We start from the raw sequence: 53,964 nt of genomic DNA on the forward strand, positions 1-53,964 counted from the left end.
ATTAGGCCCCCGCTGGAAAACACTGCAACGCTGTGTCTATGTCGCGGCTGTTTTGACCCTTGTCCACTGGGCTGCTCTGCACAATTGGGGAGGCATAGCCGCCGCACTTGTACACTTTGGTCCACTTGTCGCTTTGGAGATCTATCGCGTTTTTCAAAATATGCGGCGCAAGAGGTCGCGGTTGGGGCCTCTGCAAAGTTGACTGGGATGCCAACTCTTCGCAAGCCTTTCCAAAGGGATTTCCGCTACAAACCTTATCGTGAAATCAGCAAAGCCTCAGACTTGAATTAGTTTCCCGGAGAGTTTCCCGCCTGAAATCAGCGATTGGATTTCCATGACCAGAGTGTCATGAACAACCTTGGTTGCAGCCGACATTGGCCGACCCGGCATCCAGCACAGGGAATGCACCCGAGTGACGCTGGGGTCAACAACCAGCTGAGCGCCAATGCGGCCGGCGGCAATTCGGTCCAGCCAATAGGTCACAGGCACGATGCTGGCTGCCAGACCCTGTTCAACAATTGCGCCTAGAACATTGATGCTGCTGGTTTCATATTTGACATTCAGGGACACACCGATGCCGCGCGCGGCGTCCTCCAGACGACGGCGCAGATCATGATTGTGAAACGGCAAGACCAAAGGCTGGGCCGCGGCCTCTGCGAGCGGCAGGGGTTTGGTACGACCGTGCGGCGTTGTCCGGCTGACAAAAAAGAAGCTTTCCTCAAACAGAGGATGCGTCTGGGCCTGCGGCAAATCAGTTGCTGCATTGGAGGTGACGGCGAGCTCGGCCTCCTGGTTTAACAGGGCCTGCCCTGCCTGTTCTGAGGAATGGTCGGCAATATGCAGGGTAATTCCAGGGTAGTGCTGCTCCATGCGCGGATAGAGCTCGACAGCCAGAACAGGGGCAAGCGAGGCAATGACTGCAACATTGACGGTGCCTGTTATGTTGTCGTCCTGCCGCAGGATCGACGTTTTTATGGCCTCAATACGGCGGATTAACTCGGTGGCTTCCGACCTTAATCTCTCACCGGGTTTGGTCAGTGTGACCCCGCGAGAATGGCGTTCAAAAAGCTCGACCTGTAACTCATGCTCCAATTGAAGGATCTGTTTGCTGAGTGCAGGCTGTGCGATGCCCAGTTCATGGGCGGCAGCCGACATAGAGCCTTGCCGACAAATAGCCAGGAACTGATACAACTGCCTTGGGCGCATTTCAGGCTCTCCAATAACCATTAGGTTATAGCTAGCATATGCAAGTAATATTTCCGGGTCTATATTTCTTCTCGTAAGCTGAGGTCAGTTCAACCTTGTTGAGCGAAAGGGAGGAAACATGAAAACGCTTTTGAGCGCTGCTGCCGCAGCGATACTATCCGTGTCTGCAGCCTATGCGGACTGGGCCCCATCGGGCCCGATCAAGCTCCAGATTGGTTTTAAAGCTGGCGGTGGGGCTGACACCATGGCGCGGCTGATCGCTGAAGATATCCAGGCCGAATATGGCTGGACCCTGCTGCCCGAGAATGTCACCGGCGCTGGCGGAGGCGTGATGGCACGTTCGGTGAAAGACTCAGCCGCTGATGGGCTGACCATCGGCGTTGGGATCACCGACACTTTTGCCTATGGCGTCTTGGCCGCACGTGATCCTGGCTATGCAACCAGTGATTTTGAATACCTTAGCACCCTGGCTGGCACACAGATGGGCATCGTTGCCAAATCTGATCGTGGTTGGAAAAACATGTCCGACGTGATTGCAGCGGCCAAGGCCGGGGAGGAAATCTCCTTTGGGGCGATGACCCCCAGATTGGCCGATGGGTCCTACTATATCGGCAAGGTGAACGGTGTCGAATTCAACATCGTTTCCAGCTACAAAGGTGGCAAGGCGGTCCTGAATGCCGTCAATGCATCAGATGTGGATATTGGCTGGGTTGCTGGCCCGCAAAAATCAGGCGTTTCTGCCGGTGATCTGCTCAACCTGGCCAACGGTGAAGACAAGCCGCTGCGGGTATCTCCAGATGCGCAGACTCTGGCAGAGATCGGTGTTGACTTCTTCTTTGGTGCAACCTTCGTGGCCATTGCCCCTGCAGGTCTGCCGGATGACGCAAGACTGGCGCTGTCTGATGCCATCTCTACCGTGGTGCAGAAGGATGGCACCAAATCCAACGCCTTCATTTCCAAGGCTTTGACCATCAAGGTCATGACCGGGGATGAGGCACGCAGCTATGTCGAAGGCGAACTGGCGGATGCTGAAGCCTTGCTGAACGCAACTGTCGAATGATCACCTGAAAACACGGGGGGGGGAGCAATGGATCATCCAGGTAAATTACGTGAAACCGTGCTCGGCCTTGTTGCAATTTGCTCTGCTCTCGTGGCCCTTGTTGTTTGGATACCTGCAGACATCGACACAGGAATTGTTGATGTCTGGCGCCGGACCATCCGCATTGGGGATGCCATGTTGCCGAGTTTTGCCGCCGCAGGAATGCTGCTGGCTGGTTTGGTGATGCTGGTGCGGGCCATTGTCCTTGTCCCCAATGGCCTCCACCGCGTGATCTCCCCAGTTTTTTTGGTAACGAGTTGCCTTGTTATGGCACTGGGGCTGACCCTTATGCAGGCGAGCGGACCCTTCATCGTCTGGCTCTGGTTTTCCGGCGAGATCTCATATCGCCAACTGTTAGACACTGCGCCCTGGAAATACATTGGTTTTGTCATCGGAGGCAGCTTTATGATTTTCTGTTTTACTGCCCTGACAAGCCATAGATTCAGCTGGAGGTTTGTCTTTCTGGCTCTGGTCTCAACAGTGCTGATCGCGCTGATCTATGATCTGCCTTTTGACAACCTTCTTCTGCCCCCCAACGGTGACATCTGATGGGGGGGCTAGAATACATCCTGGCCGGCGTCATGGAGGCCCTCTTTGGCAATCCGGCCATCGTTCTAGGCCCGATTGTTCTGTCCTGGCCGATCCTGTTGGTGGCCCTGGGCTTCTTTATCGGGGTCTTGATTGGTGCCACACCGGGTTTGTCCGGCCCCTTTGCCATGGCACTGGCGCTGCCGATCCTGATTTCGATCTTTGGCTTCACACCAGATGCACTGCTGCCGGTGTTTGGTTTTCTGGTCGGGGTGATGAAGGGGGCAACGGTTGGCGGTGCCGTGCCTGCCATCCTGTTCAATACGCCGGGCACCCCGGATGCCTTTATGACCACGCTGGATGGTTATCCGATGGCCAAAAACGGTCAGGGCGGCAAGGCCCTGCGGGTTGCGCATTTTGCCTCCGTCAGTGGCGATACGTTTTCTGACATTGTGCTCTTTGTCTGCGCGCCGTTTCTGGCGATTTCGATCGAGGCCTTTCTGGGCCTGCCCGAGAAATCCGCACTGATGATCCTGTCGCTCTCCTTTGTCGCGGTGGTCGTCGGGAACGATACCTTCAAGGGCATTCTTGCCGCCTGCTTTGGCCTTCTGGTGGCTTCCATCGCCACGGGCACCGACTCCTATCCGCGTCTGTCGATGGGCAGCGATGTGCTTGCTTCCGGCCTGCCAACAATAGCGGTGGTGATCGGCGTTCTGGTGGTTGGCGAGATCTTTGTTAGCTTTGAAGACATGTGGCGCTCTGCCCGCGAAAAGCAGAAAGCCCCGCCCAAGATCGCACCGGGGGATACCTCGCTCAGCATGGGTGAGCGACGCAAACTGCTGCCCTTTATCGGTGTCTCCATGAGCATTGGCACGGTCATTGGCGCGCTGCCGGGGATCGGCACGACACTCGCCGCGGCTCTTGGCTATACGGCTGGGCGCAAGATGCACAAAGGCGAGGTCGATTTTGGAAAAGGTGCACCAGAAGGCATCGCTGCGACCGAAGCCGCGAACTCCGCGGTGTCAGGCGCCAATCTGATCCCAGCGCTGAGCCTCGGCATTCCCGGCAATGTGGCGGCCGTGTTCATCATCCTGGCGGCCGATACCATCGGTGGGTTCAATCCCGGCCCATCGGTGTTCCGCTTTTCCGCGGATGAGGTCAATCCCGAACTGGTGGTGGCCTTTGCGCTGTTCACTCTGATGGTTGCGGCCAATCTGTTGAACTGGACAACGGGGGCCTGGTTCATGCGTCTCTTGGGCGGGCTGATCCATGTGCCCAAACAGATCCTGTTGCCGATTGTTCTGCTGCTGACGCTGACCTCGGTCTATGTGCAGGGCAGCAATATGAGCGACGTCTATGTGCTGCTGTTCTTTGGTGCACTTGGGTACCTCATGCGGTCCACCGATATTCCGATCCTACCCTTTGTCATCGCCTATATCCTGGCAGGCCCGCTGGAAACCACCATCCGTAGCGCATTCGAGGCCACGGGCAGCGATCCCTGGTTCCTGTTCCGCAGCCCGATTTCCGTGATCTTCCTGATCCTGGCCACCGCCATCATCTGCGGCGCGGGCTGGCTGCGCGGCGGCCCCAGACTGAAATAACCGAACGGGGCAATTGCCCCTGTCAACGGAGATAAAAATGACCGATGCAACTTCCAAACCCAATATTCTGTTCATCACCTCGGACCAGCAGCGCGGCGATTGCTATGGGTTTCGTGGGCGCAATGTCTACACGCCGCACCTGGATATGCTGGCCAGCGAGGGCATCAGTCTGGAAACCGTGGTCACGCCCTGCGTGGTCTGCCAGCCCGCACGGGCCTCGATCCTGACAGGGCTGCTGCCGCGCACCCATGGGGTGCATGACAATGGCATCGATCTGGACCCCGAGATTGGCGAAAAGGGCTTTGCCGCATCCCTGTCGGCAGCAGGCTATCACACCGCCAAAATCGGCAAGGCGCATTTCTCTACCTACCATGTGTTTGAGGACCACGACACGGTGGAATCCATTCCCGGTTCAGCCAAGGTGCCCGAAGGTTGGCGCGGCCCCTACATGGGCTTTGACCATGCCGAGCTGGTCCATATCGGCCACAACTGGTGGCTGCCCGAAACGCCCCCGCATGGGCTGGCCTATGAGGAATGGTACTATGGCGATGGACGCGGAGAACAGAAAAACAAACTGCTGTGGGAAAGCCACAAAGACCACAACGGAGCGCCGCAGGTCTGGACTTCAAAGCTGCCGGTGGCCTGGCATAACTCGACCTGGATCGCTGACAGGGCGATTGATTTCCTGAAACAGGATCATGACAAGCCTTTCTGCATGTGGGTTTCCTTTCCTGATCCGCATCATCCTTTTGACTGCCCCGAACCCTGGGCTTCGCTTCACAAACCCGAAGACGTCGATCTGCCGGAGCATCGCACCCGTGACTTTGAGGGCCGCCCCTGGTGGCACCAGGCTGCGGTCGAAACCAAGATTGAGGGCAAGGGAGCGGAGATCCGGACCAGCTACTCGCGCTTCCCTGAGGTCTCGGATGCGCATCTGCGCGAGATCATTGCCAATACCTATGGGCAGCTCTCGCTGATTGACCATTCGGTTGGCCGTATCATCGCGGAGCTCGAAGCCCAGGGCCTCGCGGAGAATACCTATATCGTCTACACGGCCGACCATGGCGATTGGCTGGGGGATCACGGTCTGGTGCTAAAGGGACCGATGCCCTTTGAAGGCCTGCTGAATGTGCGTGCCATTGTCAAAGGTCCGGACGTTCCTGTGGGCAAGGTCAGCCATGAGCCGCTCTCGACGCTGGATCTGGGAGCCACATTTATGGATTGGGCCGATGCCAACAGCCTGATGGAGATCCACGGGCGCTCCATGCGCGACGTTATCAGCGGCGACGGCACCCGCGAGGGCGCGCTCAGCGAATGGGAGCTGCTGCCGGGCCGGGTAGGCGTGGGTCTGTCCCTGCGCACGGTCCGGAGCAAAACCGCCAAACTGACGGTGGACCTGAAATCCGGCGCCGGGGAGATGTATGATCTGGAAAAGGATCCGGATGAGCTGACCAATGTGTTTGATGATCCGGACTATGCCGCATTGAAATCTGATCTAACCCTGATCCTGATGACACGCCCAGATGATATGCGTCCCAACCAGACGCCTGTTGGCATGGCATAGGGAGAGCTCAGCAATGCCAGCCATCACCTGCGTTGAAGATTTCCGCCAGCTGTACAAACGCCGCGTTCCAAAGATGTTTTATGACTATGCGGAAAGCGGCTCTTACACCGAGACCACCTTTCGCCGGAACGAGGCCGATTTTCAGAACCTGAACATCCGCCAAAGGGTTGGCAGGGATATCACGGATATCGACACCTCGGCCCTATTGGCCGGGGAGGCCGCCAACCTGCCCGTGGCCTTTGCACCGGTTGGCATGCTGGGGATTCAGAATGCCGGGGGCGAGATCAAGGTAGCCAAAGCTGCACGTGATTTTGGCGTCCCCTTCATTCTGTCCACCATGTCGATCTGCTCTATTGAACAGGTGGCCGAGGCCACGGGGCAGCCCTTTTGGTTTCAACTCTATGTGGTCAAGGATCGGGATTTTGTCCGGGATCTGATCCATCGCGCCAAGGCTGCAGGGTGTTCCAAGCTGGTGGTCACCATGGATCTTTCCATTTTGGGGCAACGCCACAAGGATGTAAAAAACCAGCTGTCGATCCGGCCCAACCTGAAAAACATGCTCAATATCGCGACCAAACCCCGTTGGGCGATGGAAATGGCCGCTACGCCCTACAAGAGCTTTGGCAATGTCATCGGCCATGCCAAGGGCATTGATGACATCAGCAGCCTGCTGACCTGGGCGGTGGAGATGGTTGACCCCTCGTTGGACTGGGCAGATGTGGAATGGATCCGCAGGGAATGGGATGGCCCGATCATCCTGAAAGGCATCATGGACGCCGAAGACGCCAAGATTGCTGCGGGCATGGGGATTGAAACCATCGTTGTCTCCAATCATGGCGGTCGCCAATTGGACGGGGCGGGAAGCTCTATTTCCTGGCTGCCAAGGATCGCGGAGGCCGTGGGGGATGACATGGAATTGATGCTGGATTCCGGGGTGCGCACGGGAATGGACATTTTCCGGGCGCGCGCGCAGGGGGCCTCTGGCGTTCTGTTGGGCCGTGCAATGGTCTATGCACTGGGCGCTATGGGGCAGCCGGGAATTTCGCATCTGCTTGAAATTCTGCAAAAAGAGCTGCGTACCACCATGGGACTTGCGGGGAAAAACAACCTTGCTTCAATTGGCAGGAGTGATGTCTATTCTTCCAGGTCTGACGCTTGAACAAGAACCCGCCCAACCTGCTAGTCATCCTGTCTGACCAACTTCAGGCGCAGGCAATGCCCTGTGAAAACCATGCTGTTGTGCAGACACCCAATCTTGATGCATTTGCGGCGATTCGATTGGCAAGCAGCGTTATCGCCAGTCTCAGGACAGCAAAGCGATTAGCGCAAGGCAGTCACGTAGGCCAAACTACGCGAAACCCCTGATGTGTTGTCGCGCTATCCGGCGAGGTTCCGGACCGCGCGGCGATCCTGTAGCGGTAGCAATAGGATTTATGGCACAGGAAGGACCCGCCCTTGCTCAGCTTATAGCCCTTCATCCCGGCAAGACGCTGGCGCACATGTTTCTTGAGTGATTTGATCCGATAGGCTTCGGCCGTCCATTCCCAGACATTGCCCACCAGATTGTAAAGCCCATAACCATTGGGGTCATAGAACTGTGCCGGAGCCGTGGCTGCAAAGCCATCTTTGGCGGTGTTCACTTCTGGAAAGCGGCCCTGCCAGATATTGCAGGGCTGAAAATCCGTGTCATTGGGTTCTTGATCGCCCCAGGGAAACCGGACATCGCCCATGCCGCCGCGGGCCGCATGTTCCCATTCTGCTTCGGTGGGAAGGCGCCCGCCCACCCAGTCCGCATAGGCCCGCGCGTCATTCCAGGACACCTGGACCACCGGATGGTCTGGATGCCAGTGTTCAGCCATGGTGCCGGGCCCATTGATGTCGCGCCAGTTGGCCCCATCAACACGGCGCCACCATTCGATGTCAATCACGCCCTGCGTTGCTCCTAAGGACTCGGGCACCTGCGCCCAAAACACAAAGGACCAGCCAAACCTTTCGGCTTCGGTGACATAGCCTGTGGCCTCGACAAAGGCTTTGAACTGGGCATTGGTTACGCTGGTCGCCCCCATCCGAAAGGGTTTGATCCGTGTCTTGCGCATCGGATCTTCGCCATCATCTGGAATCTGGGGGTTCTGCGTTCCTAGCAGCGAAGCCCCCCCAGGAATAAGCACAGCATCGGGTGCCGGGCGCAGCATTGATTTTCCTGACAAAACGGGTGTTGGCAGGTTTATAGAAGTGCCGTCTCTTTGGGGAATGCAGCAGATCTTGGTATGGGGTGTTTTAGTCATGAGGCACCTTATGATCCAGGGGGAGGCTTGCCAATACGTTCATCACGCCCTGAAAAAGCCCGCCATTGCCGCGGTTAAGATAAGGTAGAACAGGTGATGTCTGCTAAGCAGAACCGGCCCCTCCTGTCTGAGCGCAACCAGACACATCTCGGCAATGCTTTCAGGGGCCTAGGTGGTTGATGCCAGGAGGGATTTTACGATGAGATGCACCAAATTCAGCAGGATAGTGGAGCCCTGGATATCAACAATCCTGAACGCCTGAAGGCGCGCTGCCAGCGGCAGAGGTCCGAACAAATTTCGCGCAGGCAGCTTTGGTCCTGACGCCTAAGCAAGCGAACCGAATGTGCAGTCCCCACTCTTCGTTCTGGCGACCTCGGGAGCTAAATCTCTATGGGCGAACAGTTTCCTATCTATCCTGCTGGATTCACGCAGTGAATCTTCCTCCTGATTGATAAAAAGGCAGGCTTGATCAAAACAGCGGCAGGGGGAAATGGTCACATCTCTGGGAACAGGGCTTTCCTCCGCTTTGAAACAGCGCCATTTTGGCGCAAACTGGCAGGCAATTTTGCGGTGCCGGCAGAGTTTCAGGAGAGAGAGATGGCAGTTTCTTTGCAAGAGATGATGGCAGAAGCCAATGCAGCCGTGGCGCGGATTTCGGTTGCCAAGGCACAGGACTTGGTTGCGCAGGGTGCTTTGTTGCTGGATGTCCGTGACGCGCCAGAGTTGGAGGCGCAAGGCCGTGCGACCGGATCACATCACATCTCGCGAGGTATGTTGGAGTTTCGCGCCGACCCCAACAGCCCGTTTCACGATCCTGCCCTGCGCCCGGACCGGACAGTGGTGTTGCATTGCGCCAGCGGTGGCCGTGCGGCTTTGGCGGGCAAGTTGCTCAAGGATATGGGATTTGGTGAAGTCTACAACCTTGGCGGCTTTGCCGAGTGGAAAGAGGCGGGTGCAGCGGTCGAGGAACCGGTCGATCGCGGCATGACACCCTGAGGCGAACTGATCCGGATCAAGGTGCAGCAGGTCGGTTTTCGTTAGCAAGTGATTCACATAGCTAACCAGATACCCGAGGAGGCCCGCATGTTGCGCCTTGCATCCATTCTTTATTCTCTCATTGGCAGCTCTCTGGCTGGGGTCGGCGTGATCGCCGTGCTGGTCGCGGGCTTTGTTTCCGTCAAAGCCATCCTGCTCGCGGCTGTCGCCGGGGCGGTCCTGGGGCTGCCGGTGGCTTGGTTTGTGGCGCGCCAGCTCTATCAGAACTCGGCGCATTAAGTCGGCAATTCCCCCCAAGCCCGGCGGTCCCTGATCTGCCGGGCTTTATCATAGGCCGCAGACTGTCAGGACCATTCCGGGGGCGAAGCCCCTAGGCGTTTAGGAAGGCCCGCGCATTGGCTTCGAATTCGCGCGGTTTTTCCGCATGCAGCCAATGGCCGGCGCCGGGGATCTTGGCAAAGCGGGAATTGGGGAAGCGTGGCAGAATGACCGTGCGGTGTTCGCGCAGCACGTAGTCCGAGTTGGCACCGGATAAAAAAAGCACAGCCCCTGGCCACTGGGCCGTGGTCTGGGGGAAGGACATGATGTCGGGCATATGCCGGGCCAATGTGTCCAGATTGAGCCGCCAGCCCCTATTTGGAATATCAAGCGACTGGGTGAAAAAGCTCTGCAGGGCGGGTTCGACACCCGCCTCGGCCAGCTGAACTTCAACATCCGGGCGGCGCTCCACCCGGTCGAAATCAACCGATTTCATGGCTTCGATGAATTGAATCTGGCTGTGTGTGTAGGTTACAGGGGCGATATCCGCGACGATCAGGCGATGCACCATTTCAGGATGGTTGAGCGCCAGCATCATGGCGGCTTTGCCGCCCATGGAATGGCCGATCACATCCATCTGACCGCCATGTTTTTCAATCACCTCGGCCAGATCCTCGGCCATTTCGGTGTAGCTGTGGCTGTCTGTCCAGGGGCTTTGCCCGTGGTTGCGCAGATCGACAGCCACCACTTGCCGCTCATCCGAGAGTCTTTTGCAGATCACGCCCCAGTTACGGGCCGAGCCATAGAGGCCATGCACAACCAGGAGCGCGGGTTTGTCGGTGGGGGAGCCATGTAGGATGTAGTTCAGCATGGCGCAGTGATAGCGCTCGGGGGCAGACTTTGCCAGAGCCATTGAGCCACCCCTTAGCGGCAGAGCCATTGAGGCGCGCCAAGGCTTGCGGTAATGACATCACAAAGGAAAGCGGGGCGTGGCTGGCACCCCCGATGAGCGCGGAGCAATAGTCATGGCCAGAGATATCTTTGACGAGATCGAAGAGCTGCAGGACTTGCTGAAATCCCGAGCCGAGGTTTCGGGAGATCTGGCAGCCGCTTTGGGCAAGGCGCGGCGCCAGTTGCCACGACGGATCTATAATCAGGGGATGCGCCTGGCGGCTGCTCTTCCGTTGTTGGAACACCCCAAACTGCGTCTGACCCAGGATGAAAAATCCCTGCACAAGGCCGCTTTGGAAGTCAAAAATCACCTGAAAGCCATTGATGTCGCAGATCGGAGAAAGGGCCGCATCCTCGAGATCCTGGGCAGCATTGCCTTTGCAATCTTGGTGGTTTTTGTGTTGCTGGTGACTGTTCTGCGCTGGCGCGGTTTTATCTGATCTGCCCACAGCTTATCCGTTGTGTCTACCGCCCGGCGCGCGCATAGGCGCGGGGTTACTCCAAAAACTCGGGCGCCACGTGATCACATAGCCAAACACCGTTCTTGGACAGGAAAAACAGGTGCCCCGCGGCATGCATTTGACCGCTTTTGACGCGCAGCACCACAGGACGCCCATGGCGTTGTCCCACCTTGTGCGCGGTCTCCGAGTCTGGTGACAGATGCACATGCTGTCTTGTCCCCTTGATCAGGCCAAGCGCCCGGATCTGTTCGACGCTCTCTTCTGCTGTGCCATGAAACAGGGTGGCGGGAGGTGCTTGCGGCTCCAGCTCCAGATCCACCAGGATCGAATGACCCTGGTTGGCGCGGATCTTGCTGCCGTCAGCCGAGAGTTCAAAACGCTGTTTGGCATTTGAACGCACAATCTCGGTGATTTGTGCCTTTGAGATGCGCTGATCCGAATTCTTAATAATCTGAGAGACCGGGACCCAGCCCTGGGCATCCATGGTCAGGTTCAGCGCTCCGGGCCTGTGCCGCAGCAAATAGCTGAGAAATTTGCTGCGTGCCTTTAGTTCGTGTTTGTCCATTCCCAAAGTAAAACACCCTGCCGCGGGTAAATCCAGCGGCAGGGTGCAATTTTGTCATTCCATCAGAACCTTAGAGGTTTGGATAGAGCGGGAATTGGGCGCACAGGGCCGAGACCTTGGCGCGGACAGCAGCTTCGACGTCACCGTTGCCATCTTCGCCATTGGCAGCCAGGCCATCGACAACTTCGACGATGAGGTCTGCGATCTGACGGAATTCTGCTTCCCCAAAGCCACGGGTGGTGCCCGCTGGGGTGCCCAGGCGGATGCCCGAGGTCACGGTGGGCTTTTCTGGGTCAAACGGAATGCCGTTTTTATTGGTGGTGATATGGGCACGGCCCAGAGCCTTGTCGACGATGTTGCCGGTCACGCCTTTGGGACGCAGGTCAACCAGCATCACGTGGGTGTCGGTGCCACCGGTGACAATGTCCAACCCGCCTTTGATCAGCTGATCTGCCAGTGCAACGGCATTTGCGCGGACCTGTTTTTGGTACTCTTTGAACTCGGGACGCAGGGCTTCACCAAAGGCGACAGCCTTGCCTGCGATCACATGCATCAGGGGACCACCTTGAATGCCTGGGAAGATGGCCGAGTTGACCTTCTTGGCGATGGCCTCGTCATTGGTGACGATCATGCCGCCACGCGGACCGCGCAGGGTTTTGTGGGTGGTGGTGGTGGCCACATGGGCATGCGGGAAGGGCGAGGGGTGCTCACCCGCGGCGATCAGACCAGCGATATGGGCCATGTCGACCATGAAATAGGCGCCAACGGAATCGGCGATTTCACGGAACTTGGCGAAATCGATCTGGCGCGGGATGGCGGACCCACCGGCGATGATCAGCTGTGGTTTGTGCTCATTGGCCAGGGCCTGGATCTGGTCATAGTCGATCAGGTTGTCGTCTTCACGCACACCGTAGTGCACGGCGTTGAACCATTTGCCCGACTGGTTGGGGCGGGCGCCATGGGTCAGGTGGCCACCGGCAGAGAGATCCATGCCCAGGATGGTATCACCGGGTTTGATCAGCGCCTGAAACACGCCCTGGTTGGCCTGGGAGCCGGAGTTTGGCTGCACATTGGCGAAGTCACAGCCAAACAGCTGTTTGGCGCGATCAATGGCGAGGTTTTCGGCAACATCGACATGCTGGCAACCGCCATAGTAACGGCGGCCTGGGTAGCCTTCTGCATATTTGTTTGTCAGAACCGAACCCTGCGCTTCCATCACGGCGGCAGAGACGATATTCTCAGAGGCAATCAGCTCGATCTCGTCGCGCTGGCGCTGCAGCTCGTCGGTCATTGCGCCAAAAAGTTCGGGGTCACGTTCGGCCAGGGCTTCAGTGAAAAATCCGGGGTCACGGGTGGTCGCGGTCATGGTGGCTCCGTTTGATAGGAAGTGGCAGGATTGGGTCATCTGGGGAATTTCCTATCGGAAACTTCATGGTTCTTAAAGGCTGTAAAGCGGCAATCACTCGCGATAGAGCGGCAACTCTGGTCTTTGTGGTTCAGCTGTGCTTGTTTCGGAACAAAATGGCTCAGACCGGAAACAGAGTTTAGTGACTATGAGAATCGCCTTTTTGGCCAGCGAGGCCCCCGTGGCCCAAACAGCCCGTGCCGCCCTGGTGACACTGCATGGCAATACAGAGCCGGAAGAGGCCGAGGTGATTGTGGCCTTGGGCGGCGATGGGTTCATGCTGAAAACCCTGCATGAGGCGGTGGATCTGGGATTGCCTGTCTATGGCATGAACCGGGGCACGGTTGGCTTCTTGATGAATGAATATCATGAGACGGGCCTGCTGGACCGGCTGCGGGCCGCCGAGGAGGAGATCATCTATCCACTGTCGATGACGGCGATGGACCGGCAGGGCATCTGTCATAAGGCTCTGGCGATCAACGAGGTGTCGCTGTTGCGGGCTGGCCCGCAGGCCGCGCGATTGAAGATCTCGGTGGATGGGCGGCAGCGATTGGCGGAGCTGGTCTGCGATGGGGCGCTGGTCTCTACCCCAGCGGGATCTACCGCCTACAACTATTCGGCCCATGGGCCGATCCTGCCCATTGGGTCGGATGTGCTGGCGCTCACGGCCATCGCCGCTTTTCGACCGCGCCGCTGGCAGGGCGCCCTGTTGCCGAGCAATGCCAAGGTGCGTTTTGATGTGCTGGAGGCAGACAAACGCCCGGTGATGGCGGATGCGGATTCTATCTCCTGTCCGGACATCCAATGGGTGGAGATTCAGACAGAGCCCAGCATTCGCCACAGGATCCTGTTTGACCCCGGCCATGGGCTGGAAGAGCGTCTGATCTCCGAACAATTCACCTGAAGGCTCTTATTGAGACTCTCAAAATATTAAAAAAATCAGCTATGTAAGCTGATTTTTTTACGTTTTTGTCAAAAATATTTCGTGCGAAATGCGATCACATTCCCGTGAGGAGGGCTGGTCTAACCCTCTTGGGTTGAGGCAGTCTGTGAGTATGGTTGCTCAAGTTCGGTGCATGTGTCTGCCGGAGCTGCCATTGTTTTGGACGATGACTTTGGCTCGTTGGCGGAAGGCAGTCGTGCGTGAAAGAGTTTTCATGGTATGAAAGGTACCGGGAGTGGGTTTCCCACCTCCCGGTGTCCTTTCTGCCAGCTCTTTGCGAAGTCAGGCCTGCCCTCAAAGCGGATGCTTGCTATCCCACCTGATCCATCAGATCCCAAAGATGCGGGCTAAACCGACCCACCCTCTGCTCAATCGCGATACAGGCATCCACTGCCATGTCTTCGCGCCAACGCCGAGAGACGATCTGCACGTTGATCGGCTGTGGGCCACTGGGAAGCGGGGCCAAGCGGGCAGGGACGCAGCCCGCAGGCAGCCCCAGGTAGTTCATTGCATAGGAATAGACCGCGCAGCCCAGCACCTCGTGAACGCCCTCGGCGCCTTCGGTGTCGCGGTCGGGTTTGAAAAAGGGTTGCGGCAGGAACGGGGTCAGCACCAGCGGGTAGTCCTGCAGGAACAGGGACCATTGCCGCGCATAGTGGCTGCGCTTCGCCATCATCTCCAACAGCTCAACCCCGGCAAAGGGCGGAAATTCCTGAAAATAGACCTCAAAGATCTGACGCACGGTCTCCGAGCCGGCGGCGTCCACATCCTGTTTCATCATCGCGTAGACTTCACCCATTAGCGCCCGGTAACCGGTGCGCCCGGCCTCAAAGACATTGGGGGGCTCGACCTCTTCGACGACATATCCGGCCTCGACCAGCGCATCGCGGGCGGTCTCCAGCGCCAGATTGACTTCGGGGTGCAGATCATAGCCAAAGGTGTTGCGGGTAAAGGCAACCTTGATCGGCCCGTCCATGGACTCGCCACGCCAGGGCAGGGGGACGTGAAAGGGGTCGCGGGCATCTGGTGCAATCAGCGACGGCATCGCCAGATGTAGATCCGCTGCCGAGCGAGTGATCAGCCCCTGTACTGACATGGACTGCGCCAACAGCCCGCGTTCCGCCTTTTGGCTTGGGTTCCAGGCAGCGACCCGTCCCAGTCCCGGCTTAACCGTCACCGCCCCATTGGCGGCTGCCGGAAACCGCAGGGAGCCGCCAATATCATTGCCATGCGCCAATGCGCCAATCCCGGCCATCACCGCAGCGCCGGCGCCGCCAGAGGAACCTCCGGGAGAAATATGGCGGCCCCAGGGGTTATGGGTGCGGCCATGCAGGGGGTTGTCGGTGTCGGCGCGAAAGGAGAATTCCGGCGTATTGGTCCGGCCAATCACCACCGCGCCAGCGCGTTCCAGATTGGCCACCACCGGAGCATCCTCTGGGGCGATCAGGTCTTTCAGCGCTGTCACCCCGTTGGAGGTGGCATGGCCTTTTTGATCAACATTGATCTTGATGGTCACCGGCAGCCCTTGAAGCGGTCCCGGCGCCGCCCCGGCGCTGCGTGCCCTGTCGAGATCCTGCGCCCGGCTCAGGGCCTGGGCGCTTAGGTCTTCGACCACCGCGTTGAGACCTGGATTCACCGCAGTCATTCGGTCAATCGAGGCCTGCACGGCCGCCTCGGCGGAAAGATCTCCGGCGCGGGTCAAGGTGGATAGTTCAGTGGCGCTCAAGCGCCAGATGTCGTCTGTGGTCATGATGTTCATCTCCTGCCCGGCAGGGTAGAGCGACAATCCAATGGTGCAAGGAAAACCGGACGTGACATCGGGTCTGCCCTCGAGATTTATCCCGTGCGGCAGGCTTTTGTGCGCAATGGGGCCAAAAGGCAGATTCTGCCCTCCCGCCCCATTGCTGGGATCTTAGCCCTTGGCGTAGCCGAGGCTTTGCAGGGCGGTGGTGATTTCATCCAGGATCGTGGGATCATCAATGGTCGCAGGCATTTTCCACGGCGTGCCATCGGCAATATTGACCATGGTACCGCGCAGGATCTTGCCTGAGCGCGTCTTGGGCAGGCGATCGACAACCACGGCCAGCTTAAAGGCGGCCACCGGGCCGATCTTTTCGCGCACCAGCTTGACCACTTCCTTGACGATCGCATCGGGATCGCGATCAACACCAGCATTGAGGCAGAGGAAGCCCAGGGGCATCTGGCCCTTCAGCTGATCCGCCACGCCGATTACAGCGCATTCCGCCACATCCGGATGGCCCGCCAGCACCTCTTCCATGCCGCCGGTGGACAGGCGGTGGCCGGCCACGTTGATCACGTCATCGGTGCGCGCCATGATATAGAGGTAGCCGTCTTCGTCCTTCATGCCTGCATCACCGGTTTCATAGTAGCCTGGGAAGGTGGTAAGATAGCTCTTCTTGAACCGATCTTCGGCATTCCACAGAGTTGGCAGCGTGCCAGGGGGCAGCGGCAGCTTCACGGCAATGGCGCCCAACTCGCCCGCAGCAACGGGATGGCCGCCCTCGTCCAGGATGTCGACCTCATAGCCCGGCATTGGCACAGCAGGCGAGCCCAGCTTGGTTGGCAGCTCTTCGATGCCCAGAGGGTTGGCGGCAATCGACCAGCCGGTTTCTGTCTGCCACCAGTGGTCCACAACCGGAACTTTTAGCTGTTCCTGTGCCCAGGTAATTGTGTCTGGATCGGCGCGCTCGCCAGCCAGATAGACCTGGCCCAGGCAGCTGAGGTCATATTTGCCTACAAACGCCCCCTTAGGGTCTTCGCGTTTGACCGCCCGAAAGGCAGTAGGCGCGGTAAAGAAGCTTTTGACCTTATGCTCCGAGATTACCCGCCAGAAGGTGCCCGCATCCGGGGTGCCGATGGGTTTGCCTTCGAACACAATGGTGGTGTTGCCGTGGATCAGCGGCGCATAGCAGATATAGCTATGGCCCACGACCCAGCCCACATCGGATGCGGCCCAGAACACATCGCCGGGATCGACGTTATAGATGTTCTTCATCGACCAGTTCAGCGCCACCAGTTGACCGGCGGTGTGACGGATCACACCTTTGGGCTGGCCAGTGGTGCCCGAGGTATAGAGAATATAGGAGGGGTGGTTGCCTTCGACCGGCACACATTCGGCGGGTTCCACACCATATTGAAAGCCGTGCCAATTGACGTCGCGGCCCTCTATCAGCTGGGCCACTTCCTGTTCGCGCTGTAGGATGACGCAGAACTCGGGCTTGTGCTCGGCCAGATCAATGGCGCCATCCAGCAGAGGTTTGTAATGCACCACCCGGCCGGGTTCGAGGCCGCAGGAGGCGGCAATGATGGCCTTGGGGGTGGCGTCATCAATCCGCACAGCCAGCTCGTTGGCGGCAAAGCCGCCAAAGACCACAGAATGCACCGCGCCAATGCGGGCACAGGCCAGCATAGCTTCCAGCGCTTCTGGGATCATCGGCATATAGATAATGACGCGATCGCCCTTCTCGATGCCCTTGGCCCGCAGCGCCCCGGCCAGATTGGCCACCCGGTTGCGCAGCTCCACATAAGAAATCTCGCGTTTTGTATGGGTAATCGGGCTGTCATAGATGATCGCGGTCTGCTCGCCCCGACCGGCTTCGACATGACGGTCCACAGCGTTGTAGCAGGTATTCACCTTGGCATCGGCAAACCATTCATACAGGCCTTCGCCTTTGTCAGTCAGCGCTTTGGTCGGAGCTTCCACCCAATCGATCGCTTCGGCGGCCTGCATCCAAAAGGCCTCAGGATCGGCTTTCCAGCTGGCATATATCTCTTTGTAAGACATTGGCGTCCTCCCACGCGTTAGATCTGTGACGAGTTATGCGCAAGCCTGTGCTTGGAGCAAGCAATCTTGGTAACCCCGCGTCACAGGGACGCAAGAAATTTGCACTTTGTATGATCGGAAGTCTGCAAATTTTTGCAAAGCTTCACGAATTATAAGGATTGGGGTTGGGTTAAAATCTTTTTGCAAAGTTGCAAATATTGAGGCTGTAATGGAGTAGCCCGCTATTGCGGGACGATCAGGTTCGGCCGCCACTGTAGCTGTAGCGGGACACTTCGCGTTGCAGTAAGGGACACTTCCCGTTGCAGCAAATTGTTTTGCCCATTGGACGCGACCATTGGGCGCTCGGACGCCTTTTGGAATTTGGCCGCAGGAAGAAGCCAACATCAACGGTCAGCAAAAATTCCGAACGATACCCCGCTTTCGAACTACACGAACCACTAAAAGTGGCCGTGTTCTATAATTGCCCCTGCTATTCTAGGATCTTGAATCAGTAAGTGTTTGATATTTTCTGCCAGTTGGCCAGCTTTACCAGGATCAATGACGAGCATACGGAATTCTTCTTCGTGTTCGTATGCTGTCGACTTAACAAAAGAAGTGCCGAGCCAGATTTCTAAGTGATCACGGTCCTCGGTTATTGCAATTTCACCTTCGACTGACCAGTGACGATCTTTTTCTCCGTATATCACTTCGCGAGACAAGATTTCGAAGTGTTGCCACATCGAATTTTCCGCAAAAATCTCTCTTAAGGCTTTCGTCAGCTTCTCAAGATCGTAAACGACAAAGGTGTCTATGTCTGGATTCCCTCTTGCACGAAGAGTGTTTGCGCGGTCCTGTCTGAAACCGTTGATTGATGAGCAGGAGCAGTAGTCGTTCACCGAATATTCGATGACTATAGGGTTTTCAAAACCGTCGATGCTGACGTCCCGAATATTTGTCCCGATAAAGTTCCCATTGTACACCCCTGTTCGACTAGAAAATACTTGCCTCTGTGACCCTTCTTGCAAATCGCCCAAGCGCCCACCTTGTGCGGTATCTGCAGGCTTGTAGCCAGCAATCGTACCAAATCGAAAGCCCCCTTTGATAGTATCTTGTAGATATTTGCGATTGATATGCCGTGTAATTGTTTGAGGGCTTTGGCCTGCGATAGACGTGAGCGACGCGGTCGTTAGGGAAGGGACCGCGATCGTTCTCGTCATCATTATCGCAACTGAACCGGACCGGTTGGAGCTCTTCTTTGTTTCCGAAACCCGGCCCCGGCCGTTTCTTGGGCCGGAGATATGGTTTCGTGATATGGGGGTGGGGCAAAGGGCCGTTGTGGAATAAAGCCCTGCTAATAGCTTACTCATAGCTCTCTCCGAAATGGCGGCGGTCGAAAACAAGTTTCATGCGAATCTCCGGGAAATAAAAAAAGGCCAATGCCTGCCAGCATCGGCCTTTTGAAGGAGATTTAAAGGGGGTTTAACGGCGGTTTATGTAGGCCGTGGCGTCGGTCAGCAAATTTGCCCCCAGTGGGGCAAGCACCCGCTTCCAAAGCTGCAAGGCTGTCTCTCCAGGTAAGATTTGGACACGCTCCTGGAGCCGTTGCCCGTTGGCCACGACAACCGGCCCGCCATCGATCTGCGGTGTGAGCCAATAGACGCTGCCCCCGGTGAAGCGCTGCTCGTCCTCCAGACAGTCCCGGATCGCATGACGGCCCTTGTAGGCGGGCAGGAGGGAGGGGTGGTAGCCAATGGCCCCCAAGCGGGACCATTCAATGAACCAATCCGGGACAATGCGGAACGAGTGCGCAGAGACGACCAGGTCTGGCCGCCAGGGCAGATCTGCGGAGCGCAGAGGCAACCAGTGCGGCTTGATCTCATAGGGCAGGCCCAGTGCCTGTGCGGCTTCCAGAGGTTGGCTGTCATCGGGTTCTCCGATCAATGCGGTGTCAAAGCCTTCGGCGGTCAGGCGGCGCAGCACCTCTGCGGCAAGCCAAGAACGGCCAATAACGGCGATGCGGGGGGCGGGTTTACTCGACATAGCGAAATCCTTGAACAGCTCTGAAATGGCCCCCTAAGCGGCCCTTGATAGATTTTCTTTTTACGGACGAGGATTGCCCGAGGTTCGCAGAGACCTGCGCCCAAAGAGGCTGGCCACGCAGTGCTGTGGCCAGGCCGGGGTGGGAGGTGTGAAACAACGTGGGCATGGGGCGCTCGTAGCGGTTCACACCGCGCCGCCAGAGGGCACAGACCTCATTAAGGAAGCGCAGGCCCAGCCCTGCACCTTGCCATTCAGGCATAATCACCAGGCGGCAAGCACGGGCCTCGACCAATCCCGGCCGAGGCGAAAAGCAAACATGCGCCACGGGTTCGCCGTCCACAAAGCCGACGTAGTAGTCAGCCGCCACCATCCGGGGCAGCTTCAGGTAGTGATGCGGCTCAAACAGGGGCCAGTAGGAACCGTCGGTCTTGTGAATTTCCATGCTGATCCGGGGCGCGCGTCGAAGACGCCTCCATTTGAACTCGGCCGAGCGGGTGTCGATTACCCAGTCGGGATTGAGCCATTGCACCACGTCGTCGTGGCATGTGACGCCGACGAACTGGCCGGGACCACGCCGCCAGGCTTTGGCGAAGGCGGCCGCGCCGATCCGGGCAACGTGGCGGTCGATGGTAGAGGTGAACTCATCCACCACGGCCAGCGCTGGGCGCTCACAAAGGAGGCGGGCCAGATTGGCGCGGAACTGTTCGCCGTTTGACAGGTGCCCCCAGGGGCGCAGCCAGCTCGGCACTGAACCTAATCCAACAGCGGCAAGAGCGGCGGTGACCTGGTCCATTTCAGAGTCGGGGGAAATGGCATCAATAATGACATCCTGGCGGGGCCATTGCGGCTCGGCGTCCAGCTCCCGGCCAAACAAGGCCCGGCCGAGAGAGGTCTTGCCGGAACCTGAAGGCCCGACGATCAAGCCAACCTGCCAGGGGCGGGCGCTTAGGTCTGCCTCGACGGTCAGGCGAAAATCGGCGTCGCCCTCAACATTGAACATGCTGGAGACGCGCGCTGCGCGGTAGGTTTCGGGGATGGGCGAGGCGTGATGAATATCAATTTTCATGTATTCACCACCCGGCATTTGCGACCCTGCGCTTTCAGCTCTTCAAAGAGGGCCTTCTGCGCGGGTTCGTCCTGGACCAGGACAATGACGCCAAACTGCTGCTTATAGCGTGTCCCTTTGGGAATACCGTGGCAGCCTGGGGGTAGCGGCGGGAGATTGATCTCGGATGACTTGGGCATTTTGGCCCTCCGTTCCATCGCGCTCTTGGCGCTCAGGTGAAGGGCTCGGTGGCCTCAAGGTGGTGTGTGCCTTGCATCTAGGGCACTTGATAGAGAGCGTGCCGCTCAATGCGCCAGGCTCGATCTTAAATAGCAATCTACGACATTCGCCGCAACGCTGGTCTTGCAACGTCAAGTGGAATCACCTCATGAAGGCCGGGTCCTCGAGGACAGGGAGCGGCCATGAAGTAGTCGTTGGTCGATGGGGTTTGATGTGAGAATTTGGCCCCATGTTGAAGGGTGTTTTAAGCGCCCTTTAACCTCCCGTTACCGTGAGGCGTCTTCTGATTTCAAGCTGCGGTTTGAAGGGCGTTTAAGGCCACTTTAAAGGCCGACTCCGTGTTGAAACTTGCCGGGTCTTCAGAGGCTTCAATTTGGGCCTGGACGGTGCGTTCTGCGGCAAAGCAGACTTGGACGTGACCGGCGACCGCACTGGTTATGGCCTCCAGTTCTGTTTGAGACAGGTCCGCCCAGCCGTCTGCCATTTTCCAGGGCACAGGCCCCTGCATAAGACCAGCCTGCAGAGCGTTTACGGCTTCTGTGAGGGAGGCGCGGGTTTCGCGGTCGGTGCGAACAAGAGTACCGTCTGGCGTCAACAGCCCCCCGGTTTCGGCCTGCCAGCGCAAATGGGCCAACTCGTCATTGAGGCGGGCTTTCTGCGTTTCATGAATATCATTGGCGGTGATCGTCTGCGTGAAGTCGATGTTGCTGCTCATGGCTGATCTTCCGTCTGCTGAACTGTGGGGCTGTGAGCGGGCAATTTGACCGGCCCGTCCCCGGTGACGAGCAACGGAACCGGGAAAAGGGTTTCGCGTGGGGCTTGGGCACCGTGGGGGAGGATCAAGGTCATTTGAACCACGCCGCTGACGCGGGTCACATCGGAAACCAGCCAGTCGCTGACAACGGCCGCGCGGGGCAGGATGTGCCCCTCGGGCAGGGGGGTGAAATCAAAGGCCTCGCCGTTGATTATCAGGACGTCGCCTTGCTTTTCCAGAGTCAGCTCCTCATCGAGGCGCATTGGCGTGAAAGTAATATGCATTGCTGTGTCTCCTTAGAACCAGCGGCCAACAGCCAAGAGGTTGCAGGTCACTGCGACCTTTGAACCGGCTGTATTCCAGGCATTGAAGCCGATGATTGAACTGCTCACCCCGTGCACGGTTCCCATGCGCGCCCCGTTATACTCGGGCGCTGCCGTTACTGCTGGTGGGGCAGAAAACTGGCTCGGGAACACCCAAGGCGCAGAGGTTCCGGCGCTGGAAAGCGTTTTGTGGGTGCAGATCTGAGTACCGTCGGCCAATCGCACATAGTGACCATTGGCGTTGTTCCCTTGCTCGATCAGCGCACCAGTAGGCTGGCCGCCACTTTGTGAAACGCTGCCGAGAATACTGGCTTGAGTGAAAATCTCGACCCAATCCGCCCAGGTCGTTTCGCTGAGTTTTGATCTGACAGCTGCCCGAGACCGTTGGCCGACGCTGGTGTTCAAAGAGAAGGCGAGCTGCGCGGCCAGGCTCTCATGGCGCGGAAGGGACAGGATCGAGAAATTGGCTGCGAAATCGGGTTTGTTCGCGCCGACGGAATCAACGTGAAAGATCCCGCCAAAAGCCCCTAGATTGTCTAGATCAGCTTTCGGGGCCGGGGCGGTGTAGCCGCCCAGGCCAAAGCCGCCTACTTTCATTAGCTTGTCCGGGGAGGCGTCGACCACCGAGCTTTGAACGGCGGCTCCGCTAGCCCGGCCCCCGGTTAAGCGGAGCTGTTCGACCGCACCAGCGATCAGGGATAGGGTGTTTGAGCTTAGGCGAGACAGGCCCGTGTCACGGTCTGCGTCAAACCCAATACCAGCAGCGGCCACGGTTCCGTTGTTAAACCGCCCTTGGCCTGCCTTGTCATAGATGGACTGGTAGTTGCCAATGAGAGTTTGCAGGGCGGTGGTCAACTCATGGGCCAAAGATTGGGTCGGAAAGGCAGAGTAGCTCTGCCCCGCTGCCGTTGGGCCGCCATAGTCCGTCGCCAAAGTGAGTGCGGTGTTGCTGCTCACGGCCGAGATTTCATAGGTCTTGCCGTCGGGGCCGACAAAGCCCCATCCGGCCTGTAGGGAGGCCACCCAATTGGTGCCTGATCCGGTGACGACTGGGGAACCGCTTGTGACTGAAACTGTGCCTGTCTTTTGCCAAGCCATTGGAGGCCTCCTTCAGGTTACCTGGAACACGGTCCATTCGATTGTGGGGTTGTTGAAATAGAGCCCGCCTGTGGTCTCCATTTCTATTTTGAGAAATACCCTTTGATCGCTGGCGCTAGCCCAGCGGGGTGTGATCAGAGTTGAGGGATCTTTCTGCCAGACCGGGCCGGGCTGAGGGTTGCCGTTGAAACCATTCCAGCGGCCACCTGGTTGCACGGAAGCGTTCAAGGTCCAGAAGGAATTGTTTGGGTCGATACCGCCCGGAGCGGTGGCGGCGCTGGACACAGATGCGACCGCGACCAAGGCTACAGAACTGGCTTGCCAAACATCTGCTTTTCCGACCCGAATGCCGGTGTTTACAAAGCTCCATGCGTCCCCGTCGTCGAAGGTGCCAGACAGGCTGAAAGAGCCCCGTGCCAGAACCATTGGGCGAGAAAACAAAACGCCCGCGGCCTTGATCTGCCCCGTCTCAAAATCCAGTTTCAGACCGGCTGTGGGGGTGCCGTTGGCGTCTTCTGCATAGTCATCGCTCTGGATGCTGTCTTCAATCTGGGCGCGTCCAATGGCGGCGCGACCCAAAAATACATTCTCCATATAGACCCCGGCCGGGTAGAGCTTTCCGGCAATGGTGCGGGGGCTGGCATAGACAACAAAGGGGACCTCGCGGGTGCTGCCGTCGGGGCTGACAACGGCGAACTTATCTGTCTGAAACGCGACCTGGCTGGTGGGCTGGCCCGCGTCGTCGAGATCCGACCGCAGCACCATGCCCGACACCACGCCGTTGGCCTCAATACGCAGGGTGTATTCGGCGCTAATCCCGTCGACCGTCTCTAGGGTTTGGGCAATTGACGCGGTGTTCTGCCCGACCGTTGTTTGCAGGCCAAGGAAAGCACTGGCCTGGGCTGAGACACGTCCGTCAACTTCCTGCACCGCCGTGTCCAGGGTCTCAAGTGCGGCGGCATGGCCAATAAGCCCTTTGCCTGTATCAGCGAGTTGGCTGTCCAGGCGGGTGAGTTTTTGTGCAGTTACCAGGCCTTCTTCAGTCACACGGGCGTGGAGATCCTCGGAGGCAAGCGATTGCGCCTGGCGTTGCTCTTCCCGGTCCCCGTGGCCTTTGACGGTCAAAGCCAGGGTGGCCAGTTCTGCGTCGCCTTGGGCCGCTGCCTGGGCCGCTTGCTCGGCGTCAATTGGATCAAGGCGGCCTTCGATCAGGTCGTCATTCAAGGCGCTAGCGATGTCGTAGGCATCGTCTGCCAGGGCGTCAAAGGTCTCATCTGACAGATCCGCAGGGGACAGACCAATGTCGAGCGTGGTGACTGGCAGCCAGAGGCTCCAATCGGTTACGCGGCTGGCGGCGATGGGCTTGGCGCGCACCAGGTAGTCGGTCGCGCGCAGCACCGGCTCCAGGACGAATTCGCCGGATGCAACGTCCGAGGTGCTGGCCGTGATCTTTTCTTCATTGCCTGTAACCTTGGCCTGGAAGGCAAGCGCGCTGGTGGTGTCGGCAAGTGATCCGATCCAGTTGATGCGGATGACTGGCGCACGGTAGTTTGATGCGCCGTCTTTCCGGGCTGCAGCGGTGACGGCCAGACCGGGAACGCCCGCATCAACTGGGGTGATAAGCCCGGTCGGGCGCGGTGCTTCGGGCAATTCCAGGTCAAGATCCGGGTCATAATCCGCCGGGTCGGCCTCCCGCACACTGACAACGGAGGTCAACGTCTGAAGGTTGTAGGCCATTTCCGTGATGCGAAAGGCTTTAGCCTCGTATCCGTATCCAGAGCTGTTCGCCTTGATCGTCTTGAGCGGGCGAAGGTGGAAATGCTCTGGCAGCATCGGCCACTTATGGGTGCGAAACTGGCGGTTTTCCTTTAGCAGCGCATTGGCAATCTGCCGGGCCTGGGAGGTATCCCAAACCATGGGCAGGCTCAGATCAAAGAGCTTGGTGCCGCCGTCCTCGGTGACCCACTCGTCCCTTGTGATCGTCTCCAGCGTTGTGGCGTTCCACAGCGCTTCGGGCGAGGGAAGGGACGTTGAAATGGCGTTAAAGGTGCTTTCAACACCGGGAAAAGGGGAGTGCTGCCAGGCCTCGGAGACAAGCAAATCGTCTTCCAGCGAGATTTCGACAACCGCCGGGCCGCTGTCTCCGACCAGAGGATACCAATACCCGCCGACCTCGACGACCTGGGCGTTGCAGGCGGAAAAGATTTCTTTGAGGATATCGGCGGGGATCTCTTCAAACTTGATTTCATAGCCGCCCCGGAACTGCGGGCGATTGTCATCCCCGACGAGTAAATCACAGGCGTTGAGCGCGGCGAACCAGTCGGGCAGAGGCAGGTCTTCGGCTTCAAAACCGCCACCATAGACACGGCCACAGGGGAGGCGGACGCCACGCAGGATGTTGTAGGCGATCACCAGAAGATTGGAGGTCTGTGTCCATGTGGCCGGGGTGTCAAAGCGCTGCGGGCCGCTGCCGCCGACTGTGCTGTCCTGGCGCGGATCGTAAAAGCCTGGTCCGTCCAGCTCGAGCTGGTAGTCCGGGCGGCCGTTTGGGAACATGCTGTCACTGCGGTAGAAGGTGAACACCGCATAGCAGACACCGGTCAGAATGTGGCTATCGGTCCAGGGGCGTTCCCCGTCGCCGCTATAGAGATCCACGAGGTCGGGGTCGGCGGCGGTTTGGGTGCCGTCATGGAAGCGGACCCAGGCATAAGCGTTTGCTCCATTGACCTTTGACAGGATCTTGTAGCCAAGCCCCGGCACCCATTCAGTGCCAAGATCAGAGAACTCGCCGTCGATGATGACGCGGCGCAGACTTGCGCCGGGCAGGTCTCCGAACTCGACCACATGGGTGTTGTAGATATTGTTGCCGCCGTGGGCGTTCTGATAGACCACATGGCCGCCAGAGGCATATCTCCCAACTATTGTGGCCTGCGGATCAGTGCCGCCGCTGGTCGTGTGGGTGGTGACCAGGCCGGGGTCCCGTTGCGAACCCTTGTTGAGTTTCTGCAGAAGGACCGAAACCCCGGTGGTGATCAGGGTTTTGAGGGCGGCGACTGCAATCGCCTTTATCGTGATCGCAGCCTTGAATGCCGTTCCGAGAGCGGCAAAAACGGCGGCGACGGGGGCGGCTTCGGCGGGCTGGCTCAACAGCAGCAGGAAGAAAGCGGCGAGGGGAAGCAGGCGGATCATGGGCGAAACACTCTCTCTGCGCGGTCAAGTCGGGTGACGTCGAGGCCTATTGCAGACAGAACATGGATCTGCTTGCCGCCAATGATGCCAAAGGCGGTTTCGCCGTCCTCCTCGATGGCGGCAATGTCGCCCGGCCGGGCGTTTTGCCAGCCGTCGATTTCGACCAGGTACTTGGCCGCCAGATCGGCGGGACCGGCGAAACCGGCCGCGCGTAGCTTGGCCCTGCCGTCTTGCAGGCGGCGGTAGGTGCCGCGCCACTCAGAAGCCAGATCCCGGCCGGAACAACGCTTGACCCATTCCGCCGCGTAGAGGGCGCAGTCAAACCGTCCGGGGCGCATTTTGGCTCCCTGGGCGCGGGTCTCGCGGAGGTACAAAAGCAATAGGGGGGCGCGGTCACTCATGCTCGCCCCCATGGAATGGTCCATTCGCCTGCCACGTCGCAATATTCACGGCCCTTGTCAGCGCCATTGCGGCGCTGCAGCTCTGCGCTGGAGCGCTTCAGGGGCAGCCCATAGGTGAGGTGACGCGCAGCGGTGACCAGGACCAATTCGGTGTAGCTGCTCCCGTTCTTTGGGCCGAGTTCCTGGGGAGCCTGGTTCAGAAAACCTTTGAAGGCCCGAACCGGTGTGCCCATCTGCCCGCCGGTGTCGATATTGAGCGCGACCGAGTAGATCAGTACCTTGGCGAGGCGGGGCTTGTAGGCCTCCAGAAGGGTTTTCACCTCATCCGTAAAGGGTGGCATCTTGATCCGCAGGTTGCGCACTGTGAAGCCGGGTTTGACCACGATGGGCGGCACGTCGATCACATTGCCTGCGCCGTAGAAGGTGCGGATCTCGCCGTCGATCAAAAATTCCTCGTGGTCGTCACCGTTCCAGAACCCCAGGGTTTCAGGCGCGCCGGTCTCGCGGTTCTCTGCCTCAAACCACAGCAAGGTTTTGGCGTTGGTGCCCCGCCGCTCTTCCAATTGTGCCTGTGCTTCTGCGCTGAAAATCTGCATGGCTACCTCAGAGTTTGAACCCACTCAAAAGATCCACCTTCGCTGACTGTTGCGCGGCTGGACCCGTAGTCGGATTGTTTCAGGGTGGCTTTGAGAACCGGGTCGCCCAGGGTGACCGGCGCGCCGATCTGGGCACCTTTGCGGATCTTGGGAACCACAGCGAGGTCCGCGAGTTCACCGGCCAGATTAGCAACTCCGCCAGCGAACACCCGATGATAGGCATGGCGGGTTGGGTCGGCCCCATAGGTGAAGCCCAGGAGGTCGCCACGTTGCAGGATATAACCAGCGGGCAAGCCTGATAGGCTCAGCTCATGGGCGTTGTTTGAGAGGGCAGCAATGACCGCGACCGCGCTCCCCAGAATGGTCTTTTGAGGATCTGCAATAGGTCCGGTCATGCGCGGGTCTTTGAACAGAAAGGACGCGCCGGGTTCTTCCAGGAGGGACAGGGTCGCATCTACTGAGGCCCAGACGTCGTGAAAGTCCAGATCCAGCGTGATTTGTCCCTGCCAGAGGCGGGCTCCGCGCTGATGATACAGCACCGATCCGTCGCCCGCTTCCGAGCTGGACGCCGCGCGGCCGGGGCGGGAGGTGAGGCTCTTGATCGGCAAGACGTCGATAAACTCAGAGGTGGGGAGGGGCCATGAAATGGGCATTAGCCAACTCCTAGCGGGTCATGGATGATGCGGTGCACGGTGTCCGGGGCGACCTCCCGGTCGTAGTGTTCCAGCCCCTGGGCCACGGCATCGCCTGAGACCTCTCGAACTTTGACGTCGAACAATGGGCTGGGCAGAACTTCCACCTGGGTGCGATTGGAGCCGCCGCCCTGGTTGTTGCCATATGCGGGGGCGCTGCCGGAGAGGCCGCCGATTTCGCCACCGTTCGCTAGGCCGGGGATCTCGACGCCGTCATTCATCGCCTGCAGGACAGGGCGATAGCGGCGGGTCGCTTTTGCATGAACCACGGTTTCGCCAGGGGAGAGCCAGGCCGGAACCATGTCGTCGCGGTTGCCGCCGTCGCCGTGGACTGTCCCGATTCCGACGTGACCTTCAGCCAGGCCCAAGCCGTCGAGCAGGATGCCGACAAGGCCGCCGACCGCCCCGTCTTTGCCGCCAAGGCCGAAGAGGTTTCCAAGCGGCCCGTCGCCAAGCAGGAGCGCCTCAAGAGCCGCTGCTGCAATGGCCTCCTTGACGCGGTCCCAGGCTTCGGCGGCTTCATCGCCACCCCGAACAAGCCCCTGGATCAGATCCGTGGAATTGTCGCGGAGAAAATCGGTCGCAGCTTCGGTTCTCGCAATGGCTTGCTCTTCTTCCACGCGCTCGCGGATCAGGGCCTCTACCGCTTCGCGTTCTGCATCTGTCGCGCCCTTCAGCCGGTCACGAATGCGGATCATCTCTTTCAGAACCGGATCTGTTTCTTGAAGCACCTCTAAGCGCTGCCGTTCACGCTCCATCAAGCGCTCAATGGCCTCGCGCTCTTTGTTGTAGCTGGCCGCACCGCCGCCCTTGCGGGACCGTCGCGATTTTGGGTTCGACGGCATATCGACGTCGGGCAGCCCGTGATCCTGGTAGACATAGTCGGAGTTGCCCGCTCCCTGGCTTTCGCCGCGCGGGTCAGCAAAATCGGGGTTCTCCCGGATGCGGCCCATGATCTCCTGGCCGTTGGCCTTCATCATATTGACCATGAGGCGATGGGCCTCGTCTGCGGCCAACCCGATATTGCCTGCCATGTCCACGGTGGCGACACCATTGGCCGCGTCCCAGGCGGCCATCATTTCAGCCTTCAGCAGCTCGGAGACGTCTTTGCTGTCGAGTTGCTGCTCATAGGCCAGCCGTTCGGCCTGCAGGCGCAGCTCTGCGACCTCAACGCTGCCTTCACCAAAGGCGGTGATCGCCTGCTGGGTTTCGGCCTCGAGGCGGAGCAGCTCAATCTGGTTGCGGGCTTGGGTTTCGACCTGCAGGCGCTTGCTCAGGTAGGTTTCCACATTGGCGGAGAGGCTGGACCAAAGATCGGCGCCGGTCGCCTTTAGCTCATTCCAGGGGGCCTGCAGGGCACCGGCAAACAGCTCCAGATCCCGGATGATTGCGCTTAGACCTTCATAGAATTCACGCTGGGTTCCGTTTAGGCTCTCCAGCCCCCCAGCCGCATCCAGGAGCTGGCCGCGCACGTCGAGGGCGGCTTTGAGACGGGTCGCCGCGTCTTCGTTGCTGTTTAGGAGTTCGAGGTTCTGTGCAAAGGCATAGCCGGCTTCTCGCGCGGCGCTGCCAATGGAGCCCAACCCGAGGAAGTCCTGAGAGGCGGATGTGCTGGACCGGTCATCCCAATAACTTAAATCAAGCACCAGGTTGCGAACGCTCTTGGCGGTTGCGTCGATCTCGTGCTGGACGTCCATCTTTGCCAGGGCCGCCATGTCTGCCAAGACCATGCGCAATTCCGGGGAGGCGCTACCAAATTCTTCGATCATCTCGGCAGTGCTGAGGCGCGTTTTCCCGGCCTTGGCGGCAAAGGTTTCAATCGCTTCGCCCATTGCCGTGAGCTGGTCTTCAAAACTGGCAATTTCGTCATCCGCTCCGGTAAGCCAGTTCACCATGGCGGCACCGGCGGCGATGGAGCCAATGGTGATCAAGGTCAGAGGGCTGACCATGGAAACCAAGGCGGCCTTGAGTGCTTTTGCTGCCCCGGCCGCGCCCAGATGGCCGATGACCTGGGTGATCTGGGTGCCCTGCTGGATGGCGAGCTGAAAGGGGTTCTGGCCCGCTGCCATCATCACGCCGATATCGTTGAACTGGGCTGTGAGGTTGCCGACCTGACCGGCAGCCAGTTGGTGCGACCGGCCCAGTGTTACGGCTTGGGTCGCGACGGCGGCCTCTTCAATCTGCAAGGCTTTGGCTTGCCTGGCCGCGTCTCCTGCAGCCTGTCCAATTCTGCGAATTTCAGCCTGGGCGGTCTTCTCAACCTTGTTGAGATCCATGGTTGCAAAATAGAGGCTGCGCTTGACCTTCTGCAGATTGGTCAGCTCGGACTTGCCCTGGGAGGCATCAATCGTCAGCTTTCCAGAGACAACAAAGGTCATGTCAGTTTCCGTTCCATTCTGCCACGGCGGCGTATTCAATGATCTGGACCTGGCCAAACAGCTCGGGGGTCATCTCCACTCCGGCCAGATCCCAGGCGGCGCGGGAGCTGCCGTAATCCAGTCCAAGGGTTCTGACGCGCCCGTCTGCCAGGCCGATACGGCTGAACTGTGTGGCCGCATCAAGGAAGGCCTCAAGGGCCGGGAGGTTGCATTCCCAAACGCCTTCTTCGTCCTGTTCCTGGGCAAGGGTCTCGATGGGGATGCCCAGGACGTTGCAATCCTGCAGGGCCTCGGCCTGGCGGGCCTTCTGGGTGCCTGTGAACAGGGTTCCATTGGCAAAGGACCGCCCGGCCCAGGTTAGTTTCCCGTGACGGCCTTGATCTGCGCCTTGGTGTAGGTGGAGAGCAGCGCGATCCGCACGTAGCCAAAGCCCAGAACCTGCTCCAGGATCTCGGGGCTGTAGGGAACGGGCTTTCCTTCGTCATCTGCCAGGTCGTCCAGATGCAGGATGATTTCGCGCAGAAAATCTTTGACGTTTTCAGTGACAGACAGATCGCGGGCGTCGCGATCCTGGTCGGACAGAACCTTAAAAGTCGCCTTTAAGGACTGGTCCACATACCCGTCGCCAGAGGGAACAGAGATGGGAACTTTGCGGGTGAAGGTCGGGGCGTTGACAACATTGAACAAGGGGGAGGCTCCAGTCCTGGGCGCTTAGGTGAGGGTCAAGGACCACTGATCGTTGACAGCGGCGGCGCGGGGCACCAGGCGCAAAGGCCATTCCTTGATGTTCTGGCTCTGGCTGAGAGAGGGCCGCTGCATCTGGGCAGTCGGCAGGCTCAAAGTGACGATCTTTCCGGCCGCTGTCCCATGCACCAATTCCACTGGCACCTTTGCCATGGCCAAGGCTTTGGCGAAGGGGTTGTACTCCGCCAGGGTCTTGGCCTCGACGGTGGTCTCAAACAGCTCGGATTTGTCGGTGATCAGCACCCGCTCGGCCCCAACCAGGAACCGGTTTTCCACCTTGTTGCCGAGGTTGAGCTTGGCGGTTTTCATCACGAAATCCACACCGTCGATAGAGAACGTCGGTGTGTTCTGATGCGACACGACCAGCGGCTCCACCCAGCTCATCAGATCGACCGTGGGCGGTGCCACATCGCTTGGTAGCGTAAACAGGCCGGTGAAATCGAACTTGATCTTGGGGGTGGCCTGGGCATCCAGCATCAGCTCGGCCTTGCCACGCGAGCCGCGCATGACATAGCGGGTGCCGTCGATATTCAGATGGAACGTCCCGGCCTCATGCCCCTTGGCGACCGGCGTGTAGATGACAGAGGTCCCGGCGTTGATTGTTTCGGCAACGGCGCAGGCGCGCAGCAGCGGCCCCCAAGCAGGCGCGGTTCCGGCGACACCTGGGGCGCTCAGATCCACGGTGAAGGACAGGGTGGAATGCAGTTCAGTCGGGATGGTGCCATTGGCGCTCATGCCGGGCTGTTCTAGGTCACGTTCCTGATCCTGGCCTTCCATGGGCTTGTAGGTGACGTCCTGCGCCAGGATCGCATTGGCGGCACCGGTTGGGCCTGCGTCGACGCCATAGGTGCCTTCCAGGGCAAACAGCAGGTACTTGTCTTTCCAGTATCGGGGAGCGGACATTTAGGCCTCCTGTTCCTTAGTGGGATTTTCCGGGGGCGAAGGTTCCGGCCGGGTGGCCTCCTTCGTGGGGTGTTCGACCTGTTTCAGCTTGCCGCCCCTTTGAAGTTCAAAGCGGCCACCGCTGGTGGGAGGGGTGAATTTGGTCATGCCGGGGTCCTCAATTGTGCGTCGATGGTGAAGGTCAGCTCGTAAAAGGCGCGGCCTTGGTGCATGGAGAGCAACCTGCGCCGTTCAAACACCAGAACGCCTGGGCCGGGCTCCGGGGACCAGCCGACCAGGGCAAGGGTGACTTCGGTAAGCATAGGGTGCAGACGGTTAAGGGCTTTGCGGCCGGTCGCGTCGTTCACATCGAGCGAGAGATAGACACCAAAGCGCTCATTGATTGCCTGGCGAAAGATACCGGTGCCTGCCTCCGCCTTGCCCCCCTTTGCGTCCAGCGGAACAACCAGGGCAGTGGCATTCTGGGGCAACCGGCCGTCGCGCAGCAGCTTTGCCATCTCAACGACCGGCTCGACCCGGTTCTTCAGATCCGGCACCTCGGCCTTAAGCTTTTGAATGATTGCGCCCAGCATCAGATGTAGCTCTTCATACTGTCGGCAGACATTGGGCGCTCGCGCTTGGTAAAGCGCACGTCATTTTCGGGTTTCTCGGCGGGTTCCACGCCAGCAATGGGCAAGCGGATCTTGCCTTCTCCAATCCCTTTGAGGGTTTCGCGGGCCTTCTTTTCTTCGGCGGCGATCTTTTCCGGGGCGTCGTAGATATGCAGCTCGTAGATCACCAAGGCTCTGGTGACCTTGGCAACCAGGTCAGGCACCTCGGCAAGTGGCAGCGCATAGTGATTAGCCAGGAAACCGTCGACCAAAGCCTGCGCCGATGTGATCGCTGCTGAGACAATCGCGGCGTCGATCACGCCGGTGGGCTCGTCGCTCCGGTCGGTCAGATCGACCAGCAGGCGGCGACCATAGCGCGTCTCAAGCTCTTGTTGGCTGGTGTAGTCCATGACGATTTCCGGTGAGGGTTGGGGAAGGCGGCGCAAAACCTGCGCCGCCTTTCAAAGGACAGTCTTAGGTGAGCCGCTGAACAACGCCGCAGGCCTCGAGCGGCGCCAGTTCTTCTGGCGTTAGCTCGACGGTTTCGCGGCTTGTGCCGGGGCCGTAGTCGGTGCCGTTGTGCTTGAGCGCGTCGAGAACAAGAGCTGGGACCAGGCTGCTAGAGGCCTTTGCCTTGGCTTTCGCATCGGCTTTCGCATCGGCTTCCGCTTCAGCCTTGGCTTCTGCGTCGGCCTTTGCCTTGGCCGCTGCTTCGGCTTCCGCAATTTTGCCTTTCAGCTTCTCCTCACCGATATTGGCAGGGTGGGAGATTTCCAGCTCCTTTGCACGGGCCAGCAGGGCTTCACGTTCGCTCATAACAGCCCCCTTACCCTGCGACTGCGTTCTGGATGAAATAGCCGACGTCCTTGGCGACGATCAGCTCTTTCACCCGCTCACCCCGGCGGATGCGATAGCCGCCTTCGAGGCCGATATCGGGGTCCTCGATGCGCCCGGCCACCTTGCCACCGAACTCCGCTGTTAGGCCCCAGGTGACGCCGCCGCCCTCGGTGTTAACCTGCTTGTTGATGTGCAGGAGCGAAATGTGGTTGCCCCAGGCGCGCTGCAGGTTTGCCGCCTGGCCCGGCTTGGCCGCGTTGAAAAAGGCGTCGCCGATCAACAGCCGCTTGATGCCTTCACCGGCAAAGAGTTCCAGGAACTGCTGGCGGGTCACGATGCCTTCGCTGGTCAGGTTGCCCTTGACCGCGTTGACGATCTTGGGGTGCGAGGAAATTTTGCCCCAGACCTTGCGCCCCATCACCATGGTATTGGCGGGCATGATGAAGACGTTTTCCAACCCGGTTTTGATTACGCCAATAGGATCAGAGTCGGCGTAGTTGGAAAACTGATCAGACCCAGACAGAGTGGTCTTGCGGCCGGTCGCATAGTTTGCGGCATTGTGAACCGTGCGGGCCACACGGACTTCGCGAATGTTCTCGACTGTTTCCGAGATCATCTCAACGGCATGGCCTTCGGGGTCGTGTTTTGACAGTCCGGCTTTTCGGGCTGCGGCTGCGGACCTGATGTCGGAGAATGGGACGGGTGCATCCAGGCCGAAATCTTCGACTTCGGCGGTTCGCGTTTTTCCGCCGAATTCCAGCTGATTGACACGGCCTTTGCGGCCAACACGCGCGTCAGGCACGTTAAACGCCTCTTCAACCGGGTATTCAGTCCAGCCGAACTTTTCAGTGGGCACGGTTTGGCGCGGCATGACCTCATCGGCAATGCGGGAGGCCTCGGGGTTCTTGTAGCCAATCGCAATCGCGGTCAGCGCCGCGTCGGATTGAAAGGGACGTTTAGGGGCCATCAGGCTTTCCTTTCAGGGATCAGGCTTCGTGAAGAAGGCCGGGCGACAGGAAGGTCGGGCAAAGGTCATCGGCAACGCCGGGCTCCTCTGCAAAACCAATGATGCGGATGGTTGTTCCGGCTGCGGCGACCGCCTTGATGGCAGCGCCATTGGCATCGGATGTCAGCGGGTCGCCCGCTGCCACAGGGCCGCCCAGGCGAACCGGATAGAGGCCGTCGCGGTGGACGTCACACATTCCGCCAAGCTCCGCGCCCATGCTGTCGGCAATGCCCAGAGATGCGGAGGTGTTGTCGCTGGCTGTGGTGATCGTGGAGCCGTTGGCGGGATCTGCGAAAACCACGATGCGGTAGCCTTCGATGGCGGCGGCGGCCTCATAGGCGCGGGTAAAGGACGGGATCATGCCTGTTCCTCCTGTACGGCCTGCACCGCTTCGGTGATGGTCATATCAATGCCCGCTTCGGCTTTCTTGGCGACCAGGGCTTGGGCCTTTTCAGCCAGTTCCTGAGCGTTGATGGCATCGGAGGTGACGTCGCTGCCGGGCGGGATGTCAGCGAGCAGCTCGCCTTTGAGCTTGGGTAGATCATTGATCAGCTCTTCTGTCCCTTCAGGGTCCTGCTGGTGCAGCGCGATAAAGCGGTCACGGGCGGGCTTGACGCCGATGTGGCCAAGCGAGATCGCGTTGTCGACAAAGGTTTCAGCAGCGGTCTTCGTCGTGCTGGCTTGCAGGCTTTTGACCGTGCCAGACAGGTCTTTGACCGAAGCCTGCAGGGCTTCGATGGTTTCGTCCTTGTCTGTGCCCTGGCTTTGGGCAGCGGTTAGGATGTCCCCGGCGCTGGCGTCTTTTTCGCAACCCAGGGCCTCGCCGATCTCGCCGAGCTGAGAATGAAGCGCCGTGGTGCCTTTGCCCTCGTCCGTGGCTTCCGCAAGGCGAGAATTCAGCGCTGTGGTGATATCGTCCTCGCTGGCATCGGGCTTTAGGCCCAGCAGCTTGGCGATGCTTTCCTGAAACATGGTGTCGTTCTCCTGGTTGAGGGAATGGAGCCCACGCAGGTTTGGCCGGTTGACCAGGCTGGCGCGGCGAATGGCGACAATTTGCTGTGTGGGCTTGGCAAGGTGGGCAATGACCGGGGAAATTCCGCTGTAAGCGCGGTCTTTCAATAGAGCCGACCCGGAAGGGGTCCAGTCGACCCGGCCCCAGATCCCGTCCTCGCGAGCCTGCATTTCTACGATCCAGCCCCGCGCAGGAGCCGGACGACCTTCCTTGGCCGCCAGGTCCATGGCGTGATCTTGATCTATGGGAAGCTTGTCGGCCTCCGCAAAGCTGTTTTGGATGATCTGCTCTGGTGCTGCTACATGGTAGGGGCCTCGCTTGTCATGGGTCTGCACAGCACCCGCAGAAGTCGGCAAGAGATGCACCCATGTCGGAACGGCATCCTCGCCAGTAGGCGAGGGGAGTTCCGCATGGATCGCGTTGAAGACGGTTTGAAGGCGCTTTGACATGACCGCAAATGTGACAGTCGGCTGCAAACCGAGACACCCGCACCAGGGTGCGGGTTATGCGAGGCTCATAGGTTTGAGGGAGATGGCGGCAGGTTGCCGAGGTCCGGCTTGCGGGTCAACCCCGACTATCTGCCGCGTGTTCCAGCCACTCTTCCAGCTCGAGGGCCAGATTGGTTTCGTCGTCTTCTGAGATCCCGATGAATGGGCGGGCCGGGATGTTTCCCCAGGGAATAGACGAGCCATTGGCGGCGGTGCCGAATGCGCCTTTTTCAGCGCCGAACTGCATGACGGCCGATTGAATGGCGTTGGAACCAAACTCCATGCTGTCCTTGTCGGCCGCGTAGTGAAGGTGGTTTCTCATGTCGCCCGAGACATTCAAGGGGGCACCAAAACTCAAACCCAATTTGGTGTAGCGTTTCAGAGTGGCGGCTGACCTAGGCGCAAAAGGCGCGCCGTCGGGCTGAAGGCCCTGCAGAACGCGGTCCTGCGTTGCCGAGACGAGCAACTCGCCTGCATCCTGCATAAACTCGGTCAGGTCTCCGGTCGCTTCCAAGAGAGCGATCAGGAGTGGATCCAGGGTGTCCGTGTTGTATTCAAGGCCAGTCATGTTGCCCTCCTTGTTCGCCAGAGCTTACATTCTTGCTGAGTCGACGCAAAGGCTTCTCCCAGCCCAAAGCGGACCGGTGCGAAGGGAGGCTGCTTCTCATTGCCGCACATGCAAAAATGCGCCTCGACTTCCCGGAAGCGGACATTCAAGTATTTCAAATGCGGCTTTTTGCCCTCGATGTCGGCTTCGAGCCCTGACCTTCACTGCGGCGCCGTGGCTGAAGAAAAACCCACTATACTCAGGCAGGGGGCTGCAAAAATGCCTCTTTCGTTTGTGCTAGATGATTCGCAGTTAGGAATCAGTTCCTTCAAGAACCACTTCTACTCAAAGTTGCCGAATGGTTTCAAAATGACACTTAAATCCAGAAGTCAGGCTGAAGAATCAACCACTAGGTGAATTTTTTGAAGTTTTCGTTTTATCAACCCCAATTCGCCAAAATCACTCATCTATAACGAATTCAACCAACTAGGTGAGAGAACATGTTATTTACATCTGGACGTCGCGCTCAAGCGGTAGAACTGGCTGAAAAGCAGGCATTCATGGATGTCATTGATCGAACACAAGCCGTTATTGAGTTTGAGCCTGATGGAACAATCATAAAAGCCAACGAAAACTTTCTTTCGGCGCTAGGGTATGATCTCAATGAGATTGTCGGACAACATCATTCTATGTTTGTCGACAAGGATTACGGAAAAACAGCAGCCTATAGAGCATTCTGGGAGGACCTGGGCTCCGGCAAGTTCTTCACCGATCAGTTTCCGAGGCTAACAAAGAGTGGTTCTGAAATCTGGATCCAGGCAACATACGCGCCGGTGTTCGATTCTGAAAATAAGGTCAAGAAAGTCATCAAACTCGCAACCGACGTCACTCAACGCCGGAAGGACACAGATGATATCGCGAGCAGTTTGACAGAGATGGCTAATGGAAACCTCGCGCAACGAGTTCAAGTCTCCAGTATCGAAGACTTAAGTGTACTAGGCCAATCTCTAAACCAAGCTATGGAAAAACTCTCAATGGCCATAGAAGCTGTAAAGACAGTGTCAGGTACGGTCTCATCAACAGCACAAGAGATCAACGGTTCGACGTCTGAATTGTCCAACCGTACAGAAACTCAAGCTGCAACACTGGAACAAACTGCCGCTGCGATTGAAGAACTTACAGCAACAGTGCGTTCTGCTGCAGAAGGGGCGAAACAAGTAGAAGAAATTGTTGCGAGCGCCAGAGCTGCGGCTCAAGGAAGCAATCAAGTTGTGCAAGACGCGATCTTGGCCATGGATCACATTCAAGAGTCTTCGGACAAAATTTCCCACATTATTTCTGTCATTGATGACATCTCGTTTCAGACTAATCTACTTGCACTAAACGCTGGGGTCGAAGCTGCTAGGGCAGGTGAAGCCGGACGTGGGTTTGCGGTCGTGGCCTCGGAGGTTCGAGCCCTTGCCCAGCGTTCAACGGAGGCTGCCGGAGAAATCAAGGGGCTGATTTCGGAGAGCTCAAATCATGTATCCAAGGGTGTAGAGCTGGTAGGGCAAGCTGGAGTAGAACTCAGTTCAATTATCGAGAATGTTGGAAATATTTCCGGGCACGTCACTGAAATTGCCCGGGGGGCGCATGAGCAATCGATAACGTTGGAAGAAATCAATACTGGTGTGAGCCAACTGGATGCGGTGACACAACAAAATGCCGCAATGGTGGAAGAAACTACCGCCGCGAGCCAAATTCTGGCCAATGATGCGACAGACTTGGCTCAACAAGTTGATAAGTTCACTACCCAGCCACACAATATCGTTTCGTTGCCGTCTATTGAGTTTGAAAACAACCATGACCAAGATGAAGCTTCGATGTTTGGGACTTGATGCCCTCTGCCTCTAGTTTTTGATAGGCCAGCAGTTGCACACCTTCTAGCCGAGGTTTCACTGCACTGACTGCTTGCAACCGCTTCCGACGTGACAGTGGGCTGGGTGCTGAGATAACCCTTAGCAGACATCTCAGGCGGCACGTGCGGCGAAGGGCCGCTCCGTCCCGCACTGCTGCACTCCAACCCTCAAATTTCGCTGCAACTCTCATCAATGACCGCTTTCCACGCGGCATCGCAGCGGTCGTTGGCAGTATTCCAAGGCCGAAAGGCGGACTTTGCAAAGGTCGCTCTCTGCGCTTAGCTGCTCTTCGTTTCTAGCTCACAAAATTGGATCTGCTGCGGTGGCCTTGGCAGCAGCCTCCCTTCGAAACTCGGTAACCAACAAACCTTTTTCAGTCTGAGTCACTTTGAGGGTGAGCAAGTTTTTCCCGTCCTTAGTCACCTGTCGGAAAATCAGGCTGTGAGATCCATGTTGGATCCTATGTGCTGCATAGTTGATCGCCTCCTGAGCCACAGCAAAGTCGGTCGCGGTCAGCCCCGGCTGCTCACGTAAAAGCTTGGCGATGGTTTCAGAAGAAATATCAGCCACTAGGCGTTTCGATCCAATAGCCTGGGCATCTTCCGGACGCAGCCGAACCAGAGGAAAACTGCCTTTGGGATCCTTCAGCCAGGTTTCAAAGGGCCCTCCCGTGATCCAGCTTTGGATCAAGTCAGAGGACGGGCGTGCGTTTAGAGTTTCCAGCTTGTCGCGGAGCTGTAGGACCGTTTCGCTGACTGTATCGCCAGGGGCATAGGCCCAGCCGCGCCCGACGCCTGGTGGATTACCGGTCTTGGGGTCAGGCTTGTCCCAGTTGGGGGCAAGTTTCACATCTGCCTTGCCGCCACGGCGGAGCGCGGCATTTAGCGATCGCGCACCAAAGACCCTGCAGGAACAGCCCCACTCATTCGGGGGGTAGTGTGTTTCCCAGAAAGGGTGGTCGGCCTCAAGAATGAGGCCATCCCAAGCAAGATGCTGGGGGCGGGGATCTGCTGATCCGCCGTGACGGTAGACCCACAGAGGGAAGCCCCCATCGCGGAGCTGGGCGAGACGTCCGGCCATGTAACTGGTGCGCATGTTGGTGCGGTAGATCGTCCGCATTCGCCAGGCTTCGCCCTTTGGGGTGCCTTCGCCTGTCCAGCCATGCCAGCCGTGTTTTTCCACGATGGCACGAAAATCGCGTTTGAAGGCCTCAAGGCCAGTGCCCTCGGAGATCGCCTTGTCCACGGCGCTTGCCAGGTCCTGCAGGAGATCAGCCTTTGTGGCACCAGCGACCATGAATGCTCGATCATGGGCGCTGTGAAGCAAATCGTCCCAAGCGCTGGTCGGGACCAGGTCACCGAGGCGCAGGCGAAAGGCCGCAAGCTGTTCAGCAAAGGGCTTGCGAAAGATCGCGCCAAAGGCATCAGCCATCGGCTTCTTCCTCAACCATTGCCCGGCCGCCGGCGGATGCGGCCAGTATCGCCGCCGCCATTACACCGGGTAATTCTGCACCCGGCAAAGCCGGGAAGGCGGACAACAGGTTTTCCCGCAGCTCTTCCAGCGAACCGGAGCCCTCCACGATGGCTTCGACACCGGACAGGATCTTGTGCATTTCCGGCAAGGCCTCGGCCTCGAGCCGTTCGGTCAGGCTGCCAATTGGCGAGATCGCCACAGAGCCGCCCTGAGGGGCCTCAACAGCCTGCGCCGCGTCAACTCCCCCGGAATTCCCTTTGAGCCCCTTAAACCCCCCTTTAAATTCAGTCTCAGAGGGTTTCTTGTCCGACTTGTCGTCGACCTCCGCCAGTTTTTCGACCTGATCACCGGATTTCCGCAAGATTGCATCCCCTTTCTGTGGAGTGGAGAGGCTCAGCTTGTCCCGGATGTCTTTCTCGACAAATTCCAGACCGGCAGCGAACCAGGGCGACGTGGCCTGCGTCCAGGCCGCGAGGTCTTCGGGCTCGGGGCGGGTGATTTTGAGTTTGGGATAGAGCTTTTGCGGCCCGTAGTTCAGATCGATGTAGGGACGCACCAGAGTTCTGTTGAGAATTGCCGCAAGCATTTTGCCGTCAGCCCGTTCGATGTCTTCGCGCACATCGCCGTGTTCCTTTCCGGATCCCAAGCCGCCAGTTTCGGCATCTGTGGTGGCCGTCTGGCCAAGCACGATTTTAGAGATCTGCTTGTCGTACCAGTCGGCGCGCTTTTCATAGAGGTCAATGGATCCGCTGATGTTGTCGCTGGAGACAAATTCCATAGACATGCTTTGAGGAATGATCGCGGCGCAATCCCCGGCAATCCCTGCTACCGCACGAAACAGCTTGTTCTTCTCCTCGTCTGAAGCGCCGGGACCGTATTTGCCCAGGCGAATAGGCTGGCCATAAGTCTGGGTGAAAATTGCCCAGTCCCGTTGAGTGAAGGCGCTGAACATCCAGCACCAGGAGGCGACCCGCGCCAGGCCAGAACGGATCTCCAGACCGGATTTGGAAGGGAAGGGCGCATAGATGAACTTGTAGGGCGGCAATGGAACCTCTGCGCCGCTGTCTTCCAGCAAGAGCGGGGTCCGCAAATCTCTGCGGTCAAACCGGAACCAGCGCTGGTCCCGCCATTCCAGGCGGTTCGGCTCATACTGCCCTTCGGAAAAGTCCCAGATGATTTCGGTGAAACTGTATCCCTTGCTGATGGCGTCCAGGATATTGATGATCTCAAACGTCAGCTCGTCGCGCTGCAGCCAGTTCTCCAGCGCCGTAGATTGCAAGAGCGCCGCCTTGTCTTCTCCTGCTGGCTCCACAGTGATTTCAAGCTGGCTCACAGCACGTTTCCGGTTGCCCAGGACCGCCATGTATTGCGGGCTGCGCTCTTCCAGGGTTTCTGCCAGGCCCATATATCGGATTGGGTCTCCGTGATCGGCAGACCGCAAGATCGACCCAAGTAGAAGCGGGTCCAGACCATCTGCCGGATAGCCGAAGATGGGCGAACGAACAGTGCCAATAGAGGCTTCTGCAACCTCACGGGTCAGGGCAGAATGTTCCACGGGGCGGCCGCTGGGGTCCAGAACACGGGATTTTGCCATTAGAGGATCCCTCCTTTCAAATCTGCCCCAAGAGGCGTGTCCCACCAGTTGCGGCCGCTGCCTTCGGGCTGCCCAAGAGCGTGGTCTTCGGGGTTGTCGTATTCCTGCCCCCTGGGCAGACCGCGATAGTCGGTTTCAAAGTAATCCTGGCGGCTGGCAAAGAAGGCGAGGGCGCTGGCAACAGCGCTGTCGCCGTGACGGTCCAAGCCGTCGCTGCCCTTCATGCGGAAACCGTCAGGCACTTTGATGATGCCGTCGACGAACTGCAGGGACTGGTGATCCTGGACCACGTCGGCATGGGCGCACAGGACAATGGTCTTGTCACCGAATGCTTCGATGTAGGGGGGCATTTCGCGGGAGTACCATTCCCGGCTGAAGGCAACCTCCACAATCCGCTCGCCATAGCGTTGGGTGGCTTTCTCAGCGAGGTAGGCGCCGTTACCGGTTTTGTCCAAAGCACCTTTGATGAAATTGGGCACCCGGTCGCAGATGTAGAACAGGATATCGCGCTGCTGATCGAAAGGGATGTTGCGCAGTTCGACCAGGAGCTTGGTTTCCCGCACCAGGGTTTCTGTGACTTCCTGGATCACGATATCGGTGGCATCACCGGAGCGGGCAAAGTCTTCGCCCATGACGTGCTTGCCGTTCTGGTTCAGTTTCTCAAGCGCCGGCTTTAGATGTTTCTCGCACCAGGCCAGGGCTTCTGCCTTGCGGATCTCGTCGCTGGCGTTCTTGAACTCGTCCGGTTGGATCCAGCGGTGAAACGGGATCCCTTGCTTTGTACAGGCCTCAATCTGAACGCGGGTGAGGGCAGCGCCCTCGGCCTCTGCTGGGATCGCGTCGAGCTCCTGCTTCATCGCAGCGGTGCGTGAACCATAGGAACCCCGGATCTGTGCTTCCCAGGCGTCTTGGTCTTCTTGAGACCAGTCTTTGCCGCGCATCAGGCAAACGCGCCTGTAAAGCCCGTTTTTAACCGCGTCCCCAAATGGGATGTGGTGAACTTCGTATGGGGTCTTCTTGGCTCGCGCTTCGCGGATCAACTCATTGAAGGGGTTCAAGACCCCATTGTGGGTTGAAATAATCCGAACCTTGCCGCCCCAAATAAGCATGGCGTTGACGGCATCAATGACTTCGCGCACGTCTTTATGAAAGGCGGCTTCGTCAATAACCACGATGCCCTGCAGACCGCGAATGTTTGCCGGGTTCGACGACAGCGCCTCCACCCGAAACCCGCTGTTGAAGCGAGCGCGATAGGCGGTGATGTGTTTGGTGGTGCCGTCGGGCTGCTTGTCCTCAAAGAGGTACTCGTCAATCTCGATCAGCTCACCCGCTACGGCTTTGGCAAAGTGGGCCACGTAGCCGATGAACTCGCGGCCTTTTTCTTTGGTGTCGCCAACATAGAAAACGTTGTCGCCGCCTGCGGATTTCTTGCTCGCGGCCGTGATGGCGGAATCGAGAGCCTCGGCAAAGGTGATACCCGTCCGGCGGCCCTTCTCGGCGATCTTCAGATCGCTCTTGTCCTCCAGCCAGGTCTTCTGGTGTTCCATCAGAATGCCGTCTGCGAGCGGGTCCAGATCGTCGGGCAGGTCTGTCCCGAGGTTCAGCGTCTCGGGAAGCTCGGACGGATCACGCGAAAGGATTGGCTTTTTGGGGGCCAGGTTTGCGGCTGCGTCCATGGGCTATACTCCGGCCCAGGCGCGTTCGTAACGTGACTGTAGGGTGTCTTTCTTTGGCCGGTCACCGAGCAGATCGGGGAAGAACTCGCCTTCACCTAGCCGCCACAGGTGACGGGTGTTGCGGGAGTTCACGATCTGGCTTTTGGGGGGGTAGACCTCAACCGCCGCAGCGCCGTTGCCCCAAACGCTGCACTTGATCGCCTGTAGTTGGTCCCAGGTGATCGTGCCATCATGGTCGACCCAAAGGTGCCCAAGTTCGACGTCGAGGTGGGCGCGGAACCCATAAAAGGACATTTCCCGAATTTCGCGGCCGCTCATCGCTTTAGCCCCAAGACGCGATTACGCAGGGCTTCGGCGGCCTTTGCGGACAGTCCGGCTTCAGCCGAAGCGGTATCCAGATTGTCTGCCATCTCTGCCGCCGCAGCCTTGCGCGCGTCTTCTTCGATCCGCTTGCGCTCATCGTCTTTCAGTTTTTGACGGATGCCCGAGCTGTGCATGATGTCTTTGAGCATCTTGCCGATGAAGTGCAGGTCCTGCGGTTTGATCTCGTCGCCGGTCTTGGTCATCTGGCTTTGCATGACCTTGAAGGCCAGCGTGGTGACCATCTGGAACAGGACGTTGTGCCGCTGCGCCTCTTCTTCCAGGCCGTTGTCATTCATCCAGTCGGCGGCCCATTGGCTGGCCTGTTCCTGGTACTTGACGAATTCGCGGTATTCCTGGCCGTATTCATGGACAGCGGACTTGCCGATACTGACCTCGTAGCCCGCCGCCTGAAGCTTGGTGTTCAGGTCGTCAGCGATTTTCGTGTAGCCGCTCCAGCCGCCCTCTTTTAGCGCCTGGTGGAGCCAGTCGCGGAACTCTTCCGGCATAAGATCTATCTTGCGAGGTGGGGGCATGTCAGGCACCCGGCCGAGGGCGCTGGACGCCAGCGCTACGGGCCTTGCCTGTGGCAATGTCTACGCCCCGGCTTGTTACGGTCGCCACCCGGAACGAACCGTTGTCTTCAAATGTTGCAAAGCCTTGCTCCTGAAGCCAATCTAGCTCGCCCATCACCTGGTCACGGGAAGAGGAGATGCCGAAGTCGTTGCAAACGTGTTCCAAAATGGAGGCGTTTGACGTGTATCCGGGGCTATCCGCCAGGAACTTTAGGATGGTCAATCGCCGATGCTGCGAAAGGGTTTCTGCGTAGCTGGTCATTTCTTGGGACTTCCTGAAAGCAGGTGTTCTTCGTGGCGGGTTACGACATTTTCGATGCGCCGCATGACGTCGCGCTGACCGGCCATATGGGCACCAATGGCTTTCAACTCTCCCGAGACGTCGCTCATGGCGAGTTCCATGCGGTGCATGTCTTCCTTGGCGGGAAGGGCCGCAACGGTTTGTTGGAGAGCCTGGATTTCCAAATCGTGCTGATCCATGCGCTTTGAGCCAACATCGAACCGGAGGTCCACGTCTTTCCGGCGGGTTGCGAACCAGGTGAAAATTATCGCCCCAATGGACAATAGGAGACTTGCCAGCTTCAGCCCCGTTTCAAGATCTAGGGCCACTCTTTGCTCTCCTGCCACTCAGTCACAGCGGGGTTGTCGCTTTGCTCGGTGACGGACTGAGCCAATCCCGCATCCGTGCCGGTATCAGCAACGCCGGGGCTGTCATGACGCAGAGAGCGGAGCGTGTTGATATTCTCCACGACTTGGGGAACGCGGCTCATCGTTTCGGCCAGACTGCGTTGAAACTCCTGGGCCTTCACCTGATGCCGCGCACCGAAATAGAAGGATACAACGACCCCCAGGAGCCACCACAGAGGCTCTGGCACCAGGATCAGCCCCTGCATCCGTTCAGCAAACCAGACGGGGTTGAACATGGCCGAGGTAAACAGAGCCAGGATGCCGATCACCATGGCCGGGCGGGGCAGGCGGTTCAGGCCATCCATGAAGCGGTCGAACCAACCGCGCTGGCGATACCCGAATTCAGCCGAAAACTGGCCCATGGCCCCGGTTTGGATCTGGGCGCTTCGCGCGGCCCCAGCCTCGGCGTTCTCTCGGAAGACTTCCACGGTCTCAGTGACCATGTTGCGGCCCCCGCCAAAGAACATCCCAAACAGATCTTTGATCACGCCCATTTTGCGGTCCTTTCCTGAAACTCTTCATCGCTCATGTGAAAGCGCGGTGAGATGAACTCTTCGGCGCGCTTGATCCAGCCGCCTTTGCCACCAGCTCGGGTGCGGGCATATTTGCGCGAGGCGCGACGCCGATCTGCGAGCCGGAAATAGTAGTTGCGGCGGGCGATGCCGTAGGCGTCGACAAAGTGGCCGTCGGCCTTCTTGAAGGCCCTTTGAACGGCTTGAGCGGTCCTAGGGCCGAGTGCCCCGTCCACCGCTACTGGCTCCTGGAAATCCGCCAAAAGCTTCTGCAGTATCTTGACCGCGTTGCCACCGGCATTGACGTACATGTCAAAGACCGAAGGCTGCAGGGGCTCCGGCAGAAGATTGATCCGGGGCTTCTCAAAATAATGACGGATGAAGATCTCGACAGCCTGGGCGCGGGTCAGTTTGCGGACGTCCTGGGCGTCGACGTCGCCGTCACGGTCCAGGTCCAGCCCGAGGCGGCGCATGGTGTGGATGGTGACGCCGTAGTTGGTGGCCCCGCCCGGATCGTCTGGATCGTTCACATATCCGCCCTCGCGGGCGACGATTTCTTTCGCGATGTGCTGGACTGAGTGCATGGCCGACCCCAAAGAAAAACCCCGTTTAACGGGGTTCAAAATGGCAGCGGTGGGGGGATCGGAACCACCCGCACCTATGTGCGGGGTAGGCGGCTAGCGGCCTTAAAAGAGAGAGGGTTGATTGGGGTCTGCCTCAGGGCGGGCACCCGGCTTAGCGAGCCAGCGGCGGACACTGGCGTCAGCCACGCCAAGCTTGCGGGCAATCTCGACAGTTTTCAAGCCCTGAGAATAGTAGACCTTTGCGCGCCATTCTTTGACCAGGGGAACGCGGCTTTGCAACCGGGCCTCAACATCGGCCAGCATCTTGGCCTTGGGAAACCCGATAAGGTCCACGACTTGAGAGCGCGCTGTGGGGTGTGTGGCAATGTAGATCTCGGTGCCCCCGAAGGCCTCCAGGAGTTTCAAGGTGTCCTCTAGTCCAAGCGCCTCCATGTAGGGCTCTACTTGCGCCGGAGGCTTGGGAAAGGGTGGCTTCGGTTCAGGCTTTGCCATTGGACCGCCCCTTGCGACGTGCCTTGCGGCTTCGAGAAACCGGAATGACAGTGGTCACAACGCCGTTCTGGATCTTGTAAGAGCAGCCGCACGAGAAGACCCCGGTGGCTCCAGGGTGATCCGCTAGAAAATCTACTTTGCGGGCAATCTTGCGGCGCAGCGTTTCAACATCGAGGCCTTCAACATGTCTCAGGTGGCGGAGGACCGCCTTGTCGGAAACTGAAATACGGGGCTGTTTCATCGCTGGTGAGCCTCCCAGTCAAAGTCAATATCGACGCGCTGCCCCCAGCTTTTGAGCGCCTGAATGACCTGGTCGATTTCCTTGTGATCGCGCATCATGTCCACGTCTGCGGGCACGTTGCTCCAGGCTTTGCCAAAGCGTTCCCGAATGAACTTGTTGAGGCCCTTGCGGCTGGGGTCGCGAAGTTTATTGGCTTCGCCAAGTTTGCCCCACAGGACATGAACCAAGCGCAGATCCGGGCGGGAGGCTTTGGGGTGTTTTTTCTTATTAGAACTGGCCTGGAAACCGTCCTGTTTAAGGCGCTTTAAAACTGCGTTTAACTCGGCTTCATCCATGTCTTTCATGGAGGCCTTGCCGGTAACAACAAGTTGCAACTCCCGGCGGGCGTCGGCGTCCAAGCCGAGTTCCCGGCAGCCGACGTGGATCTTTTGTTGCAGAGCGCGGGTCATCAGGACACCTCCTGCAGGAAGGGCGTTACTGGGTGAAAGGTCCGGGCGTTGGCCTCCATCCGGCGGTCAGCGGCTTCCCCTTCCTCACGGGCAATCTGAGTAAACCGGCCTTCTGGAAGCTTGCTCATTTCCGCTTCCCGGCGCAGGACAGCGAGCCGGTTGCCCAGCACCAGATTGGCGCGGTGCAACTTGGTTGCGTAGAGGCTCATACCCTCTTTGAGGTTGGCGCGGATTTCGTCTTCGGACATAGACATGAGCGCCCCTATGCCTTGGCCAAGTCAATGGTGATAGCTTCCCAAGGGGCGTCTGTCGAAGCGCGGCGGTGACAATGAAAATAGGTAGCGCTGCCGACTTCCCGTTCCGCGTCTTTGATGGCCTGCAGGGCGCGGGTCCAGCGCTCGTCCTCGATGTCCCATTTTTTTAACCGCAGCAGGGCGGAGCGGCTCACCTTGCCTTCCTGATTTACGTTGAATGCTTCGGTCACAAAGACTTTCAGTTCATCGCGCGCGCCGTCACTCCAGTCGTTTACGCATTCGTCGACCAAGGCTTTTGCCGTCTGCAGCTCAGGGCCGAATTCGTATTTGTCTGCGGTGCGCACCGACACTTTGAAAAGGCCATCATAGGACAGGATGGTTTTGTTACCTTTGGGGCCGCCGATAGTAGCGCCGTAGTCCATCGCGAGGATCTCTTCGAAGAGGCTGATATCCTCTGCGACATGAGCTTTGAAACGTGACACCTGCTCGCTCAGGGCAATTGCATGACCGATGATCTTGCGGGCGGTTTCGTCCTGGAGCAAATCACGGGACTTGACCATGTTGGCAGGCACCAATGCGCCTCTGGTGTCAGTGTGGTGCTTTTTGCCATTCACCATAACAACCCCATCAGGGATCTTGGCCGGTTTGAATTCTGTTTCAGGAGTCGGATTCTGGGCGTCGGTCATGTGTGGTTTCTTTCAAAATTGGGTGGGGTTTGGGTTCTGGATTAGGGAACTGGAAACCTATGCCAGCTATATCGCTAGTTGAGCTCCTAGATCGTCCTCAATTTAAGGAGCTTCTAGCTTGTTGTCACAGGCAGTGAGATCGGGTGCATGGGGTGCACTCGATCTTTTGCGTTTTTCCCTTTCTAAATTTCTTACTATCTCCAATGGGTTCGGCTTCGGTGACCTTCGGGTTCCTAGAATAGGAACGCCTGCTCTAAGCATGGTTTCCATATCTTTTTCCTCTCCGGTAACTGGCTGCTCATCAGACCAGGGCCGCCACTCCCTGATGACCGCGCCCGGCTAGGCCGGGCGGGTTTCGCAAATTCCGGTCAGGCGTTCAGCTCGTCCTTGACCGCCTGTGCTTGTTTGAAGCTCAGCGAGGAAGAGGCCGCGATATCGATAGCTTCGCCGGTGGCTGGGTTGCGGCCCTTGCGCGCCGAATTCTCCTTGCGCTTGAACGTGCCGAAACCGGAAAGGGTGACGTCGTTGCCATTCTTAACGGTCTGGATGATCTTGTTGGTCAGAGCCGCAAGGGTCTTTTCAATGGCGTCCTGGCTTTGGCCGGTTTCCTCTGCAACGGCACGAATGAGTTCTGCTTTGGTCAGTTTAGGCATGGTTCAGCTCCTATGGCTGGTTGGTGCGCTCGGCGGCGCGGGTTGATCAGGCTCCGTTTGGATCCAGCCAGTCGGCTAGTCTGTGGAGCCAGATGGCGAATTTGGTTCTCGGCGGCAGTGTCATTCCTCGGCCTCCGGCTTGAATTTGGGGCAGCCCCGGCAGGCGTGAAACATCATCACCTTCATGGGGCTTGATGAGGTCAAGTCCTCAGCGCGTCGCCGCCAGGTCAGGCAGGTCGCGCTTTCAATCTCGCCGCCCAGAGCATCGCACTGCACCGGGGCGTTCATGAAGGTATCGCGGACAGTGGCCTCAACATTGGCCATGTTGCCCTTGTACTGGTTGCGAATGGTCTGGCTGACCAGCGCGGAGCTGACAGCCAGTTTTTTGGCGACGTCGGCCTGAGAAGACTGGTCACATTCGGTAACGAGAACGGTCACCCAATCGGGAACATTTCCGTTCCAGCCATCATCAGCAAGGATTGCTCGGTTGCTCATTGTACTTGCCCTAGTGGTGAGTAAGAAATTCTGTCTTCGTTGGGGTCCACAATCACGGTCACACGCTGGGATTGAGGGGGGAGCGGGCCGGTGTTGTTGACCAGATTGAATGGGGTTTCACGGGTGATCTTCTTGGTTGGTTTTGGGGGCTTGATGTAGCCCGCTTTGGTGAGGGTCCGGCAGTACCTAGTGACCTCGTTCAGCGAGAGGTCGGGTAGGGTCGGCAGAAGGGCTTGGTGCAATTCAAGGGGGCGAAAACGGCGCTTGATGCGGATCGCGGACCAGATTGCGCCCTCAGTGCTGGAGCGAAGGTCTTTTGCTGCCGCGCGCTGCTCTTTAGGGGAATGAACCGTATAGAAGGTTGAAGTCTTCTCGCGGCCCCAGAACTTGACCACTTTTGCGGCGCGCAGCGCGCGCAGAAAACCCATGGTTGCAAGCGGGTTCTCTGGAAAGGCGGCCATGACGTCACCGTTGGTGAAATGGCGGTGTGCAGAGATGAATTGCCATATCTTGCGCTCGTGGTCTGTGCGGGGCTTTGTGGTCGGCACATCCACCGCAACGCCCTCGGCTTCTGCCCCTTCGATCAGCTCAAGAAGATAGGCGCGGGCCTTTGCGTCAGAAAGTTCACCGGCCTTATCCATGGCGTCGATCTTGGTTGCTTCACGAGGCCCCCAAGCGGTGAGGTAGCGAAGACCGCCCGAGACACCACAAGGCACCACCGCGCCCATCTCCCGTAACTTTTCCAGAAAGCGGGACATGGCTTCTGGCTTGGCTGAACAATGTGCAGAAACATCTATTTCGACAAAGCGAAGCTGGGAGCGAATGAACTCCAGGATCTCCCGCTCGTGGCCTTTCTTTACAGGAACCTGCATCATTTCAGGCCACCCCGCGGTACAGGTGCGGTATCACGCAGGAACTCAAGACCGCCCCAGCTTTGCTTGGTGATTTCGCTGATGGCGTTGAGACGGGCCTGTTTGCAGATATGGGAGACTTCCTTGACGATCCAGCGGGCATTCCCGGTGTGACGGGTGCGCACTTCCTCTAGGATCTGGTCATCAAAGCTTATGCCCTGGGGGGACACCATGTCTGCCAGTTCCCGTGTATCTCTTAGGTCGGCGGGCAGGGCTTCGGCATAAGCGAAGATCCGGCTGTCAAACTGGGTGAACCGCCGGAGTTTCTGCGGGAGGTCCTCTTCACCAACCAACAGGATAGGTGTTTGAGACCCGTCATGCAGGTCACGGACAATGCCGGTCAGCCCTTTGGCGACGAGGTAGTCGGCCTCGTCAATGATTAGGGGGCGGCTCTCAATGGCAAGAGCTTGGGTTGCGGCTTGCACCAGTTCGGGAACCGTCCCTTGTGTAGACTGTCCCAATTCGCGCAGGAGCTGCTGGAGGAAGAATTTCTTACTCCACTCGCTTTGAACAAGCAGGTGAATTGCATCCAGCTCAACCGCGCAGAAGATCGCGCCAAAGGTTTTGCCGTAGCCCGGAGGGCCATGGAATACGCCAAAGCCGGGGGCACCAAAGACGCGGCCTTTCAACTCATTAAGCAGCCCGGCCATTCTGGCCACATTGGTCAGCGGCCTGACCGCATTGCCGATTTCAGAAAGATATGCCATGCTCGCTCCTATTCGCTTCTATGCCGTCGCCTTGGGGTCCAGCCAGGCGGCGGCGTTTCTTTTGTCTAACCGGCGTTATCGCCGCTAAAGCTTCGTTTGACGGCCAGGAGGCCGGTGTATTCGGGGTGATCGACAAAGCCTTCCATCCAGCTCCGTTCCCGCTCGCCCACTGGTTCGCCGGCGGTGAATTTCCGCTGGATCTCGGCGACCTGGTCAAAGCGTCCATCCGGTGTGCTAGCCACTTGAAACTCGGCGGGGGCGGCCTTGGTCTTTGGCTTGGATTTCATCTGCAGGACCAGCGCGTCCCGAGCTGCAGCCGCGTCGGGATTGGGCTGAGATGAGGCAATTCGGGGCTGTGGCTTTGGAAAGACCGGCGAAACTACCTTGGCTTCCACCAATGCCGGGGTTTCCCGTCGCCCTGCGTTCATATCCGCGCCCAGTTGATCGGGTGTGATCGGCGCATGAAGCTCGGCCAGTTTCTTCTGGGCTTTGGTGATTTGGCTTCGGCGGCGAGCCGTAGAACGCGCGCCTTCCAGGTCAAAGAAACCGACCTTCTGCTGGCATTCGGCAAAGCCCATGTATTCGCCGGTGGTGGCGTAGATATGCAACCCGCTGTGCAAGTCTTCTGGGTCAAACCGGGCGACAATCTTGGTGCCTGCCTCCTGGCTCATCCAATCGCAGTGATAGACGTTTTTGTGCAGCGTCAGGCTGCCGTTGGATTTGTGCAGCTTTGCTGGAGCCTGACCCATCAGCCAAAGGCGGCGCTGATCTTCGGTCGCTTTGCGGATCGGCGCGCTGGCATAGCTTTCCTCAAAGGTCTGATCGAAGGACCGTCCGTTGGTGGTTGCTGAGCGGCGACCGGGGCGGGCGTTGTGTTCAGCGATCCCTTCTTCCAGGACCTCCAGGAAGTCAGCGGCCCTGATAGCCCGGCTGGCGTAGTTTTCGGGTTTGGCGTCAGGCCGGTTGCCAACATAGGCCCCGGCAAAGCGCGGGTCTTTCGCCACGTCGCTTGCCAGGTCCCGAAAGGCCCGCTCGATGGGCTTGGCCTGACCATGGGCCGGGGTGGCCCAGTGCATTTGAATTCCCAGATGGGGAAGCACTCCGATTGGGTCGTCTTCGCGCACCTTGAACCTGAAACGGGTAGGGGCGCCGGCGGTCATCCACTTGTTGGCAAATTCCCGGCCATTGTCGAAGAGGCAGCGTTTGGGGATACCCCAGTTTTCGACCATCTCGCCAAAGGCGGCCATCACCATGACCTTGTTGGGGTCATGATCGACGCGCCAGGAAAGGATTTTGCCGGAGTAGAGGTCCTGAAAGGCGACGATCTGAGGGCGGTTTATGGTCCCATCAGGCCATTCCACAAAGACGTCGATCTTATGGCAGTCTGCGTTCACCGCTTCCAGAGCGGTCAGCGTGGACCGGTCGCGGATCTGGGCAGGAAAGCAGCGCATAAGGCCGTTGGCCCCTTCACGCTTGAAGACCTGGACTGTGCGCGGCACTTCTGCATCCACTTGGCGCTTGGCCGTCTTCTGGATCGGGTAAGGCCAGCCTTTGCGTTTCGCCTCTGCAACAGCGGCGCGATAGCTTTGGGCGAATGTCGGGCGCTCAAGGCGCAGGAATGCACTCTTGAGCCAATCCATAAAGGGGCGGTACTGGGCGCGGTCCTCGGGCTTGCTTCGCTTCTTTGGCGGGCGCGGGGCGAGATAGGCCAGGCGGTCTTCTGGGGCAATGCCCTCAACCAGGGCGATCCAGTTGTAGACCGTGCGGGGGCTGACGCCCTTCTCCTGGGCGATGGCCTCTACCGCCACCACATGGGTCGCGCCGCTGATGTGCAGGGCTTCGACCTTCTGCAGGGTGTCCAGACGATCAGCGGCAGTGTCTTTCGCCTTCTGGTTCAGCGCGTCGAACTCTGCCCAGGCCTGGCCCCGGTCGAGGTTTTCTTCGGGGTGATCTTTGGCGCGCTGCGCTTCCTGCTTAAGCAGGGTTAAACGGGCGTTCAAAGGCAGCACAGACCAATGGTAGAGCATACCACCGCCGCGGCCAGGCTTGCGCTTGATCGCGCCGGGGGTGGCGCGCCAGTTTTCACGCAAAGCATAGGCATTCACGCCGCGCTCGGAACCGGGCAGGCCAGGCAGGCAAGCCTCTGCAATCTGCTCAGCAGACCACCATTCACGGGAGGGCGAGATATCAGCACTCATCCGGTGGCCCCCCGCTTGCTCTCAAATGGAACCACCTCAGGGGCTTCTGCGTCTTCGACGGCAACATCGTTGATCAATTTGATCAACTCGTCGCAGTACAACCGTGTAAACTCACGGCGGGCGCTCTTAGGTGCCCGCGAAAAGGCGTCTTTCAGCTTTCCCACGTGCTGCTCATGCGGGGACTGCACCGCCGCTCCTGGGGCTTTCTTGCGGTTTAGCACTTCCTTGGCGGTCTTGGCTTCCCCAGATCCCAGGGAGGCGCAAATCGCGCTACGGTCGGCCTGTTCGCCACATTTGGCGATCTGTTCCAGGTCCTTGAACTGCACCCGATTGGGGGCCTGCCGCAAAAGGGCGATTTCGTGCTTGGAGAGCTTCTCCCCGACGCTGATCAGGCGGCGAATGTGCCGGTCTCCCTTGCCGAAGACCTCGGCGGCATTGGCGCTGAAAGATGCAACGGACATTATGTCCGTTGCATTCCACCGCCCATGAGCTCCGGCCTTTCCTCTGGCAGTCTCAGGGTTGTCTCGCTCATAGAGTTCTTTGTGAGCTGCCAGGAAAACCGCCATGTCCAACGGGGTCAGCGGCGCGCCGGCCACGTTGGCGTCCACCTCAATGCGCAACGCTTGGTCATTGGTGCATTCGCTTACCTTGACTGGCACGTCTTCCAGCCCGGCTTCCTTGGCGGCGGTCAGGCGATGCAGCCCGTCCATCAGGCGATAGCCGCCCTTGATCCGGCGCACCAGCAACGGCTGCAGGATGCTGCCGACCTCCTGAATAGAGGAAACGATACTGGCGACGGCAGTTTCGGATGCTGTGCGCAGCCGTTCTTCGACTTCGATATCTGCGACGGGCAGGGTTTGAACGTTCTGCCAATTTGGAGGGGTCATAGCGGATGCTCCAGTTGTCTTGGGTTCAGTTGACGAAGGCCTGCCGTTCTGTGTGGCATGACCGATGGGACCGGCGCGCTCCGGGGCCTGAAAACGGCCCTCT

At 58.7% G+C, this 53,964-nt stretch carries 61 protein-coding genes and 1 other RNA gene; 11 read left to right on the top strand and 51 right to left on the bottom strand.

Features of this window, described 5'->3' with window-relative positions; genetic code table 11:
• Nucleotides 1-276: 276 nt before the first annotated feature.
• Nucleotides 277-1,227, bottom strand: a complete 951-nt coding sequence (locus AN476_RS18410; protein WP_083464394.1) for a LysR family transcriptional regulator — start codon at nt 1,225-1,227, stop codon at nt 277-279.
• Nucleotides 1,228-1,324: 97 nt separating this feature from the next.
• On the opposite strand from AN476_RS18410, the gene AN476_RS18415 reads away from it, so the two are divergent.
• From AN476_RS18415 to AN476_RS18435, 5 genes are read left to right on the top strand one after another with little or no spacing between them, the layout of a single operon-like run.
• Nucleotides 1,325-2,266, top strand: a complete 942-nt coding sequence (locus AN476_RS18415; RefSeq protein WP_054463247.1) for a tripartite tricarboxylate transporter substrate binding protein — start codon at nt 1,325-1,327, stop codon at nt 2,264-2,266.
• A gap of 27 nt (nt 2,267-2,293) precedes the next feature.
• Nucleotides 2,294-2,854, top strand: a complete 561-nt coding sequence (locus AN476_RS18420; protein ID WP_054463248.1) for a hypothetical protein — start codon at nt 2,294-2,296, stop codon at nt 2,852-2,854.
• Nucleotides 2,854-4,434, top strand: coding sequence for a tripartite tricarboxylate transporter permease (locus AN476_RS18425; protein ID WP_253279932.1), 1,581 nt, complete (start codon nt 2,854-2,856; stop codon nt 4,432-4,434). Before AN476_RS18420 ends, AN476_RS18425 begins: the two co-directional genes overlap by 1 nt.
• Before the next feature lie 37 nt (nt 4,435-4,471).
• On the top strand, nt 4,472-5,998 hold the full coding sequence (locus AN476_RS18430) for a sulfatase-like hydrolase/transferase (protein ID WP_054463249.1): 1,527 nt from the start codon (nt 4,472-4,474) through the stop codon (nt 5,996-5,998).
• A gap of 13 nt (nt 5,999-6,011) precedes the next feature.
• The gene (locus AN476_RS18435) at nt 6,012-7,157 is read left to right on the top strand and encodes an alpha-hydroxy acid oxidase (RefSeq protein ID WP_054463250.1); all 1,146 of its coding nucleotides are present in this window, start codon (nt 6,012-6,014) and stop codon (nt 7,155-7,157) included.
• A gap of 175 nt (nt 7,158-7,332) precedes the next feature.
• On the opposite strand, the gene AN476_RS18440 is transcribed toward AN476_RS18435, so the two are convergent.
• Nucleotides 7,333-8,190: a formylglycine-generating enzyme family protein gene (locus AN476_RS18440; protein WP_253279933.1), complete on the bottom strand. Its 858-nt coding sequence runs from the start codon at nt 8,188-8,190 to the stop codon at nt 7,333-7,335.
• Nucleotides 8,191-8,880: 690 nt separating this feature from the next.
• Between AN476_RS18440 and AN476_RS18445 the strand changes: the two genes are divergently transcribed.
• Complete coding sequence (locus tag AN476_RS18445; protein WP_054463310.1) at nt 8,881-9,279, top strand: rhodanese-like domain-containing protein; 399 nt, start codon at nt 8,881-8,883, stop codon at nt 9,277-9,279.
• 87 nt (nt 9,280-9,366) lie between these two features.
• Nucleotides 9,367-9,558 carry a hypothetical protein gene (locus AN476_RS18450; RefSeq protein ID WP_054463251.1) on the top strand — a complete coding sequence of 64 codons (192 nt, stop codon included), beginning with the start codon at nt 9,367-9,369 and terminating at the stop codon, nt 9,556-9,558.
• 91 nt (nt 9,559-9,649) lie between these two features.
• Here AN476_RS18450 and AN476_RS18455 read toward each other — a convergent pair whose 3' ends face one another.
• Nucleotides 9,650-10,450 carry an alpha/beta fold hydrolase gene (locus AN476_RS18455; protein ID WP_371257370.1) on the bottom strand — a complete coding sequence of 267 codons (801 nt, stop codon included), beginning with the start codon at nt 10,448-10,450 and terminating at the stop codon, nt 9,650-9,652.
• Nucleotides 10,451-10,526: 76 nt separating this feature from the next.
• Between AN476_RS18455 and AN476_RS18460 the strand changes: the two genes are divergently transcribed.
• Nucleotides 10,527-10,928: a hypothetical protein gene (locus AN476_RS18460; RefSeq protein WP_371257371.1), complete on the top strand. Its 402-nt coding sequence runs from the start codon at nt 10,527-10,529 to the stop codon at nt 10,926-10,928.
• 55 nt (nt 10,929-10,983) lie between these two features.
• On the opposite strand, the gene AN476_RS18465 is transcribed toward AN476_RS18460, so the two are convergent.
• On the bottom strand, nt 10,984-11,514 hold the full coding sequence (locus AN476_RS18465; protein ID WP_054463252.1) for an RNA 2'-phosphotransferase: 531 nt from the start codon (nt 11,512-11,514) through the stop codon (nt 10,984-10,986).
• Between the two features lie 70 nt (nt 11,515-11,584).
• Nucleotides 11,585-12,880 (bottom strand): serine hydroxymethyltransferase, encoded by a 1,296-nt coding sequence (glyA, locus tag AN476_RS18470; RefSeq protein WP_054463253.1) that lies wholly within the window; start codon nt 12,878-12,880, stop codon nt 11,585-11,587.
• A gap of 187 nt (nt 12,881-13,067) precedes the next feature.
• Between glyA and AN476_RS18475 the strand changes: the two genes are divergently transcribed.
• Nucleotides 13,068-13,823 (top strand): NAD kinase, encoded by a 756-nt coding sequence (locus AN476_RS18475; RefSeq protein ID WP_054463254.1) that lies wholly within the window; start codon nt 13,068-13,070, stop codon nt 13,821-13,823.
• 349 nt (nt 13,824-14,172) lie between these two features.
• Here the strand turns inward: AN476_RS18475 and AN476_RS18480 are convergent, their stop codons facing one another.
• From AN476_RS18480 to AN476_RS18545, 15 genes are all read right to left on the bottom strand, one after another.
• Nucleotides 14,173-15,612, bottom strand: coding sequence for an amidase family protein (locus AN476_RS18480; protein WP_054463255.1), 1,440 nt, complete (start codon nt 15,610-15,612; stop codon nt 14,173-14,175).
• A 162-nt stretch (nt 15,613-15,774) separates the two neighbouring features.
• Nucleotides 15,775-17,667: a propionate-CoA ligase PrpE gene (gene prpE / locus AN476_RS18485; RefSeq protein ID WP_054463256.1), complete on the bottom strand. Its 1,893-nt coding sequence runs from the start codon at nt 17,665-17,667 to the stop codon at nt 15,775-15,777.
• Nucleotides 17,668-18,104: 437 nt separating this feature from the next.
• A complete protein-coding gene (locus tag AN476_RS18490; RefSeq protein ID WP_157063807.1) occupies nt 18,105-19,013 on the bottom strand; it encodes a DUF2971 domain-containing protein in 909 nt (302 codons plus the stop codon).
• Nucleotides 19,014-19,125: 112 nt separating this feature from the next.
• A complete protein-coding gene (locus tag AN476_RS18495) occupies nt 19,126-19,686 on the bottom strand; it encodes a formyltransferase family protein (protein WP_054463258.1) in 561 nt (186 codons plus the stop codon).
• Complete coding sequence (locus tag AN476_RS18500) at nt 19,676-20,752, bottom strand: GNAT family N-acetyltransferase (protein WP_054463259.1); 1,077 nt, start codon at nt 20,750-20,752, stop codon at nt 19,676-19,678. The genes AN476_RS18495 and AN476_RS18500 overlap by 11 nt, the downstream gene beginning before the upstream one ends.
• A complete protein-coding gene (locus tag AN476_RS18505; protein ID WP_054463260.1) occupies nt 20,749-20,931 on the bottom strand; it encodes a hypothetical protein in 183 nt (60 codons plus the stop codon). The genes AN476_RS18500 and AN476_RS18505 overlap by 4 nt, the downstream gene beginning before the upstream one ends.
• On the bottom strand, nt 20,855-21,106 hold the full coding sequence (locus AN476_RS23600) for a Com family DNA-binding transcriptional regulator (protein ID WP_083464397.1): 252 nt from the start codon (nt 21,104-21,106) through the stop codon (nt 20,855-20,857). The genes AN476_RS18505 and AN476_RS23600 overlap by 77 nt, the downstream gene beginning before the upstream one ends.
• Nucleotides 21,107-21,260: 154 nt before the next feature.
• Nucleotides 21,261-21,686, bottom strand: coding sequence for a DUF4376 domain-containing protein (locus tag AN476_RS18510; protein ID WP_054463261.1), 426 nt, complete (start codon nt 21,684-21,686; stop codon nt 21,261-21,263).
• Nucleotides 21,683-22,009 (bottom strand): hypothetical protein, encoded by a 327-nt coding sequence (locus tag AN476_RS18515; RefSeq protein ID WP_054463262.1) that lies wholly within the window; start codon nt 22,007-22,009, stop codon nt 21,683-21,685. The genes AN476_RS18510 and AN476_RS18515 overlap by 4 nt, the downstream gene beginning before the upstream one ends.
• A gap of 12 nt (nt 22,010-22,021) precedes the next feature.
• On the bottom strand, nt 22,022-23,146 hold the full coding sequence (locus AN476_RS18520; protein WP_054463263.1) for a hypothetical protein: 1,125 nt from the start codon (nt 23,144-23,146) through the stop codon (nt 22,022-22,024).
• Nucleotides 23,147-23,158: 12 nt separating this feature from the next.
• On the bottom strand, nt 23,159-26,335 hold the full coding sequence (locus AN476_RS18525; protein WP_054463264.1) for a DUF1983 domain-containing protein: 3,177 nt from the start codon (nt 26,333-26,335) through the stop codon (nt 23,159-23,161).
• Nucleotides 26,332-26,736 (bottom strand): hypothetical protein, encoded by a 405-nt coding sequence (locus tag AN476_RS18530; RefSeq protein WP_054463265.1) that lies wholly within the window; start codon nt 26,734-26,736, stop codon nt 26,332-26,334. The genes AN476_RS18525 and AN476_RS18530 overlap by 4 nt, the downstream gene beginning before the upstream one ends.
• Nucleotides 26,733-27,332, bottom strand: a complete 600-nt coding sequence (locus AN476_RS18535) for a hypothetical protein (protein WP_054463266.1) — start codon at nt 27,330-27,332, stop codon at nt 26,733-26,735. Before AN476_RS18535 ends, AN476_RS18530 begins: the two co-directional genes overlap by 4 nt.
• Before the next feature lie 2 nt (nt 27,333-27,334).
• Nucleotides 27,335-27,985 (bottom strand): hypothetical protein, encoded by a 651-nt coding sequence (locus tag AN476_RS18540; protein ID WP_054463267.1) that lies wholly within the window; start codon nt 27,983-27,985, stop codon nt 27,335-27,337.
• Nucleotides 27,985-30,402 carry a phage tail length tape measure family protein gene (locus AN476_RS18545; RefSeq protein ID WP_054463268.1) on the bottom strand — a complete coding sequence of 806 codons (2,418 nt, stop codon included), beginning with the start codon at nt 30,400-30,402 and terminating at the stop codon, nt 27,985-27,987. The genes AN476_RS18540 and AN476_RS18545 overlap by 1 nt, the downstream gene beginning before the upstream one ends.
• Here AN476_RS18545 and AN476_RS23425 point away from each other — a divergent pair.
• A complete protein-coding gene (locus AN476_RS23425) occupies nt 30,401-30,763 on the top strand; it encodes a hypothetical protein (RefSeq protein WP_054463269.1) in 363 nt (120 codons plus the stop codon). The two genes, AN476_RS18545 and AN476_RS23425, sit on opposite strands and share 2 nt — an antisense overlap.
• Here AN476_RS23425 and AN476_RS18555 read toward each other — a convergent pair.
• From AN476_RS18555 to AN476_RS18595, 10 genes are all read right to left on the bottom strand, one after another.
• On the bottom strand, nt 30,760-31,089 hold the full coding sequence (locus tag AN476_RS18555) for a hypothetical protein (protein WP_054463270.1): 330 nt from the start codon (nt 31,087-31,089) through the stop codon (nt 30,760-30,762). The two genes, AN476_RS23425 and AN476_RS18555, sit on opposite strands and share 4 nt — an antisense overlap.
• A 24-nt stretch (nt 31,090-31,113) precedes the next feature.
• Nucleotides 31,114-32,049 carry a phage tail tube protein gene (locus AN476_RS18560; RefSeq protein WP_054463271.1) on the bottom strand — a complete coding sequence of 312 codons (936 nt, stop codon included), beginning with the start codon at nt 32,047-32,049 and terminating at the stop codon, nt 31,114-31,116.
• Nucleotides 32,050-32,196 (bottom strand): hypothetical protein, encoded by a 147-nt coding sequence (locus AN476_RS22935; protein ID WP_157063808.1) that lies wholly within the window; start codon nt 32,194-32,196, stop codon nt 32,050-32,052. It abuts the gene before it with no gap.
• Nucleotides 32,193-32,621 carry a hypothetical protein gene (locus AN476_RS18565; protein WP_054463272.1) on the bottom strand — a complete coding sequence of 143 codons (429 nt, stop codon included), beginning with the start codon at nt 32,619-32,621 and terminating at the stop codon, nt 32,193-32,195. The genes AN476_RS22935 and AN476_RS18565 overlap by 4 nt, the downstream gene beginning before the upstream one ends.
• Complete coding sequence (locus AN476_RS18570) at nt 32,621-33,049, bottom strand: gp436 family protein (RefSeq protein ID WP_054463273.1); 429 nt, start codon at nt 33,047-33,049, stop codon at nt 32,621-32,623. The genes AN476_RS18565 and AN476_RS18570 overlap by 1 nt, the downstream gene beginning before the upstream one ends.
• Nucleotides 33,050-33,113: 64 nt before the next feature.
• Entirely contained in the window at nt 33,114-33,455 is a 342-nt protein-coding gene (locus AN476_RS18575; RefSeq protein WP_054463274.1) for a hypothetical protein, read from the bottom strand.
• A 10-nt stretch (nt 33,456-33,465) separates the two neighbouring features.
• Nucleotides 33,466-34,443: a hypothetical protein gene (locus tag AN476_RS18580; protein WP_054463275.1), complete on the bottom strand. Its 978-nt coding sequence runs from the start codon at nt 34,441-34,443 to the stop codon at nt 33,466-33,468.
• A 19-nt stretch (nt 34,444-34,462) separates the two neighbouring features.
• Nucleotides 34,463-34,843 (bottom strand): capsid cement protein, encoded by a 381-nt coding sequence (locus AN476_RS18585; RefSeq protein ID WP_054463276.1) that lies wholly within the window; start codon nt 34,841-34,843, stop codon nt 34,463-34,465.
• On the bottom strand, nt 34,840-35,943 hold the full coding sequence (locus AN476_RS18590; protein WP_054463277.1) for a phage protease: 1,104 nt from the start codon (nt 35,941-35,943) through the stop codon (nt 34,840-34,842). The genes AN476_RS18585 and AN476_RS18590 overlap by 4 nt, the downstream gene beginning before the upstream one ends.
• 115 nt (nt 35,944-36,058) lie before the next feature.
• On the bottom strand, nt 36,059-36,550 hold the full coding sequence (locus tag AN476_RS18595; RefSeq protein WP_054463278.1) for a phage virion morphogenesis protein: 492 nt from the start codon (nt 36,548-36,550) through the stop codon (nt 36,059-36,061).
• 479 nt (nt 36,551-37,029) lie between these two features.
• Here AN476_RS18595 and AN476_RS18600 point away from each other — a divergent pair, with 479 nt between their 5' ends.
• Nucleotides 37,030-38,406, top strand: coding sequence for a PAS domain-containing methyl-accepting chemotaxis protein (locus AN476_RS18600; RefSeq protein WP_054463279.1), 1,377 nt, complete (start codon nt 37,030-37,032; stop codon nt 38,404-38,406).
• A gap of 321 nt (nt 38,407-38,727) precedes the next feature.
• On the opposite strand, the gene AN476_RS18605 is transcribed toward AN476_RS18600, so the two are convergent.
• From AN476_RS18605 to AN476_RS18700, 21 genes are all read right to left on the bottom strand, one after another.
• The gene (locus tag AN476_RS18605; protein WP_054463280.1) at nt 38,728-39,858 is read right to left on the bottom strand and encodes a phage minor head protein; all 1,131 of its coding nucleotides are present in this window, start codon (nt 39,856-39,858) and stop codon (nt 38,728-38,730) included.
• A complete protein-coding gene (locus AN476_RS18610; protein WP_054463281.1) occupies nt 39,851-41,494 on the bottom strand; it encodes a DUF935 domain-containing protein in 1,644 nt (547 codons plus the stop codon). Before AN476_RS18610 ends, AN476_RS18605 begins: the two co-directional genes overlap by 8 nt.
• Nucleotides 41,494-43,170 (bottom strand): terminase large subunit domain-containing protein, encoded by a 1,677-nt coding sequence (locus AN476_RS18615; protein WP_216598393.1) that lies wholly within the window; start codon nt 43,168-43,170, stop codon nt 41,494-41,496. The genes AN476_RS18610 and AN476_RS18615 overlap by 1 nt, the downstream gene beginning before the upstream one ends.
• 3 nt (nt 43,171-43,173) lie before the next feature.
• Nucleotides 43,174-43,488, bottom strand: coding sequence for a hypothetical protein (locus AN476_RS18620; protein WP_054463282.1), 315 nt, complete (start codon nt 43,486-43,488; stop codon nt 43,174-43,176).
• Nucleotides 43,485-44,066, bottom strand: coding sequence for a phage protein Gp27 family protein (locus AN476_RS18625; protein WP_054463283.1), 582 nt, complete (start codon nt 44,064-44,066; stop codon nt 43,485-43,487). Before AN476_RS18625 ends, AN476_RS18620 begins: the two co-directional genes overlap by 4 nt.
• Nucleotide 44,067: 1 nt before the next feature.
• Nucleotides 44,068-44,367, bottom strand: coding sequence for a hypothetical protein (locus tag AN476_RS18630; RefSeq protein ID WP_054463284.1), 300 nt, complete (start codon nt 44,365-44,367; stop codon nt 44,068-44,070).
• Complete coding sequence (locus AN476_RS18635) at nt 44,364-44,714, bottom strand: DUF2730 family protein (protein ID WP_054463285.1); 351 nt, start codon at nt 44,712-44,714, stop codon at nt 44,364-44,366. The genes AN476_RS18630 and AN476_RS18635 overlap by 4 nt, the downstream gene beginning before the upstream one ends.
• A complete protein-coding gene (locus AN476_RS18640; RefSeq protein ID WP_054463286.1) occupies nt 44,705-45,286 on the bottom strand; it encodes a holin family protein in 582 nt (193 codons plus the stop codon). Before AN476_RS18640 ends, AN476_RS18635 begins: the two co-directional genes overlap by 10 nt.
• Nucleotides 45,277-45,888 carry a holin-associated N-acetylmuramidase gene (locus AN476_RS18645; protein ID WP_054463287.1) on the bottom strand — a complete coding sequence of 204 codons (612 nt, stop codon included), beginning with the start codon at nt 45,886-45,888 and terminating at the stop codon, nt 45,277-45,279. The genes AN476_RS18640 and AN476_RS18645 overlap by 10 nt, the downstream gene beginning before the upstream one ends.
• A gap of 102 nt (nt 45,889-45,990) precedes the next feature.
• Nucleotides 45,991-46,380 (bottom strand): hypothetical protein, encoded by a 390-nt coding sequence (locus tag AN476_RS18650; protein ID WP_054463288.1) that lies wholly within the window; start codon nt 46,378-46,380, stop codon nt 45,991-45,993.
• Entirely contained in the window at nt 46,367-46,621 is a 255-nt protein-coding gene (locus AN476_RS18655; RefSeq protein ID WP_054463289.1) for a hypothetical protein, read from the bottom strand. Before AN476_RS18655 ends, AN476_RS18650 begins: the two co-directional genes overlap by 14 nt.
• Complete coding sequence (locus AN476_RS18660) at nt 46,618-47,070, bottom strand: gp16 family protein (RefSeq protein WP_054463290.1); 453 nt, start codon at nt 47,068-47,070, stop codon at nt 46,618-46,620. Before AN476_RS18660 ends, AN476_RS18655 begins: the two co-directional genes overlap by 4 nt.
• The gene (locus tag AN476_RS18665; RefSeq protein WP_157063809.1) at nt 47,070-47,324 is read right to left on the bottom strand and encodes a hypothetical protein; all 255 of its coding nucleotides are present in this window, start codon (nt 47,322-47,324) and stop codon (nt 47,070-47,072) included. Before AN476_RS18665 ends, AN476_RS18660 begins: the two co-directional genes overlap by 1 nt.
• A gap of 8 nt (nt 47,325-47,332) precedes the next feature.
• Nucleotides 47,333-48,010, bottom strand: a complete 678-nt coding sequence (locus AN476_RS18670) for a DUF3164 family protein (protein ID WP_054463292.1) — start codon at nt 48,008-48,010, stop codon at nt 47,333-47,335.
• Between the two features lie 288 nt (nt 48,011-48,298).
• Nucleotides 48,299-48,371: hammerhead ribozyme type II (locus tag AN476_RS22550), an RNA gene on the bottom strand.
• Nucleotides 48,372-48,378: 7 nt separating this feature from the next.
• Entirely contained in the window at nt 48,379-48,663 is a 285-nt protein-coding gene (locus tag AN476_RS18675) for an HU family DNA-binding protein (protein WP_216598394.1), read from the bottom strand.
• A gap of 120 nt (nt 48,664-48,783) precedes the next feature.
• Nucleotides 48,784-49,158, bottom strand: coding sequence for a hypothetical protein (locus AN476_RS18680; protein WP_054463293.1), 375 nt, complete (start codon nt 49,156-49,158; stop codon nt 48,784-48,786).
• Nucleotides 49,155-50,033 carry a hypothetical protein gene (locus tag AN476_RS18685; RefSeq protein WP_157063810.1) on the bottom strand — a complete coding sequence of 293 codons (879 nt, stop codon included), beginning with the start codon at nt 50,031-50,033 and terminating at the stop codon, nt 49,155-49,157. Before AN476_RS18685 ends, AN476_RS18680 begins: the two co-directional genes overlap by 4 nt.
• Nucleotides 50,030-50,776 carry an AAA family ATPase gene (locus tag AN476_RS18690; protein ID WP_054463295.1) on the bottom strand — a complete coding sequence of 249 codons (747 nt, stop codon included), beginning with the start codon at nt 50,774-50,776 and terminating at the stop codon, nt 50,030-50,032. The genes AN476_RS18685 and AN476_RS18690 overlap by 4 nt, the downstream gene beginning before the upstream one ends.
• A gap of 65 nt (nt 50,777-50,841) precedes the next feature.
• Nucleotides 50,842-52,974 carry a transposase domain-containing protein gene (locus AN476_RS18695; RefSeq protein WP_054463296.1) on the bottom strand — a complete coding sequence of 711 codons (2,133 nt, stop codon included), beginning with the start codon at nt 52,972-52,974 and terminating at the stop codon, nt 50,842-50,844.
• The gene (locus AN476_RS18700) at nt 52,971-53,861 is read right to left on the bottom strand and encodes a ParB/RepB/Spo0J family partition protein (protein WP_054463297.1); all 891 of its coding nucleotides are present in this window, start codon (nt 53,859-53,861) and stop codon (nt 52,971-52,973) included. The genes AN476_RS18695 and AN476_RS18700 overlap by 4 nt, the downstream gene beginning before the upstream one ends.
• Nucleotides 53,862-53,964 lie beyond the last annotated feature (103 nt).

The sequence above is a fragment of the Phaeobacter sp. 11ANDIMAR09 genome (assembly GCF_001294455.1).
Lineage (GTDB): Bacteria > Pseudomonadota > Alphaproteobacteria > Rhodobacterales > Rhodobacteraceae > Pseudophaeobacter.

Bases quoted from the DNA above. Each gene is read 5' to 3' on its own strand.
- AN476_RS18520 (WP_054463263.1), bottom strand. From the start codon at position 23,146: ATGGCTTGGCAAAAGACAGGCACAGTTTCAGTCACAAGCGGTTCCCCA.
- AN476_RS18690 (WP_054463295.1), bottom strand. From the start codon at position 50,776: ATGGCATATCTTTCTGAAATCGGCAATGCGGTCAGGCCGCTGACCAAT.
- AN476_RS22935 (WP_157063808.1), bottom strand. From the start codon at position 32,196: ATGACCAAATTCACCCCTCCCACCAGCGGTGGCCGCTTTGAACTTCAA.
- AN476_RS18630 (WP_054463284.1), bottom strand. From the start codon at position 44,367: ATGACCAGCTACGCAGAAACCCTTTCGCAGCATCGGCGATTGACCATC.
- AN476_RS18500 (WP_054463259.1), bottom strand. From the start codon at position 20,752: ATGAAAATTGATATTCATCACGCCTCGCCCATCCCCGAAACCTACCGC.
- AN476_RS18515 (WP_054463262.1), bottom strand. From the start codon at position 22,009: ATGCATATTACTTTCACGCCAATGCGCCTCGATGAGGAGCTGACTCTG.
- AN476_RS18645 (WP_054463287.1), bottom strand. From the start codon at position 45,888: ATGCACTCAGTCCAGCACATCGCGAAAGAAATCGTCGCCCGCGAGGGC.
- AN476_RS18675 (WP_216598394.1), bottom strand. From the start codon at position 48,663: ATGCCTAAACTGACCAAAGCAGAACTCATTCGTGCCGTTGCAGAGGAA.
- AN476_RS18505 (WP_054463260.1), bottom strand. From the start codon at position 20,931: ATGCCCAAGTCATCCGAGATCAATCTCCCGCCGCTACCCCCAGGCTGC.
- AN476_RS18695 (WP_054463296.1), bottom strand. From the start codon at position 52,974: ATGAGTGCTGATATCTCGCCCTCCCGTGAATGGTGGTCTGCTGAGCAG.
- AN476_RS18610 (WP_054463281.1), bottom strand. From the start codon at position 41,494: ATGGCAAAATCCCGTGTTCTGGACCCCAGCGGCCGCCCCGTGGAACAT.
- AN476_RS18605 (WP_054463280.1), bottom strand. From the start codon at position 39,858: ATGGCTGATGCCTTTGGCGCGATCTTTCGCAAGCCCTTTGCTGAACAG.
- AN476_RS18570 (WP_054463273.1), bottom strand. From the start codon at position 33,049: ATGGACTACACCAGCCAACAAGAGCTTGAGACGCGCTATGGTCGCCGC.
- AN476_RS18595 (WP_054463278.1), bottom strand. From the start codon at position 36,550: ATGACTGGCCTTGAATACAACACGGACACCCTGGATCCACTCCTGATC.
- AN476_RS18620 (WP_054463282.1), bottom strand. From the start codon at position 43,488: ATGAGCGGCCGCGAAATTCGGGAAATGTCCTTTTATGGGTTCCGCGCC.
- AN476_RS18615 (WP_216598393.1), bottom strand. From the start codon at position 43,170: ATGGACGCAGCCGCAAACCTGGCCCCCAAAAAGCCAATCCTTTCGCGT.
- AN476_RS18540 (WP_054463267.1), bottom strand. From the start codon at position 27,985: ATGCCCATTTCATGGCCCCTCCCCACCTCTGAGTTTATCGACGTCTTG.
- AN476_RS18580 (WP_054463275.1), bottom strand. From the start codon at position 34,443: ATGGCCCCTAAACGTCCCTTTCAATCCGACGCGGCGCTGACCGCGATT.
- AN476_RS18415 (WP_054463247.1), top strand. From the start codon at position 1,325: ATGAAAACGCTTTTGAGCGCTGCTGCCGCAGCGATACTATCCGTGTCT.
- prpE (WP_054463256.1), bottom strand. From the start codon at position 17,667: ATGTCTTACAAAGAGATATATGCCAGCTGGAAAGCCGATCCTGAGGCC.
- AN476_RS18590 (WP_054463277.1), bottom strand. From the start codon at position 35,943: ATGTCAAAGCGCCTTCAAACCGTCTTCAACGCGATCCATGCGGAACTC.
- AN476_RS18670 (WP_054463292.1), bottom strand. From the start codon at position 48,010: ATGACCGACGCCCAGAATCCGACTCCTGAAACAGAATTCAAACCGGCC.
- AN476_RS18420 (WP_054463248.1), top strand. From the start codon at position 2,294: ATGGATCATCCAGGTAAATTACGTGAAACCGTGCTCGGCCTTGTTGCA.
- AN476_RS18665 (WP_157063809.1), bottom strand. From the start codon at position 47,324: ATGTCTATGTCCGAAGACGAAATCCGCGCCAACCTCAAAGAGGGTATG.
- AN476_RS18680 (WP_054463293.1), bottom strand. From the start codon at position 49,158: ATGAGCAACCGAGCAATCCTTGCTGATGATGGCTGGAACGGAAATGTT.
- AN476_RS18560 (WP_054463271.1), bottom strand. From the start codon at position 32,049: ATGTCCGCTCCCCGATACTGGAAAGACAAGTACCTGCTGTTTGCCCTG.
- AN476_RS18655 (WP_054463289.1), bottom strand. From the start codon at position 46,621: ATGAAACAGCCCCGTATTTCAGTTTCCGACAAGGCGGTCCTCCGCCAC.
- glyA (WP_054463253.1), bottom strand. From the start codon at position 12,880: ATGACCGCGACCACCCGTGACCCCGGATTTTTCACTGAAGCCCTGGCC.
- AN476_RS18425 (WP_253279932.1), top strand. From the start codon at position 2,854: ATGGGGGGGCTAGAATACATCCTGGCCGGCGTCATGGAGGCCCTCTTT.
- AN476_RS18625 (WP_054463283.1), bottom strand. From the start codon at position 44,066: ATGCCCCCACCTCGCAAGATAGATCTTATGCCGGAAGAGTTCCGCGAC.
- AN476_RS18530 (WP_054463265.1), bottom strand. From the start codon at position 26,736: ATGAGTGACCGCGCCCCCCTATTGCTTTTGTACCTCCGCGAGACCCGC.
- AN476_RS18465 (WP_054463252.1), bottom strand. From the start codon at position 11,514: ATGGACAAACACGAACTAAAGGCACGCAGCAAATTTCTCAGCTATTTG.
- AN476_RS23425 (WP_054463269.1), top strand. From the start codon at position 30,401: ATGTCAGTTTCCGTTCCATTCTGCCACGGCGGCGTATTCAATGATCTG.
- AN476_RS18585 (WP_054463276.1), bottom strand. From the start codon at position 34,843: ATGATCCCGTCCTTTACCCGCGCCTATGAGGCCGCCGCCGCCATCGAA.
- AN476_RS18480 (WP_054463255.1), bottom strand. From the start codon at position 15,612: ATGACCACAGACGACATCTGGCGCTTGAGCGCCACTGAACTATCCACC.
- AN476_RS18685 (WP_157063810.1), bottom strand. From the start codon at position 50,033: ATGATGCAGGTTCCTGTAAAGAAAGGCCACGAGCGGGAGATCCTGGAG.
- AN476_RS18600 (WP_054463279.1), top strand. From the start codon at position 37,030: ATGTTATTTACATCTGGACGTCGCGCTCAAGCGGTAGAACTGGCTGAA.
- AN476_RS18525 (WP_054463264.1), bottom strand. From the start codon at position 26,335: ATGATCCGCCTGCTTCCCCTCGCCGCTTTCTTCCTGCTGCTGTTGAGC.
- AN476_RS18445 (WP_054463310.1), top strand. From the start codon at position 8,881: ATGGCAGTTTCTTTGCAAGAGATGATGGCAGAAGCCAATGCAGCCGTG.
- AN476_RS18495 (WP_054463258.1), bottom strand. From the start codon at position 19,686: ATGTCGAGTAAACCCGCCCCCCGCATCGCCGTTATTGGCCGTTCTTGG.
- AN476_RS18490 (WP_157063807.1), bottom strand. From the start codon at position 19,013: ATGAGTAAGCTATTAGCAGGGCTTTATTCCACAACGGCCCTTTGCCCC.
- AN476_RS18565 (WP_054463272.1), bottom strand. From the start codon at position 32,621: ATGCTGGGCGCAATCATTCAAAAGCTTAAGGCCGAGGTGCCGGATCTG.
- AN476_RS18450 (WP_054463251.1), top strand. From the start codon at position 9,367: ATGTTGCGCCTTGCATCCATTCTTTATTCTCTCATTGGCAGCTCTCTG.
- AN476_RS18430 (WP_054463249.1), top strand. From the start codon at position 4,472: ATGACCGATGCAACTTCCAAACCCAATATTCTGTTCATCACCTCGGAC.
- AN476_RS18650 (WP_054463288.1), bottom strand. From the start codon at position 46,380: ATGGCAAAGCCTGAACCGAAGCCACCCTTTCCCAAGCCTCCGGCGCAA.
- AN476_RS18660 (WP_054463290.1), bottom strand. From the start codon at position 47,070: ATGACCCGCGCTCTGCAACAAAAGATCCACGTCGGCTGCCGGGAACTC.
- AN476_RS18410 (WP_083464394.1), bottom strand. From the start codon at position 1,227: ATGGTTATTGGAGAGCCTGAAATGCGCCCAAGGCAGTTGTATCAGTTC.
- AN476_RS18435 (WP_054463250.1), top strand. From the start codon at position 6,012: ATGCCAGCCATCACCTGCGTTGAAGATTTCCGCCAGCTGTACAAACGC.
- AN476_RS18575 (WP_054463274.1), bottom strand. From the start codon at position 33,455: ATGAGCGAACGTGAAGCCCTGCTGGCCCGTGCAAAGGAGCTGGAAATC.
- AN476_RS18640 (WP_054463286.1), bottom strand. From the start codon at position 45,286: ATGGGCGTGATCAAAGATCTGTTTGGGATGTTCTTTGGCGGGGGCCGC.
- AN476_RS18475 (WP_054463254.1), top strand. From the start codon at position 13,068: ATGAGAATCGCCTTTTTGGCCAGCGAGGCCCCCGTGGCCCAAACAGCC.
- AN476_RS18510 (WP_054463261.1), bottom strand. From the start codon at position 21,686: ATGAGCAGCAACATCGACTTCACGCAGACGATCACCGCCAATGATATT.
- AN476_RS18455 (WP_371257370.1), bottom strand. From the start codon at position 10,450: ATGGCTCTGGCAAAGTCTGCCCCCGAGCGCTATCACTGCGCCATGCTG.
- AN476_RS18535 (WP_054463266.1), bottom strand. From the start codon at position 27,332: ATGCAGATTTTCAGCGCAGAAGCACAGGCACAATTGGAAGAGCGGCGG.
- AN476_RS18545 (WP_054463268.1), bottom strand. From the start codon at position 30,402: ATGACCTTTGTTGTCTCTGGAAAGCTGACGATTGATGCCTCCCAGGGC.
- AN476_RS18440 (WP_253279933.1), bottom strand. From the start codon at position 8,190: ATGCTGCGCCCGGCACCCGATGCTGTGCTTATTCCTGGGGGGGCTTCG.
- AN476_RS18700 (WP_054463297.1), bottom strand. From the start codon at position 53,861: ATGACCCCTCCAAATTGGCAGAACGTTCAAACCCTGCCCGTCGCAGAT.